At 40.8% G+C, this 56,627-nt stretch carries 65 protein-coding genes, 3 pseudogenes and 1 riboswitch (2 of these 69 cut by a window edge); of the genes and pseudogenes, 15 read left to right on the forward strand and 53 right to left on the reverse strand.

Translation table 11 applies throughout. The features are described 5' to 3' along the window. Nucleotides 1–650: the 5' portion of an NAD(P)/FAD-dependent oxidoreductase gene (locus HNR31_RS11660; protein WP_181556412.1), read on the reverse strand. 574 nt of this gene lie to the left of the window's left edge; only the first 650 of its 1,224 coding nucleotides appear in the window; it begins with the start codon at nt 648–650; the stop codon falls past the left edge of the window. A 304-nt stretch (nt 651–954) separates the two neighbouring features. Between HNR31_RS11660 and HNR31_RS11665 the strand changes: the two genes are divergently transcribed. Beyond that, on the forward strand, nt 955–1,947 hold the full coding sequence (locus HNR31_RS11665; RefSeq protein WP_181556413.1) for an NAD(P)/FAD-dependent oxidoreductase: 993 nt from the start codon (nt 955–957) through the stop codon (nt 1,945–1,947). A 134-nt stretch (nt 1,948–2,081) separates the two neighbouring features. On the opposite strand, the gene HNR31_RS11670 is transcribed toward HNR31_RS11665, so the two are convergent. Together HNR31_RS11670 and HNR31_RS19150 are read right to left on the reverse strand one after the other, a co-directional pair. Next, on the reverse strand, nt 2,082–2,303 hold the full coding sequence (locus HNR31_RS11670; RefSeq protein ID WP_181556414.1) for a lipopolysaccharide assembly protein LapA domain-containing protein: 222 nt from the start codon (nt 2,301–2,303) through the stop codon (nt 2,082–2,084). Between the two features lie 121 nt (nt 2,304–2,424). Further along, nucleotides 2,425–2,516 (reverse strand): annotated as a pseudogene (locus HNR31_RS19150) (iron-sulfur cluster assembly accessory protein); the annotation flags it as partial. Between the two features lie 356 nt (nt 2,517–2,872). On the opposite strand from HNR31_RS19150, the gene HNR31_RS11675 reads away from it, so the two are divergent. Next, on the forward strand, nt 2,873–3,640 hold the full coding sequence (locus HNR31_RS11675) for a CAP domain-containing protein (protein ID WP_181556415.1): 768 nt from the start codon (nt 2,873–2,875) through the stop codon (nt 3,638–3,640). Between the two features lie 268 nt (nt 3,641–3,908). On the opposite strand, the gene HNR31_RS11680 is transcribed toward HNR31_RS11675, so the two are convergent. From HNR31_RS11680 to dapF, 6 genes and pseudogenes are all read right to left on the reverse strand, one after another. Further along, nucleotides 3,909–4,883: an FUSC family protein gene (locus HNR31_RS11680; protein ID WP_181556416.1), complete on the reverse strand. Its 975-nt coding sequence runs from the start codon at nt 4,881–4,883 to the stop codon at nt 3,909–3,911. Continuing rightward, nucleotides 4,859–4,993, reverse strand: a complete 135-nt coding sequence (locus HNR31_RS18780) for a hypothetical protein (RefSeq protein WP_258561064.1) — start codon at nt 4,991–4,993, stop codon at nt 4,859–4,861. The genes HNR31_RS11680 and HNR31_RS18780 overlap by 25 nt, the downstream gene beginning before the upstream one ends. 170 nt (nt 4,994–5,163) lie before the next feature. Beyond that, nucleotides 5,164–5,970 (reverse strand): annotated as a pseudogene (locus tag HNR31_RS19445) (transposase); the annotation flags it as partial. Between the two features lie 106 nt (nt 5,971–6,076). Then, nucleotides 6,077–6,244 (reverse strand): hypothetical protein, encoded by a 168-nt coding sequence (locus tag HNR31_RS11685; protein WP_181556417.1) that lies wholly within the window; start codon nt 6,242–6,244, stop codon nt 6,077–6,079. 312 nt (nt 6,245–6,556) lie between these two features. Then, entirely contained in the window at nt 6,557–6,919 is a 363-nt protein-coding gene (locus HNR31_RS11690; RefSeq protein ID WP_181556418.1) for a HesB/IscA family protein, read from the reverse strand. A gap of 57 nt (nt 6,920–6,976) precedes the next feature. After that, nucleotides 6,977–7,831: a diaminopimelate epimerase gene (gene dapF, locus HNR31_RS11695; protein WP_181556419.1), complete on the reverse strand. Its 855-nt coding sequence runs from the start codon at nt 7,829–7,831 to the stop codon at nt 6,977–6,979. A 219-nt stretch (nt 7,832–8,050) separates the two neighbouring features. Between dapF and HNR31_RS11700 the strand changes: the two genes are divergently transcribed. Then, a complete protein-coding gene (locus HNR31_RS11700) occupies nt 8,051–8,746 on the forward strand; it encodes a DUF2225 domain-containing protein (RefSeq protein WP_181556420.1) in 696 nt (231 codons plus the stop codon). A 45-nt stretch (nt 8,747–8,791) separates the two neighbouring features. Here the strand turns inward: HNR31_RS11700 and HNR31_RS11705 are convergent, their stop codons facing one another. After that, nucleotides 8,792–9,028 (reverse strand): YuzB family protein, encoded by a 237-nt coding sequence (locus tag HNR31_RS11705; RefSeq protein ID WP_181556569.1) that lies wholly within the window; start codon nt 9,026–9,028, stop codon nt 8,792–8,794. A gap of 228 nt (nt 9,029–9,256) precedes the next feature. Here HNR31_RS11705 and HNR31_RS11710 point away from each other — a divergent pair, with 228 nt between their 5' ends. Next, nucleotides 9,257–10,327, forward strand: coding sequence for an NAD(P)/FAD-dependent oxidoreductase (locus HNR31_RS11710; protein ID WP_181556421.1), 1,071 nt, complete (start codon nt 9,257–9,259; stop codon nt 10,325–10,327). A gap of 49 nt (nt 10,328–10,376) precedes the next feature. On the opposite strand, the gene HNR31_RS11715 is transcribed toward HNR31_RS11710, so the two are convergent. Further along, nucleotides 10,377–10,712, reverse strand: coding sequence for a YuzD family protein (locus HNR31_RS11715; RefSeq protein WP_181556570.1), 336 nt, complete (start codon nt 10,710–10,712; stop codon nt 10,377–10,379). A gap of 92 nt (nt 10,713–10,804) precedes the next feature. On the opposite strand from HNR31_RS11715, the gene HNR31_RS11720 reads away from it, so the two are divergent. Continuing rightward, on the forward strand, nt 10,805–11,041 hold the full coding sequence (locus HNR31_RS11720) for a NifU family protein (protein ID WP_181556422.1): 237 nt from the start codon (nt 10,805–10,807) through the stop codon (nt 11,039–11,041). 72 nt (nt 11,042–11,113) lie between these two features. Here the strand turns inward: HNR31_RS11720 and thrB are convergent, their stop codons facing one another. The 5 genes from thrB to yutH all read right to left on the reverse strand — a co-directional run bounded on the left by thrB (nt 11,114) and on the right by yutH (nt 16,679). Then, nucleotides 11,114–12,031 (reverse strand): homoserine kinase, encoded by a 918-nt coding sequence (gene thrB, locus HNR31_RS11725; protein ID WP_181556423.1) that lies wholly within the window; start codon nt 12,029–12,031, stop codon nt 11,114–11,116. After that, nucleotides 12,028–13,089 carry a threonine synthase gene (thrC, locus tag HNR31_RS11730; RefSeq protein WP_181556424.1) on the reverse strand — a complete coding sequence of 354 codons (1,062 nt, stop codon included), beginning with the start codon at nt 13,087–13,089 and terminating at the stop codon, nt 12,028–12,030. Before thrC ends, thrB begins: the two co-directional genes overlap by 4 nt. Continuing rightward, nucleotides 13,089–14,387, reverse strand: coding sequence for a homoserine dehydrogenase (locus HNR31_RS11735; RefSeq protein WP_181556425.1), 1,299 nt, complete (start codon nt 14,385–14,387; stop codon nt 13,089–13,091). The genes thrC and HNR31_RS11735 overlap by 1 nt, the downstream gene beginning before the upstream one ends. Nucleotides 14,388–14,574: 187 nt before the next feature. After that, entirely contained in the window at nt 14,575–15,573 is a 999-nt protein-coding gene (locus tag HNR31_RS11740; RefSeq protein WP_181556426.1) for a 2-hydroxyacid dehydrogenase, read from the reverse strand. Nucleotides 15,574–15,671: 98 nt separating this feature from the next. Continuing rightward, on the reverse strand, nt 15,672–16,679 hold the full coding sequence (yutH, locus tag HNR31_RS11745; RefSeq protein WP_181556427.1) for a spore coat putative kinase YutH: 1,008 nt from the start codon (nt 16,677–16,679) through the stop codon (nt 15,672–15,674). Nucleotides 16,680–16,834: 155 nt separating this feature from the next. On the opposite strand from yutH, the gene HNR31_RS11750 reads away from it, so the two are divergent. Further along, the gene (locus HNR31_RS11750; RefSeq protein WP_181556428.1) at nt 16,835–17,332 is read left to right on the forward strand and encodes a phosphatidylglycerophosphatase A family protein; all 498 of its coding nucleotides are present in this window, start codon (nt 16,835–16,837) and stop codon (nt 17,330–17,332) included. Between the two features lie 56 nt (nt 17,333–17,388). Here HNR31_RS11750 and HNR31_RS11755 read toward each other — a convergent pair whose 3' ends face one another. Then, the gene (locus tag HNR31_RS11755; RefSeq protein ID WP_181556429.1) at nt 17,389–18,159 is read right to left on the reverse strand and encodes a TIGR01457 family HAD-type hydrolase; all 771 of its coding nucleotides are present in this window, start codon (nt 18,157–18,159) and stop codon (nt 17,389–17,391) included. 559 nt (nt 18,160–18,718) lie between these two features. After that, nucleotides 18,719–19,156 (reverse strand): type VII toxin-antitoxin system HepT family RNase toxin, encoded by a 438-nt coding sequence (gene hepT, locus HNR31_RS11760; protein ID WP_181556430.1) that lies wholly within the window; start codon nt 19,154–19,156, stop codon nt 18,719–18,721. Nucleotides 19,157–19,277: 121 nt separating this feature from the next. Here hepT and HNR31_RS11765 point away from each other — a divergent pair, with 121 nt between their 5' ends. Both HNR31_RS11765 and HNR31_RS11770 read left to right on the forward strand, forming a co-directional pair. Further along, nucleotides 19,278–19,547, forward strand: coding sequence for a DUF3055 domain-containing protein (locus tag HNR31_RS11765; RefSeq protein ID WP_181556431.1), 270 nt, complete (start codon nt 19,278–19,280; stop codon nt 19,545–19,547). Nucleotides 19,548–19,605: 58 nt separating this feature from the next. Next, entirely contained in the window at nt 19,606–19,887 is a 282-nt protein-coding gene (locus tag HNR31_RS11770) for a cytosolic protein (protein WP_181556432.1), read from the forward strand. Between the two features lie 47 nt (nt 19,888–19,934). Here the strand turns inward: HNR31_RS11770 and HNR31_RS11775 are convergent, their stop codons facing one another. Next, nucleotides 19,935–20,210, reverse strand: coding sequence for a YutD family protein (locus tag HNR31_RS11775; RefSeq protein ID WP_181556433.1), 276 nt, complete (start codon nt 20,208–20,210; stop codon nt 19,935–19,937). 111 nt (nt 20,211–20,321) lie between these two features. On the opposite strand from HNR31_RS11775, the gene HNR31_RS11780 reads away from it, so the two are divergent. Beyond that, nucleotides 20,322–21,005, forward strand: coding sequence for a YhcN/YlaJ family sporulation lipoprotein (locus tag HNR31_RS11780; RefSeq protein ID WP_181556434.1), 684 nt, complete (start codon nt 20,322–20,324; stop codon nt 21,003–21,005). A gap of 494 nt (nt 21,006–21,499) precedes the next feature. Here the strand turns inward: HNR31_RS11780 and lipA are convergent, their stop codons facing one another. After that, the gene (lipA, locus tag HNR31_RS11785; RefSeq protein WP_181556435.1) at nt 21,500–22,390 is read right to left on the reverse strand and encodes a lipoyl synthase; all 891 of its coding nucleotides are present in this window, start codon (nt 22,388–22,390) and stop codon (nt 21,500–21,502) included. A gap of 231 nt (nt 22,391–22,621) precedes the next feature. Here lipA and HNR31_RS11790 point away from each other — a divergent pair, with 231 nt between their 5' ends. Continuing rightward, nucleotides 22,622–23,566 (forward strand): M23 family metallopeptidase, encoded by a 945-nt coding sequence (locus HNR31_RS11790; RefSeq protein WP_228485726.1) that lies wholly within the window; start codon nt 22,622–22,624, stop codon nt 23,564–23,566. Nucleotides 23,567–23,759: 193 nt separating this feature from the next. Here HNR31_RS11790 and HNR31_RS11795 read toward each other — a convergent pair whose 3' ends face one another. The 12 genes from HNR31_RS11795 to HNR31_RS11850 all read right to left on the reverse strand — a co-directional run bounded on the left by HNR31_RS11795 (nt 23,760) and on the right by HNR31_RS11850 (nt 34,961). Next, nucleotides 23,760–23,966, reverse strand: a complete 207-nt coding sequence (locus tag HNR31_RS11795; protein ID WP_181556436.1) for a hypothetical protein — start codon at nt 23,964–23,966, stop codon at nt 23,760–23,762. 422 nt (nt 23,967–24,388) lie between these two features. Further along, nucleotides 24,389–25,147 (reverse strand): sporulation protein YunB, encoded by a 759-nt coding sequence (gene yunB / locus HNR31_RS11800; RefSeq protein WP_228485552.1) that lies wholly within the window; start codon nt 25,145–25,147, stop codon nt 24,389–24,391. A 75-nt stretch (nt 25,148–25,222) separates the two neighbouring features. Further along, nucleotides 25,223–25,525: a YunC family protein gene (locus HNR31_RS11805; protein WP_181556572.1), complete on the reverse strand. Its 303-nt coding sequence runs from the start codon at nt 25,523–25,525 to the stop codon at nt 25,223–25,225. Between the two features lie 54 nt (nt 25,526–25,579). Further along, nucleotides 25,580–26,968, reverse strand: a complete 1,389-nt coding sequence (locus tag HNR31_RS11810) for a bifunctional metallophosphatase/5'-nucleotidase (RefSeq protein WP_181556438.1) — start codon at nt 26,966–26,968, stop codon at nt 25,580–25,582. A 15-nt stretch (nt 26,969–26,983) separates the two neighbouring features. Further along, the gene (locus HNR31_RS11815; protein ID WP_181556439.1) at nt 26,984–27,802 is read right to left on the reverse strand and encodes a sulfite exporter TauE/SafE family protein; all 819 of its coding nucleotides are present in this window, start codon (nt 27,800–27,802) and stop codon (nt 26,984–26,986) included. A gap of 18 nt (nt 27,803–27,820) precedes the next feature. Beyond that, nucleotides 27,821–28,669 carry a DUF72 domain-containing protein gene (locus HNR31_RS11820; RefSeq protein WP_181556440.1) on the reverse strand — a complete coding sequence of 283 codons (849 nt, stop codon included), beginning with the start codon at nt 28,667–28,669 and terminating at the stop codon, nt 27,821–27,823. A 123-nt stretch (nt 28,670–28,792) separates the two neighbouring features. After that, nucleotides 28,793–30,190, reverse strand: a complete 1,398-nt coding sequence (sufB, locus tag HNR31_RS11825) for a Fe-S cluster assembly protein SufB (protein WP_181556441.1) — start codon at nt 30,188–30,190, stop codon at nt 28,793–28,795. A gap of 27 nt (nt 30,191–30,217) precedes the next feature. Further along, nucleotides 30,218–30,655, reverse strand: a complete 438-nt coding sequence (gene sufU / locus HNR31_RS11830) for a Fe-S cluster assembly sulfur transfer protein SufU (RefSeq protein WP_181556442.1) — start codon at nt 30,653–30,655, stop codon at nt 30,218–30,220. After that, complete coding sequence (locus HNR31_RS11835) at nt 30,645–31,865, reverse strand: cysteine desulfurase (RefSeq protein WP_181556443.1); 1,221 nt, start codon at nt 31,863–31,865, stop codon at nt 30,645–30,647. Before HNR31_RS11835 ends, sufU begins: the two co-directional genes overlap by 11 nt. Further along, nucleotides 31,865–33,175 carry a Fe-S cluster assembly protein SufD gene (gene sufD / locus HNR31_RS11840; RefSeq protein ID WP_181556444.1) on the reverse strand — a complete coding sequence of 437 codons (1,311 nt, stop codon included), beginning with the start codon at nt 33,173–33,175 and terminating at the stop codon, nt 31,865–31,867. The genes HNR31_RS11835 and sufD overlap by 1 nt, the downstream gene beginning before the upstream one ends. A gap of 17 nt (nt 33,176–33,192) precedes the next feature. Further along, on the reverse strand, nt 33,193–33,972 hold the full coding sequence (sufC, locus tag HNR31_RS11845) for a Fe-S cluster assembly ATPase SufC (RefSeq protein ID WP_181556445.1): 780 nt from the start codon (nt 33,970–33,972) through the stop codon (nt 33,193–33,195). A gap of 626 nt (nt 33,973–34,598) precedes the next feature. Further along, a complete protein-coding gene (locus tag HNR31_RS11850) occupies nt 34,599–34,961 on the reverse strand; it encodes a carboxymuconolactone decarboxylase family protein (protein WP_181556446.1) in 363 nt (120 codons plus the stop codon). Between the two features lie 111 nt (nt 34,962–35,072). On the opposite strand from HNR31_RS11850, the gene HNR31_RS11855 reads away from it, so the two are divergent. Beyond that, nucleotides 35,073–35,240 (forward strand): hypothetical protein, encoded by a 168-nt coding sequence (locus HNR31_RS11855; protein ID WP_181556447.1) that lies wholly within the window; start codon nt 35,073–35,075, stop codon nt 35,238–35,240. A gap of 23 nt (nt 35,241–35,263) precedes the next feature. On the opposite strand, the gene HNR31_RS11860 is transcribed toward HNR31_RS11855, so the two are convergent. The 13 genes and pseudogenes from HNR31_RS11860 to HNR31_RS11920 form a co-directional block, all read right to left on the reverse strand. Next, nucleotides 35,264–36,103: a MetQ/NlpA family ABC transporter substrate-binding protein gene (locus tag HNR31_RS11860; protein WP_181556448.1), complete on the reverse strand. Its 840-nt coding sequence runs from the start codon at nt 36,101–36,103 to the stop codon at nt 35,264–35,266. Between the two features lie 16 nt (nt 36,104–36,119). Beyond that, nucleotides 36,120–36,788 carry a methionine ABC transporter permease gene (locus tag HNR31_RS11865; RefSeq protein WP_181556449.1) on the reverse strand — a complete coding sequence of 223 codons (669 nt, stop codon included), beginning with the start codon at nt 36,786–36,788 and terminating at the stop codon, nt 36,120–36,122. Continuing rightward, on the reverse strand, nt 36,778–37,806 hold the full coding sequence (locus HNR31_RS11870; protein ID WP_181556450.1) for a methionine ABC transporter ATP-binding protein: 1,029 nt from the start codon (nt 37,804–37,806) through the stop codon (nt 36,778–36,780). The genes HNR31_RS11865 and HNR31_RS11870 overlap by 11 nt, the downstream gene beginning before the upstream one ends. A 110-nt stretch (nt 37,807–37,916) precedes the next feature. Next, nucleotides 37,917–38,025: riboswitch (SAM riboswitch) on the reverse strand. Nucleotides 38,026–38,132: 107 nt separating this feature from the next. Then, nucleotides 38,133–39,094, reverse strand: a pseudogene (locus HNR31_RS11875) (O-acetylhomoserine aminocarboxypropyltransferase/cysteine synthase family protein); the annotation flags it as partial. Between the two features lie 130 nt (nt 39,095–39,224). Continuing rightward, nucleotides 39,225–39,572 carry an SCP2 sterol-binding domain-containing protein gene (locus tag HNR31_RS11880; RefSeq protein WP_181556451.1) on the reverse strand — a complete coding sequence of 116 codons (348 nt, stop codon included), beginning with the start codon at nt 39,570–39,572 and terminating at the stop codon, nt 39,225–39,227. A gap of 308 nt (nt 39,573–39,880) precedes the next feature. Further along, complete coding sequence (locus tag HNR31_RS11885) at nt 39,881–40,189, reverse strand: thioredoxin family protein (RefSeq protein ID WP_181556452.1); 309 nt, start codon at nt 40,187–40,189, stop codon at nt 39,881–39,883. A 20-nt stretch (nt 40,190–40,209) separates the two neighbouring features. Continuing rightward, a complete protein-coding gene (locus HNR31_RS11890; RefSeq protein ID WP_373367417.1) occupies nt 40,210–40,551 on the reverse strand; it encodes a toprim domain-containing protein in 342 nt (113 codons plus the stop codon). A 119-nt stretch (nt 40,552–40,670) separates the two neighbouring features. Beyond that, the gene (locus tag HNR31_RS11895) at nt 40,671–40,916 is read right to left on the reverse strand and encodes a YusG family protein (protein WP_181556454.1); all 246 of its coding nucleotides are present in this window, start codon (nt 40,914–40,916) and stop codon (nt 40,671–40,673) included. A gap of 159 nt (nt 40,917–41,075) precedes the next feature. Continuing rightward, nucleotides 41,076–41,459 carry a glycine cleavage system protein GcvH gene (gene gcvH, locus HNR31_RS11900; protein WP_181556455.1) on the reverse strand — a complete coding sequence of 128 codons (384 nt, stop codon included), beginning with the start codon at nt 41,457–41,459 and terminating at the stop codon, nt 41,076–41,078. A 66-nt stretch (nt 41,460–41,525) separates the two neighbouring features. Beyond that, entirely contained in the window at nt 41,526–41,894 is a 369-nt protein-coding gene (locus tag HNR31_RS11905; protein WP_181556456.1) for an arsenate reductase family protein, read from the reverse strand. Between the two features lie 64 nt (nt 41,895–41,958). Further along, complete coding sequence (locus HNR31_RS11910; protein WP_181556457.1) at nt 41,959–43,743, reverse strand: acyl-CoA dehydrogenase family protein; 1,785 nt, start codon at nt 43,741–43,743, stop codon at nt 41,959–41,961. A gap of 68 nt (nt 43,744–43,811) precedes the next feature. Further along, the gene (locus tag HNR31_RS11915; RefSeq protein WP_181556458.1) at nt 43,812–44,987 is read right to left on the reverse strand and encodes an acetyl-CoA C-acetyltransferase; all 1,176 of its coding nucleotides are present in this window, start codon (nt 44,985–44,987) and stop codon (nt 43,812–43,814) included. Nucleotides 44,988–45,041: 54 nt separating this feature from the next. Further along, nucleotides 45,042–47,426, reverse strand: coding sequence for a 3-hydroxyacyl-CoA dehydrogenase/enoyl-CoA hydratase family protein (locus HNR31_RS11920; RefSeq protein ID WP_181556459.1), 2,385 nt, complete (start codon nt 47,424–47,426; stop codon nt 45,042–45,044). A gap of 184 nt (nt 47,427–47,610) precedes the next feature. Here HNR31_RS11920 and HNR31_RS11925 point away from each other — a divergent pair, with 184 nt between their 5' ends. Next, nucleotides 47,611–47,760 (forward strand): YuzL family protein, encoded by a 150-nt coding sequence (locus tag HNR31_RS11925; protein ID WP_181556460.1) that lies wholly within the window; start codon nt 47,611–47,613, stop codon nt 47,758–47,760. 97 nt (nt 47,761–47,857) lie between these two features. Here HNR31_RS11925 and HNR31_RS11930 read toward each other — a convergent pair whose 3' ends face one another. Next, nucleotides 47,858–48,775 carry a proline dehydrogenase family protein gene (locus tag HNR31_RS11930; protein WP_181556461.1) on the reverse strand — a complete coding sequence of 306 codons (918 nt, stop codon included), beginning with the start codon at nt 48,773–48,775 and terminating at the stop codon, nt 47,858–47,860. Nucleotides 48,776–48,933: 158 nt separating this feature from the next. On the opposite strand from HNR31_RS11930, the gene HNR31_RS11935 reads away from it, so the two are divergent. Together HNR31_RS11935 and HNR31_RS11940 are read left to right on the forward strand one after the other, a co-directional pair. Continuing rightward, entirely contained in the window at nt 48,934–49,203 is a 270-nt protein-coding gene (locus tag HNR31_RS11935; RefSeq protein ID WP_181556462.1) for a hypothetical protein, read from the forward strand. Between the two features lie 16 nt (nt 49,204–49,219). Next, entirely contained in the window at nt 49,220–49,552 is a 333-nt protein-coding gene (locus HNR31_RS11940) for a spore coat protein (RefSeq protein ID WP_181556463.1), read from the forward strand. A gap of 26 nt (nt 49,553–49,578) precedes the next feature. Here HNR31_RS11940 and HNR31_RS11945 read toward each other — a convergent pair whose 3' ends face one another. From HNR31_RS11945 to HNR31_RS11975, 7 genes are all read right to left on the reverse strand, one after another. After that, on the reverse strand, nt 49,579–49,833 hold the full coding sequence (locus HNR31_RS11945; protein ID WP_181556464.1) for a YusU family protein: 255 nt from the start codon (nt 49,831–49,833) through the stop codon (nt 49,579–49,581). A 672-nt stretch (nt 49,834–50,505) separates the two neighbouring features. Then, nucleotides 50,506–50,739 carry a hypothetical protein gene (locus HNR31_RS11950; protein ID WP_181556465.1) on the reverse strand — a complete coding sequence of 78 codons (234 nt, stop codon included), beginning with the start codon at nt 50,737–50,739 and terminating at the stop codon, nt 50,506–50,508. Between the two features lie 48 nt (nt 50,740–50,787). Continuing rightward, the gene (locus HNR31_RS11955) at nt 50,788–51,075 is read right to left on the reverse strand and encodes a hypothetical protein (protein WP_181556466.1); all 288 of its coding nucleotides are present in this window, start codon (nt 51,073–51,075) and stop codon (nt 50,788–50,790) included. 136 nt (nt 51,076–51,211) lie between these two features. Continuing rightward, nucleotides 51,212–52,582, reverse strand: a complete 1,371-nt coding sequence (bioA, locus tag HNR31_RS11960; RefSeq protein ID WP_181556467.1) for an adenosylmethionine--8-amino-7-oxononanoate transaminase — start codon at nt 52,580–52,582, stop codon at nt 51,212–51,214. Then, nucleotides 52,572–53,294 carry a dethiobiotin synthase gene (bioD, locus tag HNR31_RS11965; RefSeq protein WP_181556468.1) on the reverse strand — a complete coding sequence of 241 codons (723 nt, stop codon included), beginning with the start codon at nt 53,292–53,294 and terminating at the stop codon, nt 52,572–52,574. Before bioD ends, bioA begins: the two co-directional genes overlap by 11 nt. Then, a complete protein-coding gene (locus tag HNR31_RS11970) occupies nt 53,294–53,857 on the reverse strand; it encodes a biotin transporter BioY (protein WP_181556469.1) in 564 nt (187 codons plus the stop codon). Before HNR31_RS11970 ends, bioD begins: the two co-directional genes overlap by 1 nt. A 168-nt stretch (nt 53,858–54,025) precedes the next feature. After that, nucleotides 54,026–55,867 (reverse strand): pyruvate kinase, encoded by a 1,842-nt coding sequence (locus tag HNR31_RS11975; RefSeq protein WP_181556470.1) that lies wholly within the window; start codon nt 55,865–55,867, stop codon nt 54,026–54,028. A gap of 530 nt (nt 55,868–56,397) precedes the next feature. Here HNR31_RS11975 and HNR31_RS11980 point away from each other — a divergent pair. Continuing rightward, nucleotides 56,398–56,627: the beginning of an FAD-dependent oxidoreductase gene (locus HNR31_RS11980; protein WP_181556471.1), read on the forward strand. 334 nt of this gene lie beyond the right edge of the window; the window shows 230 of its 564 coding nt (coding positions 1–230); its start codon is at nt 56,398–56,400; its stop codon lies beyond the right edge, outside the window.

The raw sequence follows: 56,627 nt of genomic DNA on the forward strand, positions 1-56,627 counted from the left end.
TCAACTAACTCTGGATCAAAGCCCGGAAGTGCTGTTGGCGCCGCTTCTACACAAATAATACGCACTTTATGCGGGTCGATATCATACTCACGGCAAAGCACTGGAACACGATTTACAAGTTCCCCTAAAAATTCAATACCTGTAAATCCAGCACCGCCAACAACGATAGTCAAGCGCTCATCACGTTTTTCTTCTTCTGTGTTATACGTAGCAAACTGATATTCAATATGCTCGCGAATTTGGCGTGATGCATTGACATTGGCAATCGAAAACGCATATTCTTTTAACCCTTTAATGCCGAATGTCTCTGATTCAAAACCAAGCGCAACAACTAAATAATCGTAAGAAAGTTCCCCGTTTTGCAAAATGACTCGTTTTTCATCTGGAACAATTTTTACAACGGTATCTTTCACAAAGTTCACTTTGTTGCGGTCAATGACATCAGCGATTGGGTAACGTACACGATCATGGTGCAACGTACCTGCAGATGCTTCATGGAGCCATGTCGTTTCGTAATGGTAATCATTTTTGTTCACTAACGTAATGTTTGCTTCATTGACACCGACCATTTTTTGCAAACGTACGGTCGTCATTAAACCGCCATAACCAGCACCTAAAATGACAACATTTGGCTTTTTCAACGAAATCACTTCCACCCTTTTTTAGATTTTGCAGCTTACGCATATCTTTTGCCGCTACATACATTTTTATTGAACGAAGTTTGTGAACTAATTCACGATAATAGATAAAAAAATACAAAAAATCGTAAAAAAATTGTCGTAAAATCTTAACAATCTATCCACTAAAACATATTAGTCCTTTTTTTGAATCTTTTCAAGTCATTTTTTCAAATTTTAAAGGTAAAAAATACTTTATGTGATTTTTTTATGATATGATAGGATTAGCCGTCTATCGGGTATAGACAATTCATGTTTAAGGGGGAACTAGTCAGTCATGAAAGAGGATCAAAAAGTGTATGACATCACGATTATCGGTGGTGGCCCGACGGGATTATTTACAGCCTTTTACGGTGGAATGCGCCAAGCTAGTGTCAAAATTATCGAAAGTTTGCCACAGTTAGGCGGACAGCTTTCTGCCCTTTATCCCGAAAAGTATATATATGATGTTGCTGGATTCCCAAAAATTCGTGCACAAGAACTTATTAATAACTTGAAAGAACAAATGGCAAAATTTAATCCAACTATTTGCTTAGAACAATCCGTTGAAAAGTTAGAAAAACTAGACAACGGCATTTTTAAGTTAACAACGAATAAAGAAATTCACTATTCCAAAACTGTAATCATTACAGCGGGGAACGGTGCATTCCAACCACGTCGTCTCGAGCTTGAGAGCGCGGCACAATACGAAGGCAAAAACTTGCATTACTTCATTGATGATTTAAATAAATTTGCTGGACAAAAAGTACTTGTTTGCGGTGGTGGAGACTCTGCGGTAGACTGGGCACTGATGTTAGAGCCGATTGCTGAAAAAGTCACCATTGTGCATCGCCGCGATAAATTCCGTGCTCACGAACATAGCGTAGAAAATTTAATGAACTCACGAGTAGAAGTAAAAACACCATTTGTTCCAGTTGAACTAATTGGCGATGAAAACGGCGTTCGTCAAGTAATACTCGAACATGTTAAAGACGGATCACGCGAAACGATTGATGTTGATGCGGTTATCGTCAACTATGGTTTCGTTTCCTCGCTCGGTCCAATTAAAGAGTGGGGGCTTGAAATTGAGAAAAACTCGATTAAAGTGAACTCCAAAATGGAAACAAATATTCCGGGTGTGTACGCGGCAGGAGATATTTGCACGTATGAAGGAAAAGTTAAACTAATCGCCTGCGGCTTCGGTGAAGCTCCAACAGCGGTAAACAACGCAAAAGCCTATATTGATCCGAATGCAAAAGTACAACCTATGCATTCTTCTTCCATGTTCTAATCATCAAAGCAGGGATGTCTTTGCTCGCAAGACATCCCTACACATCTATTCCGTTTCTAGAGATAAAGCAGATAGCTTTGTCTTTTTCTCCCTTAACATACTCGTTTTTCCTTTCACTCTTCATTTTCCTTTGATCACATTTTGACTTGTCGTCGCAACATAAAAAGGCGAAACCGACCGATAGAACCAATGATGATTCCTCCCGTCACTGTTGATCCTAAAACCACAATAATCAGTGGCTTCTCGGTTTTTCCCAATAAATAATGAACAGAAATGCCCTCCACATTCGCAACGGCAAAAATGGCTATAATGATCGCCGATAAGAGTGCCAATATAAAATTCCATTGCAGTTTCACAATCCTTCCCTTCTTTAATGTATAAAGGTGAATGGTGTTTAATTTATTGCTTTTAATGAATACATTTACTCAATAAAAAATCTCCTTAGCGAAAAAGAAACGATCGTTAAGGAGATCATCATTAGCATTGCTTTGGCATACTAGCATCGTCGCTGTTCGAAATGCCGAACCGCAACCACACGTTGCAATGGCATTCGGATTATTCATCGTAAATTATGCGGTATGTTTGCCGGAGATTGAAACGCATAATATCAATGTTTTAATCCAATTATGCAAAGGTCTGAGGATTGTTTTTAACCTCATTTCTTACCGATAATTTCAAATAATGCCCAAAGTCATTGCTACATACAAATAGAGGAAATTGAAAAAAATCGCAGACCTACCTTAAAACAAACCCGTTAGTTTTCTCACCATAAACCACTGAATCGCATTTGACTCCGTATTTCCCCCATAAGTAACTTGCTTTTATTCTTCGTACCTTCCATTTACCACAGTTATTCCCATATTTATTTTCTTTCAAAGATATAAAAACTAAGGGTGTAAAAATAATACCTTTAGGAGGCATTAGCATGATAAAGAAAATGACTGGCTTTCTCGCAGCTTCTGCCCTAGTAATGGGACTTGCAGCGTGTAACATAAGGGATACGGACCGTAATGACAATTATGATAATAAAAACATGAATATTTCGGCTTCGTATACATCAATACCAAGTAACAAATATCCTCATACAAGAGCGGTATTGATCCAAGATGCAAAGTACAAATTTGTTCAAGTGGATCCTAAAGAAGCAGCTGAGTTGCAAGCAAGACTTCAGCAACAATTGAATGGACAATATGTACTAGTACCAAATCAAATACAAACACCAGCACAACAGCAAATACAAACACCAACACAACAACAAACTCAACCTAAACAACAGACACCAACTCAGCAACAGCAGGCTCAGGTTTCTACAGGGATCAGCCAATATGCTCAACAAGTAATTGAATTAACGAACAAAGAAAGAGCTCGAGCAGGTCTTCCTGCTTTAAAAGCGGATACTCAGCTAAGTGCTGTGGCTCAGAAGAAATCACAGGATATGCAACAAAACCATTATTTCTCACATACAAGTCCGACTTATGGTTCTCCTTTTGATATGATGAGGGATTTTGGTGTTACTTACAAAACAGCGGGTGAAAACATTGCTCAAGGTCAACGTACCCCACAAGAGGTTGTTACAGCTTGGATGAATAGCCCTGGTCACAGAGCCAACATTTTAAATAAACAGTTTACTCACATTGGAGTAGGTTTTGAGCAAGCTGGAAACCACTGGACACAAATGTTTATCGGTAAATAATGAGTGGATAATAAAATGGGAGCCCGAAGATATTCGGCTCCCATTTTTGAACACATACACAATTAAGTACGGTTATTACCTTTTGAATCGAATCCCTACAACGTCCCACGGTTTCGTAGACGTTCGTAAATATTTCCACGCACCTTTACAAACGTTAAACAACGATATTTGCAGCGTTGTGTCCGCTTTTCCCTAATGGTGTGCTTTTACGAACGGTCTGAAAATCAAAATCGCAGTAAATGATTCGTAATACTTTATATTTTTTTACTCATTTTTGTTTTTCTACACCTGTCCAAATATAATAACCGAAAACAAGGGTAATGGTACAGCCAACAAAAGTATACATAAGCCGATCGATAATCAGATCAAAAGAAATTTGTTTTCCTCTACTTAGCAAAATAAAAAGCAATGGTGTCATTACCATCGAATAAACTGCATAATTTCGGACCTTTAAATAACTACGAACACCACCGATGAGCGCTACTATGACAATAATCCATAGAATGGACAAAGGAAATATTAATACGATACCACCAATCAACACACCGAAAAATGTTCCTACAGCACGTTGATAAATTCTAGAAGGACCACTAGATGTATTTCTTTGAAGTACCAAAACAATAGTCAGACTAATCCAATAGGCATGCGGGTTCTCTGATAATAATTGAATAACCTGAGCGATACTCAAACACAAAACCAAGCGGATCGTATAGAACCAAGTCTGAAATTTTTTCAATCTGAATAGCCAGTATCTAAATTGCGTAGGAAAATCAGCATTTGAATCATTGTTAGATAAGGACTGACTAGACTTTTTCTGTTTCATAAAAAACAGATAAGAAATAGAAAAAAATAGAGATATAAAAGCAGCCCATATAGAACCTAGAGAAAATAGCAAGCCAATAATAAATGGATTGACCTGTGTTGGTAACGATATACCTGTACCAATAATAAAAAAAATAGTAAAACGTACACTGTTAACAGCTAATGTACGATTAATGCCACCTACTAAAGAAACAAATCCGTTAATAAACACCAGAAAGATACTGGCTAGTAAAGAATGATTATTTCCAATAGATGCTCCTAAACTAATTGCAATGAATCCTGTAAAAATTACTTGCACATAATTTAAAACTTCCACCTTTAATGGTTCATTATCATTTGGAGGGTTAATAAAAAGACCTCCTAGAGCAACTATTAATCCAATTTCTACATGACCAATCAACGCGCCAAAAATAATAGGCAATGCCATCCTAAAGCAGTTGAAAAAATTTGCATTTTAGGGACAGGAGTAGAATTATCCCATTGCAAAAGATAATCAAAAAAATTACGTCTGTTACAATCTTTATCACTCATTTCGTTCCTCCTGATTCATTTCCTACAATGTCCTCCATAGTCTTTTTCTTTTCTATCAATCTATAGAACTACGAACTGAAAATCGTATTTAATTTTCTTTACTTGCATTCTTCATTCATATTAGTGTTTCTTTCCATATAATTATAATTATTAATGGTGGTGCAAAACCAGAGTAAAAACTCAAAATTGTGCATAAGGATGCATAATTGTACATACAGAAAGTAGCGGTGAACCCATATCAACGTAGTTGTTTAACTAATTGAATGTCTGTTAAACGAAACAACCACTTTCCGAATGGGTTTTCAAAAACGAAGAAATTACCCGACCGTAGACAGCTTTTCATTCATAACTATTTCGAGGATTCATGGACGAAATAAAAAAGATTCTTGTTTGTTCGGCGTTGGACGAACTTTTTCACTGTTATAGAGATCATCTCCAAAGGAAAACTCAATCTGCCGCTTTTTTAAAGCAGGAAATCACTCAATCGCAACGGCTGCATCATGTTGATTGGATGTTGCAAGAGTATGAGATAAGATAATTCCTTCCGCTGTGGTACAAAGTATCCTTTGAACCAGTGGTACCGAGTCGAGATCCCCATCCGGCTTGAGAATCATAGAGACAGCTTCGGAGTGCCATACTGTCGATGGATGATAACTACTTTTGGATACCGACCGCCTAAATCATTGGGAAGTTGGGCGTTAAAAGCAGAAAACCTTATTCTCGAACCCATTTCCCTACACGTGAAAACGTAGAAAGAAGGGGAGTCCCCAAATTCGTCGGAAGTAGCCGAAGCGATTCAGTGTGTCCACCAACTGGCGTAAAGAAGCAATGAAAAAACAAGTTTTTAACAAGAAACATTTTAATAATGATTTTTTCGAAATGGGTGGTCACCCTGTCACATAAGGGGCTTCCGGTAAAGAAAATTGGTCAATGTACAGAAACAAAGCTTGTAAAAGAGGATCCATTTCGCTATTCATTGCATGTTCAATAACAAAATGGAAATCATGATCGTGTCCACCTCTTGGAAATAGGTTTTTTGTTCACTGTATATAATTTCTAAAAAGGTGGATTTTTCTTGTCTTTTTATGCATCCATTATGCGTTTTGCAACACGTTCCATGTAATTAATGGAAATTCTTAATACTTCCGTAGTTAATTGATCGATTGCTTGAATTTCACCGTAATTTTTCTTTAACCAATTCGTAAAGTAACCCCATGTTTTTATGTAATCTTGTAATGCATGCTCTCTCAATCCCTCTATCCGTTTTCCTGCTATTACTAATTAGTTTCGGATATTGCTTTGGCGAAACTCGTTCAGCCCGCCTTTTCTTTCTCTTTAAAGTCAAATAAAAAACCTCCCCACCGATGAATATCGAATCTCATCGGTAGGAAGGTCGTTATCCGCAACTCTATTAAGCGAATTTTAGGGTCGTTAATATGTTTGTCCGGGGTTGTTTATCACCGAATTTTACGGTGTAATTATCGACCCTATCTGAATTATCCGTTTATGTTTGCGATAGAAATATCCCGCCTCTAAAACCGTTGTATATCGCCGTTTAACCGTTTAACACTGCTCTGGTGTACCGGTATTCGTTGCTGTTCGGAATGATGAACCACAGCCGCATGTCGCGATCGCATTCGGGTTATTGATCGTGAAGCCGCCTCCCATGAGCGATTGTTTATAATCAATCACCGTTCCTTGCAAAATTGGGGCGCTTTCCTTATCGACTAGTATTTTAATCCCATGCTGTTCAAATTCATGGTCATTATCATGACGTTCATGATCAAAGCCCATGCCATACGATAAACCACTGCAACCGCCACCCTTCACTCCAACACGAAGGTAGGCACCTTCCTCTCCATTTTCTCTCATCATATCCTTAATTTGAAAAGCAGCTGCTTCAGTAAGAATAATTACGTCAGCCATGTTTTTTCCCTCCTTACTATTTAGTATATCTGTTTTTACACATTCGGCTCAAATATTTCATATATAGTAAACACCTGTACAAATCGTTTCCGCTGGTCCAGTCATGAATACATTTCCTTCATCCGTCCAGGTGATCGATAAATCCCCGCCAGCAAGATGAACAACCGTTTCTTGATTTCGAGCCGTTTTACCGTTTAGCACAGAAGCCACGACTGCCGCACATGCCCCGGTTCCACACGCCTGTGTCACCCCTGAACCTCGCTCCCATACGCGAAAGTGAAGCTCACAGTCATTGACGACCTCCACAAATTCAACATTGACTCCTTCTGGAAAACGCGGATCTTTTTCGACAATCGGCCCCAATGTCGTTACCGGTGCTTGATTGATATCATTGACATAAAAGATGACGTGCGGATTTCCCATTGACACGGCTGTGATTTCGTAGGTCTCGCCAGCCACTTCTATTTTTTCTGCCACGACTTGTGCAGCCTCTTCACCAAGCATTGGGATTTCGCTTCTCTTTAATCGCGGTTTTCCCATATCAACCGTTACCTTCGTCACGATTCCGTCTTCTACAAACACTTCCGCCTTTACTAGTCCTGATAATGTCTCAATAAAGAACGATCGTTCGTTTACCAATTGATGTTCATACGCATATTTTGCTACACAACGAAGCCCGTTGCCGCAATTTTTTCCTTCAGAACCGTCACTATTAAAAATCCGCATTTTTACAGGTGCCACTTCCGACGGGCAAATCAAAATCATTCCATCTGCACCGATTCCCGTATGAACATTCGATACCTTAACAGCTAGCTCCGACAATAGCGACTCTGGAATGGTTTCCTCAAACATATTTACATATATGTAGCTATTTCCTAATCCATGCATTTTTGTAAACGAAAAGCGATCCATTGTTTCCTCCTAAACATAAAAATTTTTTATCTATAAGTATAAAGGGAACATCATCGGGACACAATGAAAATATCCCCCGTTTTTTCATATACACTTGGAAAGAGGATGTCCACGCGGCATCCTCTTTCTCTATTTTAAGCAAAAAGGAATAGGAACGATACAGATTTTCCGTTATAATGATGGGGAACATCGTTATTCAAATAGGCTGGAGGATGCTCAATGAATGTAGATGCATTATATGACCAACATATGACTTGCCTCGTTTGCAAGCAGCCGTATAGCACAAAGAAAATTCGCTCACGCTTTGTGCGTGCAATTCGACATGATACCGATTTTTGTTCTTATTACCAACCAGACGATTTAAATCCTCTTTTTTATTATGTAAGCATTTGTCCTCATTGCGGGTTTGCCGTTACTGAAGAATTTTCTTCTTATTTTCCCCCTTCCACACTTGATGCCATTCAAAAAAACATCTGCCAAGCATGGAAAGGGGGAATACAATATAGCGGAAAACGAACGTTTCAAGAAGCGGTAAATACTTATAAGCTTGGAATTTATTCAGCAACATTAAAACAAGAAAAACATATTGTATTAGCCGGTTTATATATGCGTCTTGCTTGGCTCTATCGAACATACAACATTCACGATCAAGAAGAACGATTTATGCGACTAGCTCTGCAAGAATATACAACATCTTATAGTAAAGATGATTTTGTTGGCACACACATGGCGGAAGTACGTCTCCTTTATTTAATCGGTGAATTACATAGAAGACTAAACAATACAAAAGAAGCCATTTTATATTTTTCTAAAGTTACCGCCAAAAAGAACGAAACGATCGAAAAAGGAATTGTTCGTATGGCACAGGAGCGGTGGCAAGAAATTCGTGACAACCAGCAGACACCTCAATCATAATAGGCAAAAAAAGCGGCTTCCGTTGGCATCGGAAGCCGCTTTTCCTCAAAACATAGGATTTTCCTCCAGAAATTTATAAATATTCTCCACTAATTGTTCAGGTGTCTCTCCTGTAACTACTTCTCCATTCACTAAAGCAAATAATGATTTCGCACATTTTCCGCAATAACTTAAACACCCGTATTCAATAATATCCAAATTCGGATCCTTTTCTAATATTTCTAACGCTTTTTGCGAACCGTTCGCTAAATTGCTCATACAAAATTCAATAATTGGTTGAATCAATGCTTCATCACCTCTCTACTGCCTTCCATCGTATCCGTTTTTTGCGCAAACGTCAATTTATGATGCTTTATTTTATATATTGGCTGGCATTTATCCTCTCTTTTGTTCATATATTTATCATTTTTCCGAAAAATTGTTGTTATTTTGTCACAATTTCGCTATACTTTTAGTGACATTTTGTTACACGTTGTGCTTCAAAAGACAATAACAAAGGGGATTTTTCGTATGAGACACCTCGTTCTACTTGGTGGGGGATATGGAAATATGCGCATCTTGCTTCGTCTCCTCCCAAATCATTTACCTGAGAACGTTCACATTACACTTGTTGACCGCGTTTCATATCATTGCTTAAAAACAGAGTATTATGCTCTTGCGGCGGGAACGATTAGCGACCATCATATTCGCGTCCCATTTCCTGAACATCCCCAATTAACTTACTGCTTCGGGGAAGTAGTAAAAGTCGATTTAGATAACCAAACCGTTTTTCTCCAAGACGATTCGACAATTTCATATGATGATTTAGTCATCGGCTTAGGCTGTGAAGATAAATATCACGGTGTCCCTGGCGCGGAAGAATTCACTTACAGCATTCAATCGATTGATAAAGCACGGGCTACATATCAAAAATTAAATAACTTGCCACCTCGTTCAGTGGTTGGAATTGTTGGCGCTGGGTTAAGCGGTGTCGAGCTGGCCAGTGAGCTTTCAGAAAGCCGGCCGGATCTACACGTTATGTTATTTGACCGTGGTGAGCGAATCTTACCAATGTTTCCAGAACGCTTAAGCGACTATGTAGAAAAATGGTTTGAAGAACATAAAGTAGAAATCATCCGCCGCTCTAACATTACAAAAGTAGAAGAGAATGTACTTTACAACCATGACGAGCCAATTGCCTGTGATGCCATTGTTTGGACGGCGGGCATTCAACCTAATCGAGTCGTTCGCGAATTAGATGTGGCAAAAGACGCACAAGGACGCGTCATTTTAACGAAGCAGCACCATATCCCCGGCTATGAAAATGTGTATGTCGTTGGCGACTGTGCAAGCTTACCGCACGCTCCAAGCGCACAGCTTGCGGAAGGACAAGCAGAACAAATTGTTCAAGTATTGCAAAAACGCTGGAATGGGGAAGATCCGCCAAGCGAATTCCCGCCAATTAAATTAAAAGGGATCCTTGGTTCGCTTGGCAAAAAACACGGATTCGGTCTCGTTGCCGATCGCCCGTTAACAGGAAGAGTACCACGGCTTCTAAAGTCCGGTGTCCTTTGGATGTACAAATATCACAATGGTTATTAAACCAAAGAAAAGGGATATCTCTTGGGCGAGATCATCCCTTTTCTTTGGTTTATTCCTTCTCTACTGCTTTATAACCGTACTTTTCCATTGCCTCATAAATCACTTTTAATTTTGGATTTCCTTCACCAACAATCGTTCCTTCCACTAGCACAACCGGATAAAATAAATCTTCTTCAATTACCTTTGCGGCAAAAGCTTTCTTCTCCTCATCCTCAGGTGGATTGAAAATATCGATATATGAAATCGTAAATGGCTGATCCGGATATTTCCGTTTGATGGCGGCCTCTAACCATTCATACGTTTCCTTTGAAGAGGGTAAATTGACACAAGAGGGGCAAATCACCTCTGCGCCATACACACATATTTCGACGGGCTTAAATAACATATTTGCCACCTTTCCTCTCTTAAGCGAAAAAAGTTATTAGATTTTTTTCTTTATCATGATTATAATAAAGTTAAAGAAAGGAGTCGATAAGAATGAGCGATCAAGAAATTAAAGAACAAGTCCAAGAAGTTTTAGATAAACTACGCCCATTTTTGCTTCGCGACGGCGGTGACTGCGAACTTGTCGATGTAGAAGACGGAGTAGTCAAATTACGCCTGCTCGGTGCTTGCGGAAGCTGCCCAAGCTCGACGATCACATTAAAAGCAGGAATTGAACGTGCTCTTTTAGAAGAAGTACCTGGTGTCGTTGAAGTTGAACAAGTGTTCTAAAAAAGGCGAAGATGACGAGAATAGTTCTCAAAGCTACATGAAAATAACAGCGATTCTCATTGGGAATCGCTGTTATTTTTCTAAGGCCATATTATAATATACTTGACTTCCCCTTTGTTCTACCTTTAACAGCTCAACCGTGCAATCTTGAAAATGTTCTGATAACTTTTCTTTTATGAAGATTCCTTTTCCTGGCTCCGCAAAAGAAAGAACAGTCGGGCCTGCCCCGCTCAGCGCAACCCCGAAAGCACCATATTCTTTGGCAAGCTTTTGCACCATCGATAATTCAGGAACGAGTTCTTTTCGATACGGCTGATGAAATAAGTCGGATTCCATCATTTTTCCTGCCAATTCCCAATTTTTCGTTAATAATGAAGCTACAAGCACATTGCTTACTGCACTTGCTTCCACCGCTGCCGCTTTTGAAAAAAAATGCGGAAGAACATTGCGTGCTTTTTTCGTCTCCAATTCATAATTCGGAATAACAGCAACAAGATCAAGTTCGATATCAGGAACCGAAAGAATGTTTGTCTCCTGTTCACTATGGCTTCCGATGACTAATCCGCCATACAATGATGCACCGACATTATCAGGATGTCCCTCATAGCAACTAGCTAGTCGTGCCTTTTCATCGATAGTTAATGACAAGCAAGCAAGCTCATTGGCTAGTTCAATTCCCGCAACAACCGCCGCCGCACTGCTGCCCAGCCCTCGTGTAAACGGAATATCGCTATATACGTCGACAACACAGTTCGGTAACGTGCAGCCATATTGTTTTGCTACTTCTTCCGCTACTTGAAACACTAAATTCTCTGTTCCCCTCGGAATTGTTTGCACTTCCGGCGAACGAGGAATAAACCGCCATTCATCCCCCCGCCGCACTTCTAATACTAAATAGCGAGAAACAGCGAGACCTACGGAGTCAAATCCCGGTCCTAAATTCGCTGTACTCGCCGGGACAACGATTTTTAACATCCCATCTTCTTTCATTGATGGACAACTCCTTGGATATGCTCAAATACAGCTTTTTCATCGTTTGGAAGAACAAGCGGTTGAATATCGGCCACTTCCATCGCAATCGTCGGATCTTTTAGCCCATTACCAGTCAATACAGCAACAACAGTGCTTCCTTCTTGAATTTCGTTTCGCTTCCGTTGTTTGATCACACCGGCAATAGATGCACATGAAGCCGGTTCAGCAAAAATCCCTTCCTTGCGTGCGAGAAGTTTATATGCCTCTATAATTTCCGCATCGGATACTTCATCGATTTTTCCTTTTGATTCTTCAGCTGCTTGAACCGCCCTTTCCCAGCTAGCCGGGTTGCCAATTCGAATGGCCGTCGCCACCGTTTCCGGCTGTTCGATAACTCGATTGCGGACAATGGCAGCTGCTCCTTCTGCCTCAAAGCCACGCATTTCTGGAAGCCCCGTTTGTTTTTTTACATGATATTCTTTAAATCCTTTCCAATAAGCCGTAATATTGCCGGCGTTTCCAACCGGAATTGACAGAATGTCAGGCGCTTTACCAAGCTGATCACAAATTTCAAAAGCGGCCGTTTTTTGTCCTTCGATACGATATGGATTGACTGAGTTAACAAGCGTAATCGGAGCCATTTCGCTAAGGCGGCGGACCATCTTTAACGCTTCGTCAAAGTTTCCTTCAATTGCGAAAATTTCTGCTCCGTACATCACCGCTTGCGCTAATTTTCCCATGGCAATTTTTCCGTGCGGAATAACAACAATGCAGCGCAAGCCAGCACGGGCAGCATAAGCGGCAGCCGCAGCGGAAGTGTTTCCCGTTGAAGCGCAAATGATCGTATGGCTCCCTTCTTCTTTCGCTTTTGCTACCGCCATGACCATGCCGCGATCTTTAAAAGATCCGGTCGGATTCGCACCTTCAACTTTGACGTATAACTCGATACCTAACTGCTTAGACAAACGTTGCAGTGGAATAAGCGGCGTATTTCCTTCTTGCAAAGAAAGCTGAGGTGTTCGTTCCGTTACGGGCAAAAAATCACGGTATTCGTGCAGGATTCCTCTCCACATCATCATTTTCCATCCCCTTCTACACGGTACCAACTTTTTATATTATGAACTATTTCAAGATCACTCAATTGCTGTAAAATATCTTCATAATCTTTTTGGGAAGCTTTGTGAGTGACAATGACAATCTCCGCAAGACCGTTCTCTTTTAATGGTAATTGTAAAATTTTCTCGAAGCTGACACCCCGTTCTGAAAACAGTGTTGTAATTTTTGCGAATGCTCCGACCTGATCTTTCACATGAATACGTAAAAAGTATTTCGAGAAAATTTCTGCTGGCGCTTTTAATTTCTTTTCGTATTGTGGTGCTACTGCGCTTCGACCGTTCACACCTAACCGCATATTTTTCATGACAGCCACTAAGTCAGAAACAACCGCTGTCGCCGTCGGCAAACTTCCCGCTCCAGGACCGTAGAACATCGTTTCTCCAACCGCTTCTCCATATACGTATACCGCATTGTATTCATCACTCACTGATGCCAGTGGATGGGAATCAGGCAAGAACGTGGGTTGTACGCTTACCTCAACTTTCTCTCCTTCACGATGGGCAATACCAATGAGCTTCATCGTATAGCCTAATCGCTTTCCGTAATTCAAGTCTTCTTCCGTAATGTCCGTAATCCCTCGTACTTGGACATCTTCTAGATCAATGTTCATAGAAAACCCTAATCGCGCTAAAATTGCCATTTTCCTTGCTGCATCTAACCCTTCGACATCAGAAGATGGATCCGCTTCAGCATACCCGAGCTCTTGTGCTTCTGCCAATACTTCTTCATAGGCGCTTCCGTATTTGCACATTTTTGTTAAAATAAAGTTCGTTGTTCCATTGACGATTCCCATCATTTTTGTAATCCGGTCAGAAGACAAACCATCAACAAGTGTACGTAAAATCGGAATGCCTCCCGCAACGCTTGCTTCGTAAAATAAATCGCATCCATTTTCAGTCGCTGCAGCTAACAACTCCGATCCGTATAATGCCATTAAATCTTTATTCGCGGTAACGACATGTTTTCCTTGCTGCAACGCTCGTAAAAGATGTTGTTTCGTTTCTTCGACGCCGCCCATTACTTCAATAATTACATCGATGCCTGGATCGTTGATGACTTCATCCACATTCGTTGTCAATAGGCTTGAGTCCACTTTCACATCGCGTTCTTTATATATATCTCGAACAAGAATCTTTTTTACGGTAACCGGGCAGCCGACTTGATGGATGAGTTGATCTTGATGATTTTCAATGATTTTCACAACCCCGCTGCCTACTGTTCCTAATCCTAACAAACCAACCGAAATTGGATTCACCATGCTCTCCACCCCTTTTGTTTTTCTGTTATGTACAGTTGTATTTTTATAGTAGACATTATAAAAGATGTTCCTGTCTTTTACAATCATTATTTTATTATCTTATATATTGAAAACGCTTAACATCAAGTAAATTCAGATAATTTTTTTTATAAAAAACAGTCTCGCGAGGAGACTGCTCGTTTGATGATTATAAAACTCGTCTCGTCTTTTCTAACCATTGTTGATTGACCAACGTTTCTGGTGCTTCACCTTTTAACACAGCAACAATGTTGCGACAACACAATTCCATCATCTTTACGCGCGTTTCCACACTTGCGCTACCAATATGCGGAAGTGCCACGACATTGTTTAACGCTAATAACGGGTGGTTTCGATCGATCGGTTCTTTCTCGAATACATCTAATCCTGCTCCGGCAATCTCTCCGTTGATCAGTGCGTCATATAACGCTTCCTCATCAACAACAGCTCCTCTAGCCGCATTGATGAAAATGGCAGAGCGTTTCATCATCTGGAACGCTTCTCGATTAAACAACCAACGTGTTTCATTCGTCAGTGGTGTTAAACAAACGACGAAATCCGATTTTTCCAATAATTCAGCAAACGTACAATAGGTTGCGCCTAACTTTCGTTCCGCTTCTTCGTTTCGTGAGCGGTTATGATACAAAATGTTCATTTCAAATCCAGTAGCCCGCTTAGCTACGGCTTGACCGATTTTCCCCATACCGACAATTCCAATCGTCTTATGGTGAACATCATGTCCAGCTAAAAGAAATGGACTCCAGCTCTTCCACTCACCGGCTTTGACAAATTCCGCTGCCTCTACAACGCGACGAGCCGTTGCCAATAATAACGCAAAAGTTAAATCAGCGGTTGTATCTGTCAACACATCGGGTGTGTTGCAAATAGCGATACCGCGTTCTGTCGCAAATGAAACATCAATATTATCAAAGCCCACTGCTAAATTGGCAATGACTTTTAATGACTCCCCTGCTTCCATCACTTCACGGTCAATTCGATCGGATAACATCGTAAAAAGCGCGTCCGCTTTTTTTGCTTCCGAAAGTAAGACTTCCCGTGTCACTGGCACATCCTCATATGGCCACATCTTCACCTCAGCCAATGTTGTTAACGGCTTTATCGCTTCATCCGGCAGTTTCCTTGTAATAAACACGTATGGTTTATTCATTGCTAAAACTCCTTTCTCTTCTATAAAAACACATTGCCGTTTTTATCTTACCATAATTGCCCATAAAAAAACGATGATATCGCTACCACCGTTCTGTCCTAAGCATAAGAAAGCCAGCCAATTTTCGGTAAGCGCCATCGACGGGAAGAAAGTTCCAGAAGGTCATAGAAAGAGCCTAAAAATCGCTCATATTCCCGTGAACGGTCAAGAATAGTGATCAATGTCTGTTCATACTTCTTTTTTTCCTCTTCGTGCTCCGTTACGTAATATCCTTCAATGCACTCAAAATAATGAAGCGGAAATAATAAACGCGCATAAATTAGCCGCCAAGAAAATGCCGACAGCGGAGTGGTATGTTCATATTCGCGAAAAAACTGCCTAATTTCCTCTTCCGCAATAGCAGATCTCTTTACATACATATGGCGCACCCACTCGGCTAAATCGCGGGCGCAATGATCATATACCCAATCTATTGCTAACTTGCTTTCCTTTCCTTCCACCCAGAGAGCGTTCGGTAATCGCTCATGACAAATCGTAGCTGAATCGACTGTACTAGGTACCTCATCTAATTCGGTATCGGCTACATATTGAATGGCATTTTCTGTTAGACCAATATAATAAGGAAACGATTCGATAAATAATCGATCAAATGCATCTTCGGGCCCTAGTTGGGTTTTGCTTCGCCAAAACTCTTCCATTTGATCAAGCCGTTTTCCCCAAAGCTCTTTCCATTGTCCAATCCGTTTGCAATGGACAACCGGCACAGGAAATAAGCGGCCACGATGATGAAGCTTTGCTAATTCCCTTCCAACAACAACTTGTCTCGTATATGACTGAACATACGTGCGAAGAATAACAACAGGTTGTTCAGAAATATGGGTCATAAGTGTTCCGGTTCGTGTTGGCACAAATGTGGCCACCGTCACGTCTCCCTTTGCCGATAAATAAGCACTCATTTGTTGCAATTCGCTGATTTCTGCTTCCGTTCTCAGTAAAGCAGGCACTAAAATATAGCGATAATTTTTCCATATAAACGTATCATAACGTCCTATTTTTTCCCATCGCTCAACGGTTAGCCCGTATTCATTGCTAATGATGTCACGCACTCCCTTACCCCCTTCATAAAAATAGTATATGAGGGTCTGTTTAAAAAAATCTTCCCTTCCTCACAATAAATGCAGCATGGTTTACATGAAAGACACATTTGTGTCATGATAAACATATAATAAAAAACACTTTATAAAAGAAACAGGTGAAGCGAATGAAAGAACAGAGCATGACGAACCTTGAACAAACTGCGCGCCAATGGTTAGAAGAGCGCGGTGTCACCATTGAAGATATCGCTCAACTCGTCTACTATCTTCAGTCGAAATACCATCCGGATTTACAAATTGAAGAGTGTATCGAAAACGTCAATCGTGTTATTTCGAAACGGGAAGTACAAAATGCAATCCTTACCGGCATTCAGCTTGATCGTTTGGCCGAAGAAGGCAAATTGGATGAACCATTACAATCTATTATTCGCCGTGACGAAGGATTATACGGGGTAGACGAAATTTTAGCGCTATCGATTGTCAATGTATATGGTTCTATCGGATTCACCAATTATGGCTATATTGATAAACAAAAACCGGGAATTTTACAATACTTAAACGATAAATCAACTGGAAAATGCAATACGTTTTTAGATGACATCGTCGGGGCCATTGCGGCCGCTGCTTCAAGCCGGTTGGCACATCGAGCGACTCATAGTGAATAAAAAAACGGAGGCGCTTTTCTTCTTTTTCGAAAAAACACACGCGCCTCCTTTGTTATTTAAATTCGTTCCATCCACTCTTGTAACGAGTCAACAGTGTATGTTGGCTGTTTTTCATATTGCTGTAATAGTTCTTTTGTCGTCACTCCCGTATGAACTAACAATGTATCGATCCCTGCATTCATCCCTGCCATAATATCGGTATCATAATAATCACCAATCATTAAGGTGTCTTCTCTTGGTACATCGAGAACTTTTAATGCCTGTTCCATAATAATTTTTTCTGGTTTTCCGATAAAAATCGGTTGAACTTGGGTAGATACAGCCACAACCGCTGTCAACGACCCGTTTCCTGGCAATAGCCCTCGTTCCGTTGGAATTGCGATATCACCGTTTGTTGAAATAAACGTAGCTCCATTGCGAACCGCTAAACAAGCCACTGCTAGTTTTTCGTATGTAATGCTTCGATCAATTCCCATTACGACAAAGTCAGCAGTTTCTCCTGCGAATGTAAATCCTTTTTCCTTAAGTGCGGTTTGAATTCCTTCTTCTCCAATAACATAGACAGACGCATTCGGATTTTTCTCAAAAATGTAATTGGCCGTGGCTTGGCTTGTCGTAAACACTTGTTGTTCTGTTGCCGGAATGTCAAACGATTGAAGTTTTTCTGCCACTTGTGCTGGCGTCCGTGATGAGTTATTCGTCACAAATAAGTACGGAATATCACGTCGGTATAATTCTTTGACAAACTCACGCGCTTCAACAATGCATTCTGTTCCACGATACATCGTACCGTCTAAATCGATTAAATATCCTTTATATTTTTTCAACATCATTCACTCCCTTTTCACATTTACACGTAACACACTTTATCTCAAGGGATGGCAAATGTCAAAAACAAAAACGCTTCTTGGCAATCTGAAGCGTTTTTACATATATTGTAACTGATTAATGAATACATCTCTTTTGTGTCCATACACGTTTGTAACACTACATCCCGCATGTGTAAATAACTGTGATTAGCACCTTGTTCATTGTGCCATCCCGGCAAGTTGAAAAAATCGTAGCTGTATTGTTTGTTCATTCGTTCCGTTCGTATTTGAAACAGAATCACGATCATTCAGTTTTTTACCAATTTAAGGGGCATTTCTTTGTCTTTTCCCGGCAGTTCGTATACGTTCGTTCGCTTGTCCATCGCTTGGCGAACAAGTAATGACATGTACAAGTCCATTACGCTTTAATGTCTGCAAATGAGGCGTACAGCGTTTCACTAATTACGGTGAAACACTTTTCGACTTCTCTGTTTCGCAGAAGGGAATTTGTAGTCTATCACCGTTACCGCCTTCCCCTTCATTTTATAGTATTTCTTATGTTTACGCACTTTTCGAGCTAATTTCGGAATGCTGATACCGGTCCGAGTTCGTTTTCCAAATACGTCCGAATCGCCATCGGATACGATTGTAATGCTGAGAAGTGCTCGTTGACCGTTTCTAACAATTGTGAATGATGAACGTCTGTATACTGTTGGACGAGCATTTTTCGATATGAAATAATCGCTTTCAAACCTTTTGCATCATGTTCAGTAATTACTTTTTCATCTGTTAAAATGTCGATGATGTCTTCGTAGCTGCCCGGATCGCGCATAATAAAACCGTCAATCATCGCATTTCCGACATCTAACACCGCTTCAATCAACAGATGAATGGTGCGCTCCAAAGCAAGCTGGGCAAGCTCTCCCTCCCATGATGATTGCTGTTTATACACACGTAATAACGTTTCCATGTAACGTAATGTTTTCTCAATTTTATTACGATCGACAAAGTACATCTATTATCCCCCCTGTTTTGGATGTTTCTCTTCTATTGTATCACACCAAATCCATACAGACATTTACATGAACGTTTGTTATCATAAAAATATAACTTTGTTTGGATGGAGGAAATAAGTAATGGATGAACGCTTTTTCTTATACGATGATACAGTGGAAACGAAAACACGATTTGTCAGCTTTTTAGGAAAGCAGCAACGTTTTGATTTGGCGATTATTCAAACGGATCGCTTTTATGGAAAATATTTGGTCCTCAATATGCAAAGTAACCGCTTTGCCATTATCGGTCAAGATGATTTAGACGAACCGGGTTATTTAGAGCAGGCGTATCACCTAAGCGAAGAAGATGCCAACGATTTGCGCTCATTTTTAAATGAATTTATTTCATAGCTCCTTTTCGTTCAGGGGAAATTATTATACGTAACCCCCTTGCGAAGAAGGTGATAATATGAGAGAAGAGGAAAAATACAGCGATTTTTCTACGGTCGAAAAAATCCGAAATTTTCTTGTTCCGGAAACGCTTCCAGAAGGTCCGTACGGTTCCCCGCGTGGTAAGAACGAGCCTGTGCAAAACAAAAGTACTCCATGGAAAAAAGGTCAGCGTTATTATAGCGCCTTTAACTACGAATACAAATCGTTGCATCAAGACATTCCGAGACAAGATCCGGGGGCCCATCCACCGCATGACGATCCGAGAAAAAATGAGCAATTTCCTTACGGACAAGTATAATTTATGATAAAAAACGGCTATCTCATATTGGAATGAGATAGCCATTTTTACCTTTTTACTTTCCGCAATACAAAATACGCGCAACCAAAATTACAATACTCATACAAATATTCTGACAACGTACTAATTTTTGTATCGTACGTGGCTTTTTGATTATGATCATCAAAAAACCCTCTTAAACGCAATTGATTATATCCCCAATCCCCGACAATGTAATCATACTTATTTAAAATATCGGCATAGCGCGCGCGAAATGCTTCTTCATTAAAACCGTTCTTTACATTTTCGATTAATTCATAACACGTATTGTTAATGCAAATCATTCTATTCACCTCATCTTTCACTTTTAATCATAAATGATGAAACGTTCCCAATCAATTACTGTTATCAAAGTTTGCAAAGAAAGGCATGCTGAAGGTGAGGGGGTGTTTGCATTGAAAAAGACGTTACTTGCGTTATCCATTAGCGCTACTGTTTCGCTAGTTGGATGTGCGCAAATGGCTGAAAATAACGATGATGACATATTGGAACGAAGCGGCAACACAATTAACGTAACAGATCGTAATGATTTATATAACGATGAAGGAGTTCCAAACGGCGATGATACACCGATGAACAATTTTGGTTATGTTCGCCATCAAAAAAGCCCTATTCCCGGTGATATGAATCAATACGCAAATATGCCGACACTAAATCGTGAACGTGTCGCTGATTTAATTAGCAAATTGTGTACACAGCTTCCAAACGTCAATGATGTTGCGACGCTTGTAACAGATGAAGAAGTGTTAATTGCTTACGATACGGATACAAAAAACCGTTTTGAAACAGCTGACCAAGTGAAGAAGACAGCGCTTTCTGTTGTCCCGCGCTACTACCACGTATACGTAGCTGACGACCCGCGCATGATGAAAGAAATTGAGCGCTTCGGTCGTTTAGATTCAAACAGCCGCAACATCGACCAAATTATTGATACAACGATTAAAGAAATGTTGAAATATCCTCAAGGTCGTAAATTAAACGACGGGGAAAATGCAAACGGAGAAATGATTAATGAAAGGAACGACCGTCTCGATCGTGATACTCACGATGGCACACCAAAACAAATGGGAACGAAATAAGTCTCTCTGTTAAGTGCGATGGGCACATATTCTTCCCACCAAGGAGAGCTGGTTTGACCACAGAGCTCTCTTCAAACCATGCTCTAAGCAAATGTTGAGTGAAGCAAACTGATTGCGAACCGAGCTAGACAGTAGCGACCCGCATCCCTCGAAACATACTGAAAGGATCTGCGGGGAGGCTCAGACCAAACTTCATGTAATCTTGCGTGGGTTACTCAAAGAAGTTGACTCAATGTGTTGCCGCCGCAGTGGAACTAAAGCGTATCTAGGGAACGGTCGCCGGATCTGCACAATGAAGAAAGCGGAGATAGCACGAATCGTTTACGAAGCCAAATGTTCTTCACACTCAGAAGTACTGATTGCTTCGTAACGAGTTCATTTGACATAAGAGGACAGATGCCGGACTAGACTTCTTGGAAGATTGATACTCTCTTTCCTTAATAAATAAAACGGCCTGATTTCCTTTTGAGAAGGAATCAGACCGTTTTTTGAATTTATGCTTTCATTTGGCGGGTAGCAGCATTTACTTGTTCATCGGCATGATAAGACGAGCGAACAAGCGGACCCGCTTCGCAATGGCTAAATCCTTTGCTTAACGCAATTTCTTTCAGCTCCATAAATTCATGTGGATGGTAATATTTTTCGACTTTCAAATGTTTTTTCGTTGGCTGCAAATATTGACCGATCGTTAAAATATCGACATGATTCGCCCGTAAGTCGTCCATCGCTTCGAGAATTTCTTCCTTCGTCTCACCAAGGCCAACCATAATGCTCGATTTTGTCGGGATATCTGGCTGCAATTCTTTGGCACGACGCAAAAATTCAAGAGAACGCTCGTATGTAGCACGCGCACGTACTCTTGGTGTAAGACGTCGAACCGTTTCAATATTATGATTTAAAATATCTGGTCGCGCATCCATCAAAACTTTTAAATTTTCATATACGCCTCCCATATCAGAAGGAAGGACTTCAATGGTTGTCAACGGATTTTTACGGCGAATTGCCCGTACTGTTTCCGCAAATACAGCTGCGCCTCCGTCTTTTAAATCATCCCGAGCTACTGCAGTAACCACGACATGTTTTAAATTCATGAGACGCACGGAATCAGCCACGCGCTCTGGCTCTTGCCAATCTAGCTCCGTCGGCAATCCTGTTTTTACTGCACAGAAGCGACAAGCGCGCGTACAAACATTACCTAAAATCATAAATGTTGCCGTTCTTCTTACCGCCCAACATTCATGAATGTTTGGACACTTCGCTTCTTCGCATACTGTATGCAGTTGTTTTTCACGCATCATTTTCTTTAAGCCGATATAATTTTCGTTTGTGTTTAATTTTATCTTTAACCATTCTGGTTTTCGAAGACGTTCTTCATTTGTAGCCATTTTTCACACTCCAATAATTTAAAGTTATATCTTAATTATAAGAAAAAGAACGGACGAACACAAAGAAATTGTCGCAAACCGATTGGTCTACCGATTTTTAACATTTATGAAACGAAAGAATCTCCTCAAACTAAACATATGAGACCGATGGGAAAGGAGTAGAAAAGAGTGTATCAATTTGTTGTTCTCACGCTCATCGCGCTATTTACTTTTACTACACCGCTTACTGCACTGGCGCAAACAAGCACTGATCAAGACAAGATATATCAGCAACGAATGGAATTGTATAAAAAAGCGGAGGCTGTCTCACTCATTCCTTGGTATTATTTTGCCGCCATTGATCAATATGAGCGAAATGTTCGTCAAGTTCGTCGTGATCTCCCTAAACCTAAAGGAGTGCTTGGGATTTATATTAAGCCGGAAATATGGGCAGGGCCACTCAACAAAGCTGAAAATGATACTAACCCGTTCACGATCTCGCAATTTGGCGGATTGGGAATTGACGGAAATGGAGATGGTGTAGCCGATCCAACAAACGATGAAGATATCATCTTCTCTATGGCCCGATTTCTCCAGTCATACGGAACTGACCACCAGCATATTAAAATGGCATTATGGAACTATTATCAACGAAGCAAAACAGTCGATTTAATCTTAGGGAAAGTCAAAATTTATAAAAAGTATCAAACCCTTAAGCTCGATGGTCATGTATTCCCTCTTCCCCTTTATTCCAATTACAGTTACAAGAATACATGGGGCAGCGCAAGAGGATGGGGCGGAAGACGCATTCATGAAGGAACAGATATCTTCGCTAGTTATGGAGTTCCCGTACGTTCAACTTGTTATGGAATTGTTGAGCTGAAAGGATGGAATAAATATGGAGGATGGCGTGTCGGCATCCGCGATATTAACAATACGTACCATTATTTTGCCCACTTAAACGGATTTGTAAGCGATTTGCGTGAGGGACAAATCGTTGAACCGGGGACGATTATCGGCTCTGTCGGCAGCTCCGGTTACGGTCCACCAGGCACTGCTGGAAAGTTTCCTCCACATCTCCATTATGGAATGTATAAAGATAACGGCTACACGGAATGGTCATTTGACCCTTATCCTCATTTAAAAATGTGGGAGCGAATGGAAAAGATAAAGAAAAAACAAAGAGGTCGGAAGTAATCCGACCTCTTTTTCATAACATCATTTCTTTATCTGATCTTAGCTTTGAGACAGGTTTGCAGAAACAATCCCTCTGACGAATTGCCTACCATATGTTCACAATCAATAAACCGTTTCTTCTCTATGATTTTGTGTTTTGCTTTTACAACAGCATGAATAATACTTAGTCGCTAAACCTCCTTATCAATAAGCATCATGACACTCTCTGCCGTTTCATTGAAAAGGCAATGCCAACAAATAGCGTTAACACAGCGGCGACCCAACCGAGCGATATCACAAACCAAGTCTCATATCCACGGTAATTTTCTTTTGAGTTTGTACGAATGTTATCAATCATCATATAACCTAAGACAATCATTGTAATGACACTTAAGCAAATTTTCCACCATGCCCCTAACATAATGTCAACCACACTGTCTCGCATGGTTGTGCAAATGGTTTAGTTCATGCACGACCCATGCAAGCAAAATGATTTCGACTAAGTTTAGCCAGCACAACACCAAAGCTGTTAAGTTTCCCAAACCGATGGCTGCCCCGCCTCTGCCAAAATAAAGCCGTCTCGCGTTTCCCGCTGTTATCGATTTTCCATTTGTACAAGTTCTTGTCTTTAAAGAGATAAAAAATAATTTTTATTTTTTGACTTTTTATATATAAATGAGTATAACGTCTATAGTCTGCAATATCAAAATAATATTTACAAATTTTGATATTCAATTAAAATAGCTATCCCTTATTATTGCTGGGATAGCTAACACAAAATGTCATATATCAAAAAATTTTTGTAATTAATACAGTATCACAAATTCAAGACTGCAGTACATATCAATTGAGCGGAATTTCAAATGATGGATCAGAATTTCCTCCATTGTTATAAAAGTTCGGTACCTCTCCTTGAATAACGTGCATCGCTATCGGGATATCAGTTGAGACAGTAGCAGACTTGGTTGCGAACGGAATCACTACTTGTACATTGACTTTAATATGAATGAGCACTTTAATAAGAGCATTGTTAATTCCAAATGGTTCCACTTTTGTTTTAACATCTGAAGTCGCATTACCAATGACGTAAAAGCGCACGGGAATCCTTGGACCCAAATTTCCAAGTAACGTATTGTTCGTTGCCTGACCAAGCGGGATATGATAAATAATTCCTTCATTTTCCATACCGTTTGTTTCGATTTTTACATCTGGAAATTCAAGTTCTCGTAAATCTCCTTGTTCTGCCGCTTTTAAGTTTTTTAACACTCGATTGTTTGTTTTAGCGAGAACTCGATTTACAACGGCAGCGTTAAAATCGATAGAAGAAATTCTTCCATATTCATCTTGTTGAACCTTAATCAAATCTTTGACATCAACATCGTCTTCGGTAATTTGTTGATTTATTGCACCATTAATGATCAAGTTCGCAATCCGCTTCGTTTCTTTCTCGGCAATATCCATAAGCGTTGGCTCAATTCCTTTATTAATAATCCAAAGGCTAACTGCTGTCGATAATATAAAAAATACGAACGTTAACAAAAATAAATAGCGAAAAGGCAGTGGGCCCCTTTTCTTCGACAAGCGAACGGGAAACTTTGCCAAAATGAATATCCCCCCTTTACAAGCTATATGTATGCTGTAAAGAGAGGACATAACGCACTTTTCTTTTATAATTTTTTATATCATTTTCAGCAATGCGTCTTTTCCTTTCATACCAACCTTGATGCCAAGCTTTTCGGCAGCGATCGTGATGGACTCAAGCGGAGCTTCTAATAATTGTTCAATCGTGCGGACGCCTACGGCTCTCCCTGCAATAATACCGCGATCTTTCAATTGTTCATTTAACAGGTTCACATCTAATGCCCCGCACATAATATAGCCCTTTTCATTTGCTACAGCAAGTAAATTCGTTTTTGGCAACTGAACTGAAACAGCGATAAACGGATAGTTCTCAATCATAATCGGTTTGACGGTTACCATCATCCCCACGCTCCTTTCCCTAATTCAATGTATGAATCGAGAAAGGAAGTGTTCCTATCTATTGTTGGATAACTTCCATGCTAAAAGATCACGCAAAAATTCCGGCATATAATATGTTTTTTGCGGAGCACGGCAAATTTCTGGGTAAAAATGTCCAAATGTAAACATATCAATTGTTGCCACGGCATATGTTTTGTCCATATTTAGTGCTTCTCCGTTAACCAAAATCTGGTAAATACATTCTGAACCATCTTTCATAATTTCCGTTTGTAATTCAACCCCATCATATACCATCTGCCCCATCACTTTGCCACGAAATCCAAAACCTTTGACAGGAAAGTGTTTCATTTCCTCCGTATTCGCCTGCAAAATCACTTCTTTTAATTTATCGCCTCGCAAATAGACTTTGCATGGATTGATTGGATGTGGACAAATGCGATGTAAGTCTTTTTTTGTGACGATCCCTTTAGAAAGTGGCTCTAATAGCACACCTGCATTCACCATCCCAATGTCACCATCGCACCATTCTTTTAAGGCGGTTGCTAACAGTTGAGAAAGCGGTGAAGGGGCAAACCATTGTAACGGCAAATCTTCATGAAGCTCAACCACTTTTTCTTGTTCAAGCTGACGCACGCTTTCTTGTTGAAGTACCAACAGTTGTTGTTTTGTGTTTTCACAATCTGGAAGCATCGACACATCTACTACAGAAGCTGTTGCTGTCGGCTTATTGATCTCATCTATGTCTAGTTTGACCACACCGATGTATTGGCCATATTTCCCCGCTCCACATAATAGCGTGCCATCGACTATTTTTCCATTAGGCAATAAATGGTGGGAGTGTCCCCCGATAATTACATCAATTCCTTGTACCGTTTGGGCGATTTTCTCATCATCGTTAATTCCTAAATGAGATAGCAAAACGACAAAATCCGCTTTTTTTCGTACTTCCGCTACCATTTCTGCCAACAGATCAAATGGAGAGACGACTGTCCAACCGAGCAACTCATAAAATTTTCTAAAAGGGGCGGTAACACCGATAACCCCCAAGGTAATTTTATCTGAAAGAGAAATCAGCTCATAAGGTCGGAGCCAAGCAGGACGTTTACCATCTTGTTGAAACAAATTCGCAACAAGAACTGGAAACCGAGCTTCTTCATACAGCTCATTTAATTCTTCGTGAGTTAAGGTAATTCCCTCGTTATTGCCAATCGTGATCGCATCATAATGGAGCTCATTTAACAGCTCAACATTCGCTTTTCCTCTTGTCGCCTCTGTAATCGGATGAAACCGGTCAATGAAATCTCCAATGTCAAATAATAACATCGCTTCTTTGTTGCGTTCATGTTCTTTTCTTCGCTCCTGCAAAAATTTCACGATTTTTGGCCAATTTTCAAAGTGGCTATGTACATCGTTTGTATGGTAAATATAAATCGTTTGTGCCAACAAACAACACCTCTTTTACGAAATGCCTTGATAAATTAGGCGAATTCCAAGAAGAACAAGCACAAGCCGCAAAACGATGACGACCGTTTTACTTTTTAACCGTTTATTAATGAACGCGCCCGTTTTTGCACCAAACCAAACGCCCGGAATAAGAGCAAGGACAAATAGCCATTCTACATTTCCCATTGTAATATGCGTCAGAGAACTAACGAGGGAAGACAGGAACACAATAAACATTGACGTCGCTACCGCCACATGCGGCGGGAACAAAAATAATAAAATCATAGCCGGAACCATTAGCGAACCGCCGCCGATACCAAAAAGTCCACCAAAAAAACCAACGATAAATGCAATCACAATCGCTAACACAGGATGATAGCCGTACGTAACCGTTTCCCCTTCATTCGTTATATACGTACGCGTAATTTTAAAATGCTTGGATTCTACTTGTTTCGAAGAATCTCTATTTAACATTAGCAAAAACGAGACAAAGATTAGAAAGAGGCCGAAATAAAGGGAGAAATGAGCTAAGCTTAGCACATTGTTCACCCATGCCCCAACGATCGCTCCTGGTCCACTTCCAATAAAAAAGAGAAGTCCGCTTCGGTAATCAACCATTTTATCTTTCATATAAGATAACGTCGAAGAAAGGCCGTTAAAAATAATGACAACTAATGATGTCCCAACAGCAACTTGCGGCGAAACAGTCGGTAAAAAGTGAGTCGCTCCTAAAAATAATAAAGACGGAACGATAATTACTCCTCCCCCTAAGCCGACTAAACTACCAATGGTACCGGCTAAAAACCCGACTAGAATCAGCAGCACGTATTCCATTATCCTCATCTCCATCCATTAAAATAAGTCTAGTTGCCGCGGCGCTAAATCGGTATATTCAATGCCAAGCAAACGCATGAACTGCTTCGCATTGTCTGCGGCATCACCGCCGGAATTATTGTTGAATAACACATAAATATTGTTTGTTGTCTCTTTCAGTTTTTGAATATGGCTCACCCATTCGAGCAATTCCTCTTCACGATAGCGATACAAATACCGAACCGCTCGCCAGTTTTCTCCGCTTGTTGCTTTATTCCAGCCGTAGACATTTCGGCCGTGAAACCGGATGAGCGTTTTTTCCCGGTTCGTTGGGTAAAGAACAGTTGGAACCGAACCTTCCCCTGCCTGTGGTTCGTCACAAATACTATGAATCCATCCTTCTTCGGTCATAAATTGTAATGTTTTTTCATAAAAACGAGGGGCAAACCATGATTGATGGCGAAATTCTAACGCCACCGGTATATTCCCCATCTTCATTCGACACCAGCGCAAATACGTCACATGTTCCCGGCGACAATCAAACCAAGGCGGAAATTGAAACAATACCATTGCTAACTTGCCTGCTTCGATAAATGGCTCAATCGATGCTAAAAAGGCTGCAAACATCTCTTCTTTGTTTTGATAAGGTATTTCTCCACGTTCATGTCCTGTCATTCCTTGGTATGCTTTGACGATAAACTGGAACGATTTTGGTGTTTCGCGAATCCATTTTTCCACGTTCTGCCTTGGCTGAATCGCATAAAAATATGAATCGACTTCTACAGTTGGAAAATGAGCAGCGTATTCTTGTAATTTATCTTTTGCAGCAAGGCCGGGCGGATAAAGACGATCATGGTCCCCCCAGCCCGTTAGTCCAATATAAATCATTTGTATCACCTGCTTCCATCATATCACAATCATTTAAGACTTGGTAATGATTCCATGAGATTAGGTGACAATGAAAAACCCGGTCCTTCGTGGCAACGAATGACCGGGTTAGTGATATCCAAATTAACCAATGGATCCTTCCATTTCGAATTTAATGAGACGATTCATTTCAACAGCGTATTCCATTGGAAGTTCTCTTGTAAATGGCTCAATGAATCCCATGACGATCATTTCCGTTGCTTCTTGTTCGGAAATGCCGCGGCTCATGAGATAGAACAATTGCTCTTCTGATACTTTCGATACTTTTGCTTCATGCTCCAACGAAATGTTGTCATTTAAAATTTCGTTGTACGGAATCGTATCGGAGGTTGATTGATTATCCATAATGAGCGTGTCACATTCAATATTCGAGCGCGAGCCTGACGCTTTTCGACCGAAATGAACGATACCGCGATATGTCACTTTTCCACCTTGTTTCGAAATGGATTTGGAAACAATCGTCGATGATGTATTTGGCGCAAGGTGAATCATTTTCGCACCGGCGTCTTGATGTTGACCTTTTCCGGCAATCGCAATCGAAAGCGTTAATCCACGTGCACCTTCGCCTTTTAAAATGACAGCTGGATATTTCATCGTTAATTTTGAACCGATGTTTCCGTCAATCCATTCCATTGTTGCGTTTTCTTCGCAAACCGCACGCTTCGTAACAAGGTTAAAGACGTTGTTCGCCCAGTTTTGAATCGTTGTATAACGACAGTAAGCGCCTTTCTTGACGATAATTTCAACAACTGCACTATGAAGAGAATTCGTCGTATACACTGGAGCTGTACAACCTTCCACGTAATGAACGTGCGCACCTTCATCAACGATAATTAACGTGCGTTCAAACTGCCCCATGTTTTCAGAGTTAATGCGGAAATACGCTTGCAATGGGGTTTCTACTTTTACGCCTTTTGGCACGTAAATGAACGATCCACCGGACCATACCGCAGAGTTTAACGCCGCAAACTTATTATCTGTTGGTGGTACGACTTTTGCCCAATGCTCGCGGAAAATGTCTTCGTTTTCTTTTAATGCGGAATCTGTATCTTTGAAAATAACACCTAATTTTTCAAGGTCTTCTTTCATATTATGGTACACAACTTCCGATTCGTATTGCGCTGATACTCCTGCTAAATATTTTTGTTCCGCTTCTGGAATTCCTAATTTATCAAACGTCGCTTTAATTTCCGCTGGCACTTCATCCCAAGAACGCCCGGACTTTTCTGATGGTTTAACATAATAGGTAATCTCATCAAAATCTAGGCTAGATAAATCGCCACCCCATTGCGGCATTGGCATGCTGTAGAAAATATCTAATGCCTTTAAACGAAATTCGAGCATCCATTGCGGTTCGTTTTTCATGCGAGAGATTTCTTCGACAATCTCTCTTGTTAATCCGCGTTTGGCCCGGAACACGGAAACGTCTTTATCGGCGAAGCCATATTTATATTCGCCGATTTCTGGCATTTTTTTCGCCATGATGTTCGCCTCCTTTTCATGCTTCCATTATTCGTGTTGATGCAATCCTTTTTCCATCGCCTTCCATGCAAGCGTCGCACATTTAATGCGAGCAGGGAATTTCGAGACACCTTGAAGCGCTTCAATATCCCCCAAATCAATTGAGTCATCGTATTCTTTTCCTTGCATCATATTAGAGAAGATTTGTGCTAAACTCAACGCTTCTTCGACCGTTTTTCCCTTAATCGCTTGCGTCATCATCGAAGCTGATGACATGGAAATCGAGCAGCCTTCCCCTTCGAACTTTACATCGATAATTTTCCCGTCTTCTACTTTCATCGTTAAATGAACACGGTCCCCACATGTTGGGTTGTTCATGTTAATATCGACACTATTTCCTTCGAGAACACCGCGATTTCTCGGGTTTTTGTAATGATCCATAATTACTTGGCGATAAAGAGTATCTAAAGAGTTATTAAAAGACATGATCGAAATACTCCTTTGTTTTCCGTAATGCGGCAACTAGCTGATCAATATCTTCTTTTGTGTTATAAAGGTAAAAGCTTGCACGTGCTGTCGCCGAAACATTCAACCACTTCATGAGCGGTTGGGCACAGTGATGACCGGCACGTACAGCGATTCCTTCCGCATCAAGAACAGTCGCAACATCATGCGGATGAACACCATCAATGTTAAATGTCACTAATCCTGCACGTTCTTTCGGTCCATAAATCGTGAGTCCTTCCATCGTTGAAAGCTGTTCCAACGCATATTGAGCAAGCTCATGTTCGTGAGCAGCAATGTTTTCTAAGCCTACTTGCTCTAGGAAATCGATCGCTGCCCCTAAGCCAATCGCTCCTGCAATAATCGGTGTTCCTCCTTCAAACTTCCAAGGAAGTTCTTTCCATGTCGATTCATACAATCCGACAAAGTCGATCATTTCTCCACCGAATTCGACTGGTTCCATCTGTTCCAACAATGCCTTTTTACCATATAATATGCCAATTCCCGTCGGACCACACATCTTATGCCCGGAAAAGGCTAAAAAATCACAATCTAAATCTTGAACATCAATTTTCATATGCGGAGCACTTTGCGCTGCATCTACAACTACGACAGCGCCGTTTCGGTGGGCGATTTTCGCAATGTCTTTTACCGGATTAATGGTACCTAAGACGTTCGATACTTGCGTAACCGCAACAATCTTTGTATTTGGTGTTATCGTTTTTTCAACGTCTTCTAAGCTGATGGTTCCATCTTCTTGAAGCGGAATATATTTTAATGTTGCCCCTGTATATTTGGCGGCTTGTTGCCAAGGGATAATGTTGCTATGGTGCTCCATATACGTAATGACAATTTCATCGCCTTCATGTAAGTTTGCACGTGCATAGCTTGTTGCAACTGTATTTAATGCGGTTGTCGTTCCGCGTGTAAAAATAATCTCTTGTGTCGACTTGGCGTTAATAAATTTACGCACTTTTTCACGTGCCCCTTCGTATGCATCCGTTGCTTTTGTACCAAGGGTATGCACGCCGCGATGAACATTCGAATTGTATTCACGATAATATTTATCAAGCGCTTCGATCACTGGAAGAGGCTTCTGAGAGGTTGCTGCGCTATCAAGATACACGAGCGGCTTTCCGTTCACTTCTTGACTCAAAATCGGAAACAGCTTACGAACCTCTTTCATATCCATCATCTAACTTTCCTTTCGATCACTTCAATAAGTTGTTTTTTCACACCTTCAATCGGAATTTCATTGACAACAGGAGCTAAGAATCCGTGAATAATCAAGCGCTCCGCTTCTACTCTTGGAATACCGCGGCTCATTAAATAATACAGCTGGATCGGGTCAACACGACCAACAGAAGCAGCGTGGCCAGCCATGACATCATCTTCATCGATTAATAAAATCGGGTTCGCATCGCCGCGCGCTTTTTCGCTAAGCATAAGAACACGCGATTCTTGCTGTGCATTCGATTTTGATGCGCCATGTTCAATTTTCCCGATGCCGTTAAAAATCGATGTAGCACTATCTTTTACTACTCCATGTTTTAAAATATGGCCCTCTGTATGTTTTCCGTAATGAATCACGCTTGTCGTGAAATTTTGTACTTGTTCGCCGCGCCCAACAACAACCGTTTTTGTATCACCATAGGAACCATCGCCAATTAAACGGGTGATATTTTCTGAAACTGTATTACCGTCATTCATTAAACCTAATGCCCATTCGATGCGTCCGTCACGCCCAGCAATGCCACGGCGATTCACATACGTTGTCGTGCCTTTGGCTAAGTTATCAACCGCTGCGAAAAATACGCGTGCATTCGTGTTGGCAAATACTTCGGCAACAATATTGACTACTGCATTAGACGTTTCCATTGTGGAAATGTAGTTTTCAACATAAACCACTCTACTGTTATCTTCCGCCACAACAATGACGTGGTTAAATAATGCTGCGTCTTTGCTTTCTTGAATATACACTGCTTGAAGCGGAGTGTCGATTTCCACATTTTTTGGAACGTACACGAACACACCGCCATTGAGAAGCGCTGCATGCAATGCGGTTAAGCGATGCTCATCGATTTTGACGCCGTCTTTCATCAAATATTTTTGCAATAATTCACTATGCTCGCGTACCGCTGTAAAAATATCAGTAAAAATAACGCCTTTTTCTTTTAAGTTTTCGGATAATGAAATATATGCCGGCGTATTGTCACGTTGGACATATAAATTTTTCACTTCTTCGTTCAAATCAATGAGTGCTTTTACCGCTTCCGGCAGTTCTTCTAATGAAGAAATCGGAGCGCTTTGCACAACATGGTTAGCAAATTCAGTAAAGTTCCATTGATCGATTTTTGTTTTGTCTGGCTTTGGTAGTGGTAACTCTTCTGCTTTGGCAAGAGCTTGTAAGCGAAGATCTAAAAGCCAGCTAGGTTCACCGCTCCCTTCAGAAAAGGAGCGCACATATTCTTGGTCGAATGGTAGTTTCGTTTCAATCGCCATACTATTCCTCCTAACGCTTACGCTTCTTGCTCAACCGTTTCTTCTTCGATACCGAGTTCCTTTTTAATCCAATCGTATCCTTCCGCCTCTAGACGTTGTGCTAATTCTGGACCACCTGATTTCACAATTCGTCCCTGCATCATTACGTGTACGTAATCTGGAGTAATGTAATTTAACAAGCGTTGGTAGTGTGTGATGATTAAACAGCCGAAGTCGCTGCTGCGCATTTCATTTACGCCTTTTGAAACGATTTTTAACGCGTCGATATCAAGACCGGAATCAATTTCATCTAAAATCGCGATTTTCGGCTCTAACATCATTAGCTGCAAAATTTCATTGCGCTTTTTCTCACCGCCGGAGAATCCTTCATTTAAGTAACGATGAGCCATATCTGAATTCATTTCAAGAAATTCCATTTTTTCATCCAATTTACGAATAAATTTCATCAATGAAATTTCGTTTCCTTCACCAAGGCGAGCATTAATAGCCGCACGAAGGAAGTCCGCGTTCGTTACACCGCTAATTTCACTTGGATATTGCATCGCTAAGAATAGACCTGCACGCGCCCGTTCATCGACTTCCATTTCAAGAACGTCTTGTCCATCTAGCGTAATGCTTCCCTTTGTTACTTCATATTTTGGATGGCCCATGATCGCGGAAGACAACGTTGATTTTCCCGTTCCGTTCGGGCCCATGATGGCGTGAATTTCACCGCCTTTTACTTCTAGGTTCACGCCTTTTAAAATTTCCTTTCCTTCAACGGATACGTGAAGATCTTTAATCGTCAGCACTGCCATGAAAAATACCTCCAATTTCCACAAAAAATTGTGTATATCATTGACTAAACTTACTTCATTGATATATTCTCATTTTATTCTCATTATAATTTTATAACAAATTAAAAGTATTAGCAACCATTTACCATCCTACCTATACTTTTAAAAATTCCATTTTAAATTGCACAGAAGGCTCCAGCTTCAAGTGTATGAAGGTCTTTCTGCAAGCGAGAATCCGGAGAGGAATGGACATTAGCATTAGACAAAATCTTCCCTTTATTTCCTACTTACTTGGCCAGCACAGGAGAAAACCCTTGAATCAGGCGCTCCTATTGTTTACGGACTACTCAACATAATAGGTTGCGGCAAGAAATCATCGCCACCGTAAACGTTGAACGTCATCATGTGTCTACTATATGTGGAAAATAAATACTATCGATGGATAACAAACCGTTGGACGGTACCATACAAGACACGATCCTATACGAACCTTCCCTAACGACCGGATCCCCACACGTTAGGACTGCTTGGCACTCGCAATCCCCACTTCAAACCTTTACGAAGTTTCGATTAAGTGATGCGCAGTTGACAAGTTATGATGTACATATGTAATCGAAAAAAGACTCCCATTCGGAGTCTTTAGTGATTTAATGTTTTGTCGCAAGTTCAGCGATACATTCTTGAACTAATGTCACCGCTTGGCTCATTGCTGCTCCTCCAGCAAATGCCGCGGCTACACCGCAAGTCTCCAAAATTTCCTGTTCCGATGCACCTTGATCAAGACAACCTTTTGTATGATAAATCGTGCAATACTCATCTTGGGTAGCCAGACTAATTCCAAGCGCGATGAGCTGCTTTTCTTTTTTCGATAATGCTCCTTCTTCAAAACAAGCTTCCGTAAAGGCATTAAAGCTTCTAGCGATTTCCGGCAATTTTTGCGTAAACGCTCCCAACCCTTCTTTGTAATGTTGTAACGCCGCTTCTGTCGATGTATAGCTTTGCTGATTCACTACAAACACCCCTTCGAAAGAATCATATCGCTGTTAGTATGCTTAAAGGAAAAGGAGATTAAACAAGCGAATTCAAATATAGTGAAGTGAAGACAAAATGATGTTGGACAAATGGATATCAATGTTTTTAATGATGCTCCTTTTATCCTTTATGTTATATTCGCTCTCGGTTCACTAATGTTTACCGACATTGCGGTAATTGTGATTTCTGTACAATGTTCAGTCATCATTATTACTTTATTAATCGCTATTCTTGAAAAACTGCCGAAAAAGAAATAACGGAAGCAAAACTGCTTCCGTTATTATTTTTGTGCCGCTGGAATAACTGCACCTTTATATTTTTCTTTAATAAAGTTTTGAATTTCTTTCGATTGAAGCACTTCTACAAGCGTTTTGATTTCTTTGCGGTTTTCATCACCTTTACGTACCGCAATGATATTGACGTATGGGTTGTTTTTTGGCGATTCGACTGCGATTGGATCTTTCGCAGGGTCTAAACCAGCATCTAACGCATAGTTTGCGTTAATGACCACCGCATCGCCTTCATTGTTTTTATAGATTTGTGGTAAAAGACCTGCATCAACATCTGCTTTAAATTTCAATTTTTTCGGGTTTTCGACAATATCTTTAACCGTTGCTTTTGTTTTATCTACACCTTCTCTTAGTTTAATAAGTCCTTTTTCTTCCAACATTGATAAAATACGACCATGGTCTGCAACAGAGTTGCTCATAATGATCGTTGCGCCTTTTGGTAGTTCTTCAAGGCTTTTGTGCTTTTTCGAATAGATACCGATTGGTTCGATATGAATGCCACCTGCATTCACGAAGTCATAACCGTATTCCTTTTTCTGAGATTCCAAATAAGGAATATGTTGGAAGTAGTTCGCATCAATTTCTTTATCCGCTAATGCTTTGTTTGGCAATATATAATCTTGGAATTTTACGATTTTAAGATCAATTCCTTTTTTCTTAAGAATTGGCTTTGCTTGTTCTAAAATTTCCGCGTGTGGAACGTTAGAAGCACCGACGACTAATTTTGTTGTTTTTCCTTCTTTACTTCCTTCAGCATTGTCATTGCTGCCGCATGCAGCAAGCGCTAATACGAGCACAGCTGCAAATAATGCGCTAAGCCATTTTTTCATACTATTTTCCCCCTTTTTATCGTTTATCTATTTTAGAAGTGACGAAGTCACCAATAAACTGAATGACAAAAACAATGACTAAAATAAGAACGGTAGCCACAAATGTAACATCGTTATGGTTGCGTTGGAATCCCTCTAAATAAGCAAGGTTTCCAAGTCCACCCGCACCGACAACGCCAGCCATGGCTGTATAGCCAACAAGAGCAATCGCTGTCACCGTGATTCCGGAAACAAGAGCCGGCAACGATTCCGGAAGAAGCACTTTCCAAATAATTGTCGCTGTTGTCGCTCCCATCGCTTTTGCTGCTTCAATGACACCTTTATCAATTTCTCGCAACGCAATCTCAACCATGCGCGCGTAAAATGGAGCAGCACCAATAATAAGCGCTGGCAATGCCGCATTCGCACCGAGAATCGTACCAACGACAAGCTTAGTAAACGGAATCAATAAAATAATTAAAATAATGAACGGAATAGAGCGAAAAATATTCACAAACGCCGCAATAATCGCATTCGCCAGCCGATTCTCCCATATATTCCCCTTTGAGGTTAAAAATAATAAAAGACCAAGGATAATGCCCAACACAAACGTTGCAACAACAGCAATACCAGTCATATAAAGGGTTTCTACTGTCGCCGCCCAAATGGTATCCCATTGCACATTCGGTAAGAGGCTATTGAACATCGGTAATCACCTCCACCCCAACCTGTTGTTGGCGAATATAATCAATCGCTTTTGCTACTTCCTCATCTGTTCCATCAATATGCACGAATAATACCCCGTACGAACCTTGATGGGTCTGCGAAATTTTCCCCTGAAGGATATTCACGTTTACTTGGAATTGACGAGTAAGATTCGCTATCAATGGCTGCTCAGCTGCCTCGCCAACAAAGGTTAATTGAATCACGTTCCCTCTCGGATATTTATCTATTAAATGAGCAATCGTTTCTTTTGTCTCTTCCGGTTCAATGACTTGTTGAACGAACCGTTTTGTAATTGTCTGCTTTGGTTGACGGAACACTTGAAGCACTTCGCCTTGTTCAACAATCTTACCGTTTTCCATGACGGCTACACGATCACAAATTTTCCGAATAACGTGCATCTCATGAGTGATGAGAACAATCGTCAAACGAAGACGCTGATTAATATCTACCAATAAATCGAGAATGGAATCTGTTGTTTGTGGATCTAGCGCTGATGTCGCCTCATCGCATAATAATACTTTTGGATTATTCGCCAAAGCACGGGCGATGCCGACACGCTGCTTTTGGCCGCCGCTTAATTGTGATGGATAGGCATTTTCACGTCCTTGCAAGCCAACAAGCTGAATGAGCTCGTCCACGCGTTTTAACCGTTGTTCCTTTGGAACTCCTGCAATCTCTAATGGAAACGCAATATTTTCGCGCACGGTTCTTGACCATAATAAATTAAAATGTTGGAAAATCATCCCGATTTCTTGACGAGCTTCGCGTAATTCTTTCCCCTTAATATTGGCAATATTTCGATCAGCAACGATGACATTTCCCTTCGTGGGCTTTTCTAGTCCATTTAACATACGAATTAACGAACTTTTTCCAGCTCCACTATAACCAATAATCCCGAAAATTTCCCCTTCTTTAATGTGCAAGCTCACATCATCGACAGCTGTTACTGAACCGTTGCTAGATTGATAAATTTTCGTTACATTTTCTAATGTAATCATTTGCTTCTCACCTTCCTTTTCTTCACAGCTGCTTCCTATCTTCGCCGACATACTTAAAATAAAAAACCTTTCTGCTCAAGAGAACAGAAAGGCATTATCTCCTATTCTGTCTCTTATCTCTCAAAGCAATCGCTTTGTGTGAATTGGCACCATTTCAGCAAAAATGCTGACGGTTGCCGGGTTTCATTGGGCACATCCCTCCACCTCTCTTGATAAGAGCACTGAACGCGCTTTATTCAATTAAAACTTTAATCAGCTCAAGTAGTTTTATAAATTACAAGTGTGATTTTAACATGCATGAAATAAAGTGTCAACAAAAACTTTGATCATCGATACAAAGACAAATCCGAGGCAGCTTCAGTAGCGGCTTGAATTGCCTGTTCCAAATCTTCAATTAAATCATCCACATTCTCAATTCCAACAGATAAGCGAATCAAATCTTCAGTAACGCCAGATGCTTTTAAATCTTCTGCACTCAACTGCTGATGCGTCGTGCTTGCCGGATGAATAATTATACTTTTCGCGTCACCAGCGTTGGCTACATGTGACCAAAATTTCACGTTGTTAATCAGTTTTGCTCCTGCTTTCCGGCCACCTTTAATTCCAAAAACAACGACTGCACCAGCTCCTTTTGGCAAATATTTTTCTGCTAAATCTTTAGACGGATGTTGCTCATGTTCCGGATAAAGCACCCATTCTACAGCTGGATGACGATCTAAATATTCAACAATTGTTCGCGTATTAGCAATATGTTCTTTCATACGCACATGTAATGTCTCAAGACCACAAAGTTAAGCTGAAAGGCATTGAAAGGACTAATGGCTGGGCCTAAGTCACGCAATAGTTATACTCGCGCCTTAGCAATATCGGCGGCAGGTCCGAACGCTTCGGCATAAACAAGATTATGATAGCTCGGATCCGGCGTTGTAAATTCAGGGAATTTTGGTGAGTTCCAATCAAAATTTCCACCATCGACAATAATCCCGCCAAGCGTTGTTCCGTTTCCAAGTAACCATTTCGTTGCTGAATGAACAACAATATCAGCTCCATGCTCAATCGGTCTGCATAAATAAGGAGTCGCAAACGTGTTATCGATAATAAGTAGGATGCCTGCTTCATGAGCAATCTCAGCTACGGCTTCAATGTCTAATACATGCAGGCTCGGATTGCCGATTGTTTCGGCGAAAATCGCTTTTGTATTTGGCGTGATTGCCGCGCGAAAATTTTCCAGATTAGCTGGATCAACAAAATGCATCTTAATACCGTACTCTGGCACCGTGTTGCAAAAACCGGTTGCCGGGCTTCATCAGGCCAGTCCCTCTCCGCCTTTCTTGATAAGAAATGTATAATCGTTTTATTTTTTCGAATGTACCACGCCATTTTCTTTTCGTTAATTATTTTCTTAATACTAAAAACCTTTAGTGAACAAATCGATAAGGCTTCGCTAAATGAAAAATTGATTCTAAAAGAAGTATATGCCGAAAGCTTCCCACAACGGACAACTCTTTCAGGCGCATTTGTTGCTGTAATTTTAATTCTCCAGTTAAAAGCGCTTGAATCGCCTCTTCTGAACCCCGAATCGTTAATAGTCTTTTTTCATCTACATTTTTTTCCTCTTCCGTACCGTTTTTTGAAATAGCAAAAATAACATTCTCGTTCTCACATTCAAACTGAATATATACATGCTCCTCAGGCAAAAGCGGTAATAAATGATGTAACGTTTGAATCCTTTCAATGAATTGCTGAATAAGACTATAGATCCCCATTGTTTTACCAACCTCCCCCATTAGTCTCTTACATGTACATTCCATGAGAAAACGCATGAATCCTTTGCTAACTTCTCGACAAATGACCAATAAAATATACAAATTAAACCACAAACTCTATACATATTATTGATATTTCCTGAGAAATATGTGAAATAAAGGTTTTTTATGTCGAATTTTTCTATATTTAAAAAAAAAAAAAAAAAAAGCTGCCCGAAAAGATCACGAAAATGTGATTTTTTCGGACAGCCTTATCTTTCGTTCATTTTTTGGTTGGAATTTTAAATCAAGGGCTTCAAGCCATCTCTTTATAAAAGCTTTTTAATCGTTTCATACAAGTACGGAACGGAATGAAACGCGTATATTTTTTTCTCTAGCTGCGCGTTTCGGAATATGAGAAGACACGGAACACTCTCAATGCTCCATGAAATTGCACGTTCTGGCATATAATTAATGTCTGATTTGCAAAACTTTATATCAGGGAATAGCTCTTGAACAATTTCAAGCATCCGGCTTGCGAGCTGACATGTTCCGCACATCGGCGTATATAAATAAACGCATACAATCTCCTCTTGTTCGATTGCTTCGTCGATTTGCTCCAATGTCAAGGCTTCCATTTGCGTATTTTTCACACCTTTTATAAATAATCCGTATGCACATCTATATTGGCGCTTAATAACACAGCCGCAATGTGTTGTTTTGGTGCTGCTGCTACTTCTCGATACATTCGATCAATATATAAATGTTCCGCTTCGGGAAGTTCACGTCGAAATTGCTTCCGCAGCTTTTCTCCTGCTTCGTCAGCATCGACTAATATGAATACTTCTTTATTATATAGCTCATCGATTAATTCGTCTAATTTAGCATTACTAATCGTACCATTTGTACAAATGATTTCAACTGGTTCTTTAATAATGCACTCTAGTTTCTTCTTATCAGATCGCCCCTCTACAATAATCACTTTTCCTGTCTCTACCATTGTCATAAGCATCACCTAATGAAAAGAGATTACATATATTTTATTCCATAAACACACCATTTTCTCCTTTCATGTTGCAAAAAATAAAAAAGCAACGGTAAGGTAAAAACCCGCTGCTTTCAACACCAGCCATACTCGCTGTCGCAATCGACGTACTTTTGATCAGGATCGGTTGTCAATGTGACCTGCTTATAAATTTTATCTAGTTCTTTCTCATACCCATTGTTCAATTCAAAGGTACCGCCGGCTTCGGAAAGAACAATCCGTCCGATCGGTTCGTTCTCCGCAAACAGCTCGATTGTATCATTTTTAAGTTTACCGACTATACGATCGGTAATATCTAGTCTTTTCTTCTCCAACGTCATAAAAAAGACACCCCCTCGAACGTATTTAACTATAGGGTGCCCAATCATTGGTCGAATACTCGTCGTATGGAAACAAGCAACGGCTCTATTGCCATTGCTTGTCCCAATTTTCCTTATACTTACAGGTGAAGCGTTGTCGTTGCTTGGTATAAATATGCTTTAGTCTTCGTTAATCATCGCTTCATATTGTTCCGCTGTTAATAAGTTGTCTACTTCGCTTATGTCAGAAGGCTCGACAACAATCATCCATGCTTTCTCATACGGAGACTCGTTTACAAATTCAGGATTATCATTTAATGCTTCGTTCACTTCGACAACTTTGCCACTCACAGGTGCATATAGTTCTGAAACGGTTTTGACTGATTCAACGCTACCAAACGGCTCGTTGGCAGTAATCTCTGCCCCCACTTCAGGTAGCTCCACAAATACAATGTCACCTAGCTCGGATTGTGCAAAATCAGTAATCCCAATACGAACTTTGTCACCTTCCACACGTACCCATTCATGCTCTTCAGAATAGCGCAATTCTTTTGGCGTGTTCATCACAGTCCCTCCAACTACAATTGTATTCTTCTTAATAATAACTGATTTTTTCGAAAAACTCACCGACTATCTCTTCAGAGCGGAAAAAAATTTTTCATATTCTTCCTCTTTGAAACCAACGATCACATTTTCTCCATCAGTTAAAATCGGCCGTTTGATTAACATTCCATCAGAGGCAAGGAGATCAAGCAATTCCGATTCAGAAGCTGTGTTTACTTTATCTTTCATGCCCAATTCACGATATTTCATACCACTTGTATTAAAAAACTTTTTTAATTCTAATCCGCTTTTTCGATAAAGCTCGCCGAGTTCCTCTCTTGTCGGCGGATTCTCGACAATATGTACTTCATGAACAGAAATGCCATGCTCCTCTAGCCATTTTTTCGCCTTACGACATGTCCCGCACTTTGGATACCAATAAAACGTGAACGCCATCTTCCTATTCCACCGTCCTTTACAAACACAAAGTACCAGACGAGCTCGCCTGGTACTTTCCATATTACACAATATAGCGCTCTGCTTCAATTAATGCGGCAGCTGCTTCGCGTTTTTTCGCAATCACATTGATTGGTGTATGACGAGTCAACTTGCGTAAAGCAGATAACATCATACGCAATGTGTCACCCTGTTCGACAGCAACGATCGTTTCTTTCGCATGTGCTTCGATTTCATTAAATGCTTCTTGACAGAAAATTTGTGTATAGAGAAGTTTTTGTTTATTTTTTTCTACCCCTGATTTTTGAATCGCTTTTTCTGTGCGAAGCAATGCAGATTCCATCGCATAAATGTTGCTGACAATGTCAGCGATGTTCACTAAAATCTCTTGTTCTTTATCTAATTTCGGACCGAATGTTTGCGCGGCTAACCCAGCTACCAGTAAAGCAATTTTCTTTGCATTGCGCACTAAATATTTTTCTTGTTCTAATACGCCATCTCCGACTTCTTCCGGCATGAGCATCATTAATTCTTCTTGAAGTTGTTGCGCTTTTTGCAGAAGTGGCAATTCGCCTTTCGTCGCTTTTCGTAAATACATACCTGGGACGAGCAGGCGGTTAATTTCGTTCGTTCCTTCAAAAATGCGGTTAATGCGCGAATCGCGGTACGCCCTTTCAATTTCGTATTCTTGCATAAATCCGTAACCGCCATGAATTTGTACACCTTCATCGACAACGTAATCCAATGTTTCTGTTGCAAAAAACTTATTGAGCGAGCATTCAATCGCGTATTCCGCAATCGATTTTGCGATTTCTTTTCCGTCTTTTGCTTTCTCTTCATCGAGCTGGCTCATTCGTTCTTCAAATAAACCAACTGTACGATACACAGAGCTTTCTGTCGCGTATAATCTCGAAGCCATTGTCGCAAATTTTTCTTGTGTTAACGTAAATTTGGAAATTGGCGTTTTAAATTGTTGACGTTGGTTCGCATATTGAATTGTAATTTCTAACGCTCGTTTCGCTCCGCCAACAGCACCGATCCCTAGCTTATAGCGCCCAATATTTAAAATGTTAAAGGCGATGACATGACCTTTTCCTACTTCGCCAAGCAGGTTTTCTTTTGGTACAAGTGCATCTTGTAAAATTAACGTACGCGTCGATGAGCTTTTAATTCCCATTTTCTTTTCTTCTGTCCCTGTTGACACGCCAGGGAAATCGCGCTCAACGATGAACGCTGAAAAATGCTCTCCATCCACCTTAGCATAAACAACAAATACATCGGCAAAGCCAGCATTGGTAATCCATTGTTTTTCACCGTTTAAAATGTAATGAGTTCCTTCTGCGTTTAGCTTCGCTGTCGTTTTTGCTCCTAATGCGTCTGAACCAGAACCAGGCTCCGTTAAGGCGTACGCCGCAATTTTTTCTCCTGTCGCTAATGCCGGGAGATATTTTTGCTTTTGTTCTTCCGTACCGAACAATACAATCGGAAGCGAACCAATTCCAACATGTGCTCCGTGAGAAATCGAGAATCCACCTGCACGCGCCATTTTTTCAGCAATAAGCGCAGAGCTAATTTTATCAAGCCCTAATCCGCCGTATTCTTCTGGAACGTCCGCTCCTAATAAGCCGAGCTCGCCCGCTTGTTTTAATAGCTTGACAGAGCGGTCAAATTCATGATTTTCTAAATGCTCAAGCTGTGGAAGTACCTCATTTACGACAAATTCTTCCGTAGTTTTCGCAATCATTTTATGCTCATCTGTAAAATCCTCTGGAGTAAATACACGCTCACAAGGAACATCTTCAATTAAAAAGCTTCCACCTTTAATGACATTTTCCACTGCTTTTGTCATTTTTAACTCCTCCCCTTTATTTCTGAACGAACCGGACGGGAGCGAGACCGCCCGCTTCCTTCGTTCCATTAAGAAATTAATTCAAATACACCTGCTGCCCCCATTCCGCCGCCGATACACATTGTCACAATTCCAAACTGCTCGTTGCGGCGGCGCATTTCGTAAAGCAATGACAGCGTTAATTTCGCCCCCGTGCAGCCAAGTGGATGCCCAAGCGCAATCGCTCCACCGTTCACGTTTACTTTTTCTTCGTCCAATCCTAGCTCACGAATAACTTGAATGGACTGGGAAGCGAACGCCTCATTCAGTTCAATTAAGCCGATATCAGAAAGCTCTAGTCCAGCTAGTTTCAATGCTTTTGGGATTGCCTCAACCGGACCAATGCCCATTACTTCTGGTGGAACTCCAGCAACCGCAAACGAGCGGAATTTTCCCAGCGGCTTTAAACCTAATGACTCCGCTTTTTCACGGTCCATCACCATTACCGCTGCAGCGCCATCACTCGTCTGGGAAGCGTTCCCTGCCGTGACTGTCCCGTTTACAGCGAACGCTGGACGAAGTTTCGCCAATGTTTCCATATTCGTATCTGGACGCACACCCTCATCCTCGGAAAAGATCACGGTCTTTTCAACGAAACGATTATTTTCCACTTTCCGAATCGTGACTTCCACTGGCACGATTTCATCGACAAATTTCCCTTCGCGAATCGCTTTGGCTGCGCGCTGATGGCTGCGAACAGCAAAAGCATCTTGTTCTTCACGGCTGACACCGTATTTCATCGCCACTTGCTCCGCTGTATGCCCCATTGACATATAATACTCTGGCGCATGTTCCGCAATTTTGACATTCGGACGAACGACATGCCCCATCATCGGAACAAGGCTCATCGATTCAACTCCGCCAGCGATGACCGTATCGGAGTGACCAAGCATCACTCGCTCCGCCGCGTAAGCAATCGCTTGTAAGCCAGATGAGCAATAGCGATTGATTGTAATTGCTGGCACCGTATATGGAAGTCCGGCTAATGCACCGATGTTTCTGGCGATATTTAACCCTTGTTCCGCCTCCGGCATCGCACAACCGATGATTAAATCATCAATATTTCCTTCATAGTTTCCCGCCCGCTTTAACGTTTCTTTCACGACGAGCGCTCCTAAATCATCCGGACGTACATGGGCGAGCGTTCCTTTTTTTGCTTTTCCTACCGGCGTACGCGCCCCTGCTACAATGACCGCTTCTCTCACAATCGTCCCCCCTGTTTTTTTATGCTCTCTTCTTCATGGAAAAAGAACATTCTTTTAGTTGCGTAACGGCTTTCCTTTCACAAGCATATGTTGCATTCTCGCCTGTGATTTTGGTTCTCCTACTAAACTTAAAAATGCCTCTCTCTCTAAATCTAGTAAGTACTGTTCGTCTACTTCCGTACCGTATGGAACCTTTCCGCCCGCAATGACGTAAGCGAGCTTTTTCGCAACCGTCAAATCATGATCAGAAATATAACCGGAATGATACATCGATTGAGCGGCAAGCAACAATGTTGCATAGCCCGTTTCACCGACGACCGGCACTTTTTTGCGGATTGGTGGTTGGTAACCGTTGTCATAGAGAGAGATAACCGCTTGTTTCGCCTCATAAAGCAAATGATCTCCATTCATCGTAATACCGTCTTGTTTGTTTAAGAAGTTGAGTTCCCGCGCTTCTGCTGCAGATGTCGACACTTTCGCCATCGCGATCGTTTCGAATACTTTGTTTGCTACTTTTTGCAGGTCGAACTCGACACCGTTTGGCATGCTGCTTAAATGTTTGATATACAATTCTTTACTTCCGCCGCCGCCAGGAATGAGACCGACGCCGACCTCGACAAGCCCCATATATGTTTCGTTCGCTGCTTGAATGCGGGCAGCCGGCAGGCAAATTTCCGCTCCGCCGCCAAGCGTCATCGCAAATGGAGCAGCGACAACTGGTTTTGGACTGTATTTAATGTTCATCATCGCCTGCTGAAACTGGCGAACGACAAACTCAAGCTCAAAATAGTTGTCATCTTGTGCTTCCATTAAAATCATCGCAAGGTTAGCGCCGACACAGAAGTTTTTTCCTTGATTACCAATAACCAGACCCTTATAATTACGTTCTACTTCTTCAAGCGCGTAGTTAATCATCTGTACAATATCTAAGCCGATTGCGTTGTTTGGTGAGTGGAATTCTAAAAGTGCAACGTCATCACCGAGGTCAATGAGGCTTGCTCCGCTATTTTTCTTAATTACGCCTTTTTGTTCTTTTAGCCGTTGAATATGGATAACTTTTGGATTTTCTTCAATTGCTTTATACTCACCGCAATCATAATAAGATACCTGTCCTTGCTCCGATTTATAGAAAGAGGTAATGCCATCGGCAAGCATATCGGTTACCCAAGATGGAACGTCACGCCCTTCCGCTTGCATTTTGCGAACGGATTGCTCGACGCCAATCGCATCCCATGTTTCAAACGGACCAAGCTCCCAGCCAAATCCCCACTTCATCGCGCGATCGATTGCCACAATATCATCAGCAATTTCTCCTAACAGCTCTGCAGAATAGACCAAAACAGGGCTTAAAATGTTCCAAAGAAGCGTTCCTGCTCGATCATCAGCATATACAAGCGCTTTCAATTTATTTGCAAGCCCTTTTGCTTGTTTGCTCATTTCCGTTGCTGGGGTTTTTAGCTTTTTGCGCGGCCCGTATTCGAGCGTTTCATAGTTTAACTCCAAGATTTCTTTTCCTTGTTTGAGGAAAAAGCCTTGTCCGGATTTGCTGCCGAGCCAGCCTTTTTCTAACATCGTTTTCATAAAATCCGGAACGCGGAACACTTCTTTTTCTTCTCCTTCTACTTTTTCAAATACGTTGTTAGCGACATGGATAAATGTATCTAATCCGACAACATCCAACGTGCGGAAAGTAGCACTCTTTGGTCGACCGATCAGTGGACCTGTAATCGAGTCAACTTCACCGACGCTGTAACCGCCTTTCATCATTTCGCGCACCGTAACTAATAAACCGTATGTTCCGATGCGATTCGCGATGAAGTTTGGTGTATCTTTCGCGATGACACCCCCTTTTCCTAAAACATCTTCACCGAACGTTTTCATAAATGCCAACACGTTCTGATCCGTATCTTTCGTTGGGATAATTTCAAGCAATTTTAAATAGCGTGGCGGGTTGAAAAAATGAGTGCCCAAAAAATGTTTTTTAAAATCTTCCGAACGCCCTTCTGCCATAGCCTCAACAGAAATTCCCGATGTGTTGGAGCTGACGATGCTTCCTTGTTTTCTTACCTCATCGACTTTAGCAAAGACGCTTTTTTTCACTTCTAAATTTTCAACAACGACTTCGATAATCCAGTCTGCCTCTGCTAAACGGTGAAAATCATCTTCAAAGTTTCCTATTTCGATAAGAGACAAATTTTCTTTTGAGGTAAGCGGTGCTGGCTTTTGTTTCAGCAGCTTTTGGAGTGCTTGATTGACAAAGCGGTTGCGAACTTCCTTATGCTCGAGAGTAAGCCCTTTTGCTTCTTCTTCTTTTGTCAATTCGTGCGGCACAATATCCAATAATAGCGTTGGAATTCCGACATTTGCTAAATGTGCGGCAATCCCGGAGCCCATTATTCCTGAGCCAAGCACAACGGCCCTTCTAATTCGTTTGACCATGCCATTTCCCCCTCACTATATTGAATGAATAGTCATTCATTTTTTGTCGAAAAAAAATTTCGCACCAAATTGTTGCTATCTTAAATATAAAATATGTTCCAAATTTTCGCAATATATAAACTTAACAAATTTTGTATTCATAAGAAATTATTTTTCGGTGACGCTAATAGCGGAGGTGAGCAAAATGGCAAAAAGACAAAAAAATCCATCTAAAACAGCGGTCAGCGCAGCAAGTGCGAAAGGAAACGCAGGTCCGACAGTAGAAATGGATGGTGGCGGAAAAAAGACGAGTCAAAATCAACAATATAAACAGCACAACATGCAAGGAGAGTAAATAAAAAGATGTAGATGGTCCTATAGCTTCTGTACAGTTCGAACAGCACAGTATATAAAAAAGGATGTCCCATTAACAAGACATCCTTTTGCTGTTTTTATTTACGCAACACGCCTTTTAAAACGAATGCGACGTTCGCGGGGCGCTCAGCAAGGCGGCGCATAAAGTAGCCATACCAGTCCGTTCCATATGGGACATATACGCGCATTGTATATCCTTCGCGTACAAGCTGTTCTTGACGTTCTGGACGAATTCCGTAAAGCATTTGAAACTCAAACTGGTCATTTGGAATATTATATTCTTTTACCAGCTGTTTCGTGTACTCAATAATGGCATCATCGTGAGTCGCTACTGCGGTGTAATTTCCGTTTAGTAAATGCATTTTAATAATTTTTTTGAAGTTGTCATCGACGTCCTTTTTATCTGGAAATGCCACTTCTGGGGATTCTTTGTATGCTCCCTTAACAAGACGTAAGTTCGGACGATAATCTTTCAAATCTTCGATGTCCGCTTCGGTGCGATACAAATAGGCTTGTAGCACCGTTCCGACATTGTCATACTCTTTTTTCAATTGTTTGAAAATATCAAGCGTTTTTTGACAACGAGAATAATCTTCCATATCAATGGTCACAAACACACCGTGTTCTTTCGCCATTTCTAAAATGCGGCGCATGTTTCTCATCACAAGGTCATCGGAAATATCGAGCCCCATCGATGTCATTTTTAAGGACAATTGTGAATTGAGCTTTTCTCGTCCAATCGCTTGAATCGCTTCGATACAATGATTGGCCATTTCGTTCGCTTCTTTTTCGTTATCTACGAATTCGCCTAAATAATCAACTGTGACAGCAAGACCTTTTTTATTCAATTGTTTAATCACTTCGACAGCCTGCTCAATCGTTTCCCCTGCAACAAATCGGGAGGCACCGAAACGCAATCCATATTTTTTCGCTAATTTCGTTAATGTCTTATTTTTCGATAAAAACAAAAAAAAGTCGCGCATCAACTGTTCCATTGTTGTACCCCCTTATCCTGTAAACGCATTCATAGTTTTATTGTAACATGTTTTCTTATTATTGAATATCTTTTTCGACAAAATCCGCTCTATGCATAGTTTTCCACAAAATGAACAATCTACAACTGAAATATTCATTTTGGAAAGGAGCATTATGTATGCAACAACAAATGAACATGCAACAGCAACAAGCGGTCATACCGCAACCACCACAAGTAATTTCAACAAAAGATGCACTTTATTTAACCGATATGATGTCTTGGAATTTACTCTCCATGAAAAAGGCTCACTTTTTCGCATCTCAATGTCAAGACAAAGAAGTTGTTGCCGCAATTGAAAAAGCGGGGCAAATGCACCAGCGTCACTACCAAAAAATTCTAAACCACCTACAAAATCCAAGCCAGCAGCCTACAATACCATTGCAGTAACAAAGGAGGAATCGTGATGAACCAAAATCAAATTCAAAATCCGGAAACGCAAGTGCCAAAAACACCGCAAATGAATGATCGCGACTTTCTTAACGATATGTTAACAACAGAAAAATATATGACATCGGCTTATAGCGTATTTTTGCACGAGGCAAGCCATCAACAATTATATCAAGACATACTGAACATATTTACAGAAACACAAAATTGTCAACGTGAACTTTACCATTTAATGTTTAAAAAAGGGTGGTACAAAATCGAAGCGGCCGATCAACAAAAACTGCAACAATCGTATCAACAATTCCAAGGATACACAAACCAATTTCCATATCAGAATACGATGCAATAAACAAGTATAAAAAGCCATGACGCAGATCATGGCTTTTTTGCATTCGCGCGCGCTTCTTCATTCAATTGTTTAATTTCCGCAACTAACTGCTTCATCTGTTCCTTCGCTTCAGGATATCGTTCGTTCCAATGCTTGGCGAGAGCCGGCATTGATTTTGCTACATGAGAATATAACGCCCACACTTTGACTTTTTCTTTTAGCTCTTCATTCGTGTGACCAAGCAACAGCTCTGTATATTTGTCCACTAACGCCTCAAACTGTCCAAGAAACGTTTCATCCATGTTCTTTTCCTCCATACTTTTAAACTTTCTTACAATTATAGTAAAATGGGCGTATTTCGCCAAACAAAAGATATATTATTGAACACCGTAGAATACTGGCAGAACGAAACGTTAAACCTTTCATCACTGTAAGTAATACTTATGTATAATGTAACATAAGAGATTCAACTTCTTGACCATAAAAGCTGTTGTCTCCATCATCGCTGAAAATCAGCTAATAGACACGATACTCCCCATAATACCTCCTTCGCCAAAATAAAACTGGACACCAACACGTTATGTCAATGAAGGATCAAATGAATAGGGAAGCAGCCCACAAATTTTTCATCCCAATGATACGTATATAGAGAATTAATTCACTCCCTAATAGTCCACCTAAAAATAGCCTCGGTCACCATAGTATGGCCGCTGCCTAATCATCTTGTTTCCTCTTTACTTAAGATCACCATCTACATCCCCCCTATTTAGGAAAGCATAGGCTTACTGACTAACTGAGCAGATTTTAGGCTATTTTCGGAAACTTTGTTGCTTTTCTTTCGACCAAGAACGTCCTTAGAAAAATGAAAACCATTCTTTTATTCGGTCAATGTGATATGTGAACATGGAACAATAAATAATTTTGATGATAAACATCAAAGCCTGCCAGTAACCGGCAGGCTCAAGCCATTTTTGTTACCACCACATTCCGCCAAAGAACGGACCGCCAAAACCAAATCCCCATGGACGGCCAAAGCCGCCAAAGAATGGACCGCCAAAGAACGGGCCTCCAAAGAATGGGCGACCAAAACCTCCAAAGAACGGACCGCCAAAGAATGGACCGCCGAAGAATGGGCGGCCAAATCCCCCAAATCCCCATGGGCGACCAAATCCCCATATTCTTGTATCTTGTAAATTTACATCATTCATGTTCGTCTCTCCTTTGCTAATTGTTTTGTTTCTTCCCTTTCAACGTTACTACCATATTCCACCATAAGGAAATCCGTATCCGTAGCCATAAGGATAACCATATCCGCCAAAGAACGGAGCTGTTAACGCGCCACCCAACAGTCCACCTAACAGACCGCCAAAGAACGGACCACCAAAGCCAAATCCCCATGGACGGCCAAAGAACGGGCCTCCAAAGAATGGACGACCAAAACCACCAAAGAATGGACCGCCAAAGAATGGGCGGCCAAATCCCCCAAATCCCCATGGACGGCCAAATCCCCATATCCTTGTATCTTGTAAACTTACATCACTCATGTTCGTCTCCCCTTTGCTGATTGTTTTGTGCTTCTTCCCTTTCAACATATGTAGGACAAACGCCAAGGGCATGGGCGATTGACCGTTTTTGCAAAAAAAATAGGCGCCTAGACTCGCTGGGCAGCCGTAGAAACAATTATCGAACGACTTTGACCATTTCCGCAATCGAATCGAAGATGATATTGACTGCTGTTTCAATCTGGTCATCTGTCATCGCTAATACTGGAATGAACGTGAGCACCGGTCCAAGCGGGCGAATAATGAGCCCTCGCTTCCTTGCTTCTAAAATGATTTGATGCTCCATGTTCTCAGAACGAGGGAAGATTTGTTTTGTTTTTTTATCTTTCACAATCTCAATTCCAACCATCAATCCTTTTTGACGAATATCTCCTACAATAGGCAACTCATATAGCGTTGGCAGCTTCTCTGCTAATACAGCGGCTTTGCGCTTCGCTTCTGAAACAACATTCCTCTTTTCGATTAATTCAATATTTTTTAGCGCTACCGAACAAGATAGTTGGTTTCCCGTATATGTATGCCCGTGGTAGAACGTCTTATTTTCATCGATGTCTCCTAAAAACGCAGCATAAACGTCTTCTGTTGTCAATGTGGCCGCTAAAGGGAGATATCCTCCAGTAATACCTTTTCCTAAGCAAACAATATCAGGATGAACCTCTTCTTGTTCACACGCAAACAGCGTTCCTGTTCTGCCGAACCCAACGGCAACCTCATCGCAAATAAGCAACACACCATATTGGCGGCAAAGTGTTTCAACGCCTTTTAAAAATCCTTTTGGATGAGTAATGATACCCGCAGCTCCTTGAACGAGCGGCTCCACAATCACTCCAGCAATTTCCTCATGCTTCTGGATAAGAACATCCTCTAGCTGTTGTAAACAATAATTGACAATCTCCTCTTCATCGCCGTATTCTTCCATGCGATAGACATACGGAGAAGGAATTTCGACTCGTTCAAACAATAGTGGCTTAAAAATGCGATGGAATAAATCCATTCCACCGACACTCACAGCGCCGACAGTATCACCATGATACGCTTCCTTTAAGGAAATAAACCTATTTTTCTTTTCATATTTAATTGGATTGATGTTTTTCCAATATTGATACGCCATCTTTAAGGCGATTTCTACGGCCGCAGCTCCTGTGTCAGAGTAAAACACTTTCGAGAGATGTCCCGGCCAAATTTCAATTAATTTTTTCGCTAATAAAATGGAGGGAACATTAGCAGACCCTAATAACGTAGAATGAGAAATCTTCTCAATTTGTTCATGTAAAGCTTCGTTTAATTCAGGGTCGTTATGTCCATGTACGTTTACCCACAAAGAGGCGTAACCATCCAAATATTTATTTCCATCGACATCAAACAGGTAGCTCCCTTGTCCTCTTTCAATAATTAACGGCTTTTCTTCCACATATGTCTTCATTTGTGTAAATGGATGCCAAACATACTGTTTATCCAATTGTTCTAACTGCTCATAGCTATACTTCAATGGACAATCCCTCCATGAATAAACTCTTTTGTTCGTGGTTCTCTAAAAATGCTTGAACAAATGCAGCGAGGTTATTTCGCGATAAATGTTTGAATACAGGAACTTTCGCGATGATTGGTAAACCCAGCAATTTTTGAATCGTCCGCACATTATCGACGTGAATAACATTGCTTGCATCAAATTGATTAAATACAAATCCAAGAACGTCAACTCCATGCTTCTCCGCATACGAAACGGTCGTAACGACGTGATGAATTGCCCCTAACCCAGCCAATGACACAATGACAGTTGGAAGCTCACATTCTTGAATCAAATCTTTTGTCATATAAAAATCATGTCCTGTTTCTATAAGTGGCACAGCAAGCCCACCCGCGCCTTCTACAAGAACAACATCGTACTGATTCTTTAATTCTACGATTTTATTTTTTATTAAATGCGGAGCAATAGGAGTATTCGTTATCGCAGAAGCCAAATGAGGGGAAACAGCCGGTTCCATATAATACATTCCCGTCGACCCTTTTTCTGCCCCCATCACGGTTTCATACCAATATTGATCAGCGAAAGAGGAGCTTTCTTCAGCTAATCCTGTTTGTATCGGCTTAAAAATCTTTGTTTTTAGCCCCATTTCTTGTAAAGCCAAGGCTAGAAAAGAAGTAACCATTGTTTTTCCAATTTCTGTTCCCGTTCCGGTAATAAAAATCGCTTTTCTCATTATAAAGCCACCTCCTGTTTGCTGATAACAACATTGATTCGTGGCAAGATGCGCGCGATGATAACAGAGCAAACCGTACATAACAATAGATCGCCCGGCACAGGTAGCACAAAGCCAAACCATAATGTTTGTCCAATTGCAAACGGTTTTTCAATGATCCATTTCATCGCTGCATATAACCATACACATCCACAAAGATAGACAACGAGAAGGCTAGAAAAATTCGCAAGAAAAATCGAAGCTGCTTTCTTAAATTGAAATGTTTTCATGAACCAGCCGTTCATATAGGCACCTACTACAAACCCAATTAAATAGCCAAACGTCGGCTTGAGTACATAGCTGGGCCCACCTCCCTCAGCAAATACCGGTGCCCCTGCCAGCCCCATTAGCACATACACAAGTTGGCTAAACATGCCCAGTTTCGGACCTAATAAACATCCTGCTAAATAAACGGAAACAATTTGCAGCGTAAACGGAACGTAAGGAACTGGAATTTTAATAAACCCACCAATTGCCGTGAACGCAGCAAAAAGAGCGACTAAAACCATCGAGCGTGTTTTCATTGTTTCCCTCCAATCCCAATATTTTGTTTTTATTCTGCCTGACAACACCTTTATTGTCAACTATTTTTAATTTATAGTTAACATATATATTATAAAAACCGCTAGTTTTCTCGCTGAACTAGCGGCGGCTTTCTCGATTATATTCGATATCATCATTTCAGGATGGCACTAGTAACGAAAGACTCCATGTTGATCCATATAACGGGCAATCGCTTTCGCACGTTTTTGTGGATGAGCTTCTTCCCTTTCTAACACGTTAGCTAGCATTTTTACGGCTTCTACAATATACGGTCCTTTGTTCAGCATGACGCACTGCGCCTTTTGCCCTAGCGATACGTCTGATATTTCGGAGCGGGCAGGCATCCCTTTCTTCGCTAGATTTTCAAGCACTTGCGTTGCCCAAATCACCGGAAGATGTGCTGCTTGGCATAATGCGAGAATCTCATGCTGTACAACAGACATGTTTTCAAATCCAACCTCAATCGCCAAATCTCCGCGGGCAATCATCACTCCAAATGAAGGAAGCTTTAATCCTTCAAGTAAAATGCGAGCAAGATTGTGGAGTGCCGCTCTTGTTTCAATTTTGGCAATGATGGTCAGGTGAGGCGCACCATGCTCTGTTAAAGCATGATGCAGTTTCTCTACATCATGAGGGACATGAACAAATGATAAGCCAATCATATCTGCGTGCTTACTAATAAAAGGAATATATTTCAAATCTCGCTCTGTCAGCGACGAAACGGTTAAATGAATCAATGAATCAGGAAGATTAATTCCGATCCCTTGTTTAATCGTTTTGGTTTTTCTTCCTGTTGAAATGACTTTTGCCTCTATATATTTGCTCGTCACGTTTTGAATCCTAGCGAAAATTTTCCCGTCATCGAGATAAAGACGATGTCCAACTCGAACATTGCGTAACGCTTTTGGAAGTGTTGTCGTAAGCTTCACCGCATCGTCCGTCTTTGCCGCTTCTAAATGAGCTTGATCGAAGTAAATTTGAAGGCGCGTTCCTTTTTTGACGAACGCTTTCATTGGAATCGGTGCAACTGATTGTAACAGCAAAGAAAAACGTTTATGTTTGAACCAAGTCCCCTCTTGAATGTATGCCGTGTTTGAAAGCTCCACTTTGAAACAAGAAGGAGTAATGACATCGATTACCTTCAATCTTCTCTTTCGTCCGCGAGCATCGATAAACGACAGTTCATCCCCGCTTACCAGCCTAACATTCTCATTCGTTGCTGCTTCTAAAACAAACGACACATCACTCTGTTCTGGTGGAAGACACGACGGCGTATGAAGATAGAGGAAACCCGTAACAGGCTGGATTGGTTGGCCGTATTCATCTTTTCGAACTGACAGTTTTACCGGATGGACATTAAATACAATGTTGTGAATGCGAATTTTGGGACCCGGCAAATCCATATAAATATAACATCTTTTTTCCCATTGTTGTTTTTCTTGAAGCCGTCCTTCCGCTTGACGAACGCTTTCAATGATTTTTTCCCATATTTCTGGTGAATTATGAGCGCAGTTAATTCTGGCAATATCCATGCCATACAGCAACAATTGTTCAATCGTTTCAGGCTCATTGATCAGTTGCTCATCCAGCGTCACCATAATGCGTGTTTGTCGAGAGTGACGGCCTTCTCCCAACACAGTTCGTGCTCTCTCAGCTACCAACCGCTGTGCCTGTTGTCGAGTGATTTTTTTTGCATCTGTGCCCTGAAATGCAGCAACCTGTAAATGTCTTAATAAAAGTTCAAGGTTTGAAATGATATGGGACTCGTGTCCATAGATCGACGATAGGCCTTCATCTTCAATGGCTTGAATAAGATCGGCGGACATTATTTCTTTTACGTATAAATACGCCAGCAAATTATCTCGGCTTTCTTCATGACACAAAAGCGGAAACTGTGTTCTTGTTCGCTCGATCGATTCGACCATTGACTGATATATGTTAAATAACATATTCCCTAGTAATATACGTTCGTTGTTAGTGAATTCATTCACGAATCCTCACCTCAATTGTGAAGTAGGGAAATATGTTTAATATATATTCGTTGCTAACTAATAAAATGAACCTAACACGTTATTTAGGAAAATACACGATAAAAGAAAACGCCTGATATATCATCAAGCGTGTTTTCTTCCTTGTAAAATTTTCGTTCCGCATTGGCAAAGGATAGAATGTTTTAATCGGCGCACTGGTTGTTGGCACTGCTCACAAATGTTTTGTTTCCGCATATACGATTCTCCCTTCAATTTGAAAATAAATATTCTCTTTTGTTATTCAGGCTTTAACCCATCTCTTAAATAGCCAGACAAGTATAGCCATATGGCTGCCCATTTTAGCTATAAAGCGATAGCTAAACTTTTTCAATTAAAAAAGAAATAACTTTGCAATTTTTATTATATATATCTTATATTTAAAATCAATATCAAATTAAAATAATTTCAATTTAATAACAAGCATATGATATGACGTAAACATAAGGGAATGGTATAATATTTTTGAATTTTTCTGAAAGGGGTATGGGACGATGTATGATGTAGCGATTATTGGAGCCGGTCCTGCTGGAGCAAGCGCTGCTATTTTTACCGCAAAAGCCGGAAAGAAAACAGTGCTGATTGATAACGACAAAAGCATTACAAAACGAGCTTGGATTGAAAACCACTATGGGGTCATAGAAGCCACCGGTCCAGATTTGGTGGAAACAGGGAAAAAACAAGCGGCCAAATTCGGAGCAGAGCTCGTGAACGGTCAAGTTGT

It is taken from the genome of Thermaerobacillus caldiproteolyticus (assembly GCF_013761245.1).
Taxonomy (GTDB): domain Bacteria; phylum Bacillota; class Bacilli; order Bacillales; family Anoxybacillaceae; genus Thermaerobacillus; species Thermaerobacillus caldiproteolyticus.

Bases quoted from the DNA above. Each gene is read 5' to 3' on its own strand.
- HNR31_RS11665 (WP_181556413.1), top strand. From the start codon at position 955: ATGAAAGAGGATCAAAAAGTGTATGACATCACGATTATCGGTGGTGGC.
- HNR31_RS11675 (WP_181556415.1), top strand. From the start codon at position 2,873: ATGATAAAGAAAATGACTGGCTTTCTCGCAGCTTCTGCCCTAGTAATG.
- HNR31_RS18780 (WP_258561064.1), bottom strand. From the start codon at position 4,993: ATGAGTGATAAAGATTGTAACAGACGTAATTTTTTTGATTATCTTTTG.
- HNR31_RS11690 (WP_181556418.1), bottom strand. From the start codon at position 6,919: ATGGCTGACGTAATTATTCTTACTGAAGCAGCTGCTTTTCAAATTAAG.
- dapF (WP_181556419.1), bottom strand. From the start codon at position 7,831: ATGGATCGCTTTTCGTTTACAAAAATGCATGGATTAGGAAATAGCTAC.
- HNR31_RS11700 (WP_181556420.1), top strand. From the start codon at position 8,051: ATGAATGTAGATGCATTATATGACCAACATATGACTTGCCTCGTTTGC.
- HNR31_RS11710 (WP_181556421.1), top strand. From the start codon at position 9,257: ATGAGACACCTCGTTCTACTTGGTGGGGGATATGGAAATATGCGCATC.
- HNR31_RS11715 (WP_181556570.1), bottom strand. From the start codon at position 10,712: ATGTTATTTAAGCCCGTCGAAATATGTGTGTATGGCGCAGAGGTGATT.
- HNR31_RS11720 (WP_181556422.1), top strand. From the start codon at position 10,805: ATGAGCGATCAAGAAATTAAAGAACAAGTCCAAGAAGTTTTAGATAAA.
- thrB (WP_181556423.1), bottom strand. From the start codon at position 12,031: ATGAAAGAAGATGGGATGTTAAAAATCGTTGTCCCGGCGAGTACAGCG.
- thrC (WP_181556424.1), bottom strand. From the start codon at position 13,089: ATGATGTGGAGAGGAATCCTGCACGAATACCGTGATTTTTTGCCCGTA.
- HNR31_RS11735 (WP_181556425.1), bottom strand. From the start codon at position 14,387: ATGGTGAATCCAATTTCGGTTGGTTTGTTAGGATTAGGAACAGTAGGC.
- HNR31_RS11740 (WP_181556426.1), bottom strand. From the start codon at position 15,573: ATGAATAAACCATACGTGTTTATTACAAGGAAACTGCCGGATGAAGCG.
- HNR31_RS11750 (WP_181556428.1), top strand. From the start codon at position 16,835: ATGAAAGAACAGAGCATGACGAACCTTGAACAAACTGCGCGCCAATGG.
- hepT (WP_181556430.1), bottom strand. From the start codon at position 19,156: ATGTACTTTGTCGATCGTAATAAAATTGAGAAAACATTACGTTACATG.
- HNR31_RS11765 (WP_181556431.1), top strand. From the start codon at position 19,278: ATGGATGAACGCTTTTTCTTATACGATGATACAGTGGAAACGAAAACA.
- HNR31_RS11770 (WP_181556432.1), top strand. From the start codon at position 19,606: ATGAGAGAAGAGGAAAAATACAGCGATTTTTCTACGGTCGAAAAAATC.
- HNR31_RS11775 (WP_181556433.1), bottom strand. From the start codon at position 20,210: ATGATTTGCATTAACAATACGTGTTATGAATTAATCGAAAATGTAAAG.
- lipA (WP_181556435.1), bottom strand. From the start codon at position 22,390: ATGGCTACAAATGAAGAACGTCTTCGAAAACCAGAATGGTTAAAGATA.
- HNR31_RS11795 (WP_181556436.1), bottom strand. From the start codon at position 23,966: ATGTTAGGGGCATGGTGGAAAATTTGCTTAAGTGTCATTACAATGATT.
- HNR31_RS11805 (WP_181556572.1), bottom strand. From the start codon at position 25,525: ATGGTAACCGTCAAACCGATTATGATTGAGAACTATCCGTTTATCGCT.
- HNR31_RS11815 (WP_181556439.1), bottom strand. From the start codon at position 27,802: ATGGAATACGTGCTGCTGATTCTAGTCGGGTTTTTAGCCGGTACCATT.
- HNR31_RS11820 (WP_181556440.1), bottom strand. From the start codon at position 28,669: ATGATTTATATTGGACTAACGGGCTGGGGGGACCATGATCGTCTTTAT.
- sufB (WP_181556441.1), bottom strand. From the start codon at position 30,190: ATGGCGAAAAAAATGCCAGAAATCGGCGAATATAAATATGGCTTCGCC.
- sufU (WP_181556442.1), bottom strand. From the start codon at position 30,655: ATGTCTTTTAATAACTCTTTAGATACTCTTTATCGCCAAGTAATTATG.
- HNR31_RS11835 (WP_181556443.1), bottom strand. From the start codon at position 31,865: ATGGATATGAAAGAGGTTCGTAAGCTGTTTCCGATTTTGAGTCAAGAA.
- sufD (WP_181556444.1), bottom strand. From the start codon at position 33,175: ATGGCGATTGAAACGAAACTACCATTCGACCAAGAATATGTGCGCTCC.
- sufC (WP_181556445.1), bottom strand. From the start codon at position 33,972: ATGGCAGTGCTGACGATTAAAGATCTTCACGTATCCGTTGAAGGAAAG.
- HNR31_RS11855 (WP_181556447.1), top strand. From the start codon at position 35,073: ATGGATATCAATGTTTTTAATGATGCTCCTTTTATCCTTTATGTTATA.
- HNR31_RS11860 (WP_181556448.1), bottom strand. From the start codon at position 36,103: ATGAAAAAATGGCTTAGCGCATTATTTGCAGCTGTGCTCGTATTAGCG.
- HNR31_RS11865 (WP_181556449.1), bottom strand. From the start codon at position 36,788: ATGTTCAATAGCCTCTTACCGAATGTGCAATGGGATACCATTTGGGCG.
- HNR31_RS11870 (WP_181556450.1), bottom strand. From the start codon at position 37,806: ATGATTACATTAGAAAATGTAACGAAAATTTATCAATCTAGCAACGGT.
- HNR31_RS11880 (WP_181556451.1), bottom strand. From the start codon at position 39,572: ATGGGGATCTATAGTCTTATTCAGCAATTCATTGAAAGGATTCAAACG.
- HNR31_RS11885 (WP_181556452.1), bottom strand. From the start codon at position 40,189: ATGGAAGCCTTGACATTGGAGCAAATCGACGAAGCAATCGAACAAGAG.
- HNR31_RS11890 (WP_373367417.1), bottom strand. From the start codon at position 40,551: ATGGTAGAGACAGGAAAAGTGATTATTGTAGAGGGGCGATCTGATAAG.
- HNR31_RS11895 (WP_181556454.1), bottom strand. From the start codon at position 40,916: ATGACGTTGGAGAAGAAAAGACTAGATATTACCGATCGTATAGTCGGT.
- gcvH (WP_181556455.1), bottom strand. From the start codon at position 41,459: ATGAACACGCCAAAAGAATTGCGCTATTCTGAAGAGCATGAATGGGTA.
- HNR31_RS11905 (WP_181556456.1), bottom strand. From the start codon at position 41,894: ATGGCGTTCACGTTTTATTGGTATCCAAAGTGCGGGACATGTCGTAAG.
- HNR31_RS11910 (WP_181556457.1), bottom strand. From the start codon at position 43,743: ATGACAAAAGCAGTGGAAAATGTCATTAAAGGTGGAAGCTTTTTAATT.
- HNR31_RS11920 (WP_181556459.1), bottom strand. From the start codon at position 47,426: ATGGTCAAACGAATTAGAAGGGCCGTTGTGCTTGGCTCAGGAATAATG.
- HNR31_RS11925 (WP_181556460.1), top strand. From the start codon at position 47,611: ATGGCAAAAAGACAAAAAAATCCATCTAAAACAGCGGTCAGCGCAGCA.
- HNR31_RS11930 (WP_181556461.1), bottom strand. From the start codon at position 48,775: ATGGAACAGTTGATGCGCGACTTTTTTTTGTTTTTATCGAAAAATAAG.
- HNR31_RS11935 (WP_181556462.1), top strand. From the start codon at position 48,934: ATGCAACAACAAATGAACATGCAACAGCAACAAGCGGTCATACCGCAA.
- HNR31_RS11940 (WP_181556463.1), top strand. From the start codon at position 49,220: ATGAACCAAAATCAAATTCAAAATCCGGAAACGCAAGTGCCAAAAACA.
- HNR31_RS11945 (WP_181556464.1), bottom strand. From the start codon at position 49,833: ATGGATGAAACGTTTCTTGGACAGTTTGAGGCGTTAGTGGACAAATAT.
- HNR31_RS11950 (WP_181556465.1), bottom strand. From the start codon at position 50,739: ATGAATGATGTAAATTTACAAGATACAAGAATATGGGGATTTGGTCGC.
- HNR31_RS11955 (WP_181556466.1), bottom strand. From the start codon at position 51,075: ATGAGTGATGTAAGTTTACAAGATACAAGGATATGGGGATTTGGCCGT.
- bioD (WP_181556468.1), bottom strand. From the start codon at position 53,294: ATGAGAAAAGCGATTTTTATTACCGGAACGGGAACAGAAATTGGAAAA.
- HNR31_RS11970 (WP_181556469.1), bottom strand. From the start codon at position 53,857: ATGAAAACACGCTCGATGGTTTTAGTCGCTCTTTTTGCTGCGTTCACG.